This is a genomic window from Laribacter hongkongensis DSM 14985 (assembly GCF_000423285.1).
GTDB classification, from domain to species: Bacteria; Pseudomonadota; Gammaproteobacteria; order Burkholderiales; family Aquaspirillaceae; genus Laribacter; species Laribacter hongkongensis.
This window is the reverse complement of the sequence record NZ_AUHR01000007.1, coordinates 167300-221812: the sequence shown is the minus strand read 5'-3', so window position 1 is coordinate 221812 and position 54513 is coordinate 167300. Positions and strand designations below refer to the sequence as shown.

The 54513-nt window shown below is 63.9% G+C and carries 59 protein-coding genes (2 of these 59 only partly in view); 29 read left to right on the top strand and 30 right to left on the bottom strand.

All coding sequences use genetic code 11. The features are described from left to right. From nadB to G542_RS0109325, 3 genes are all read right to left on the bottom strand, one after another. Positions 1-16: the 5' portion of an L-aspartate oxidase gene (gene nadB, locus G542_RS0109335; protein ID WP_012695492.1), read on the bottom strand. Its footprint begins 1595 nt before the window's first position; 16 of the gene's 1611 nt are visible here — the first part of the coding sequence; its start codon is at positions 14-16; the stop codon falls past the left edge of the window. A 100-nt stretch (positions 17-116) separates the two neighbouring features. Then, on the bottom strand, positions 117-1544 hold the full coding sequence (locus G542_RS0109330; protein ID WP_027823960.1) for a hypothetical protein: 1428 nt from the start codon (positions 1542-1544) through the stop codon (positions 117-119). Positions 1545-1551: 7 nt separating this feature from the next. Then, the gene (locus tag G542_RS0109325) at positions 1552-1911 is read right to left on the bottom strand and encodes a DsrE/DsrF/TusD sulfur relay family protein (protein WP_012695494.1); all 360 of its coding nucleotides are present in this window, start codon (positions 1909-1911) and stop codon (positions 1552-1554) included. Positions 1912-2101: 190 nt separating this feature from the next. Here G542_RS0109325 and hslV point away from each other — a divergent pair, with 190 nt between their 5' ends. The 3 genes from hslV to G542_RS0109310 all read left to right on the top strand — a co-directional run bounded on the left by hslV (position 2102) and on the right by G542_RS0109310 (position 5211). After that, positions 2102-2635, top strand: a complete 534-nt coding sequence (gene hslV, locus G542_RS0109320; RefSeq protein WP_027823959.1) for an ATP-dependent protease subunit HslV — start codon at positions 2102-2104, stop codon at positions 2633-2635. 74 nt (positions 2636-2709) lie between these two features. Further along, positions 2710-4056, top strand: coding sequence for an ATP-dependent protease ATPase subunit HslU (gene hslU / locus G542_RS0109315; protein WP_012695496.1), 1347 nt, complete (start codon positions 2710-2712; stop codon positions 4054-4056). A 567-nt stretch (positions 4057-4623) separates the two neighbouring features. Continuing rightward, positions 4624-5211 (top strand): hypothetical protein, encoded by a 588-nt coding sequence (locus tag G542_RS0109310; RefSeq protein WP_012695497.1) that lies wholly within the window; start codon positions 4624-4626, stop codon positions 5209-5211. 290 nt (positions 5212-5501) lie between these two features. On the opposite strand, the gene G542_RS0109305 is transcribed toward G542_RS0109310, so the two are convergent. After that, on the bottom strand, positions 5502-6224 hold the full coding sequence (locus G542_RS0109305; RefSeq protein WP_012695498.1) for a 16S rRNA (uracil(1498)-N(3))-methyltransferase: 723 nt from the start codon (positions 6222-6224) through the stop codon (positions 5502-5504). 130 nt (positions 6225-6354) lie between these two features. On the opposite strand from G542_RS0109305, the gene G542_RS0109300 reads away from it, so the two are divergent. Beyond that, positions 6355-7149 carry an inositol monophosphatase family protein gene (locus G542_RS0109300; RefSeq protein WP_034985459.1) on the top strand — a complete coding sequence of 265 codons (795 nt, stop codon included), beginning with the start codon at positions 6355-6357 and terminating at the stop codon, positions 7147-7149. An 81-nt stretch (positions 7150-7230) separates the two neighbouring features. On the opposite strand, the gene pyrI is transcribed toward G542_RS0109300, so the two are convergent. Then, positions 7231-7710, bottom strand: coding sequence for an aspartate carbamoyltransferase regulatory subunit (pyrI, locus tag G542_RS0109295; RefSeq protein WP_012695500.1), 480 nt, complete (start codon positions 7708-7710; stop codon positions 7231-7233). Positions 7711-7729: 19 nt separating this feature from the next. Beyond that, positions 7730-8656: an aspartate carbamoyltransferase gene (gene pyrB / locus G542_RS0109290; protein WP_012695501.1), complete on the bottom strand. Its 927-nt coding sequence runs from the start codon at positions 8654-8656 to the stop codon at positions 7730-7732. 446 nt (positions 8657-9102) lie between these two features. On the opposite strand from pyrB, the gene G542_RS0109285 reads away from it, so the two are divergent. The 5 genes from G542_RS0109285 (at position 9103) to waaA (ending at position 13702) form a co-directional block, all read left to right on the top strand. Beyond that, the gene (locus tag G542_RS0109285) at positions 9103-9756 is read left to right on the top strand and encodes a protein-L-isoaspartate O-methyltransferase family protein (RefSeq protein ID WP_027823957.1); all 654 of its coding nucleotides are present in this window, start codon (positions 9103-9105) and stop codon (positions 9754-9756) included. Then, on the top strand, positions 9756-10079 hold the full coding sequence (locus G542_RS0109280; protein ID WP_027823956.1) for a rhodanese-like domain-containing protein: 324 nt from the start codon (positions 9756-9758) through the stop codon (positions 10077-10079). Before G542_RS0109285 ends, G542_RS0109280 begins: the two co-directional genes overlap by 1 nt. Before the next feature lie 122 nt (positions 10080-10201). Beyond that, on the top strand, positions 10202-10891 hold the full coding sequence (ung, locus tag G542_RS0109275) for a uracil-DNA glycosylase (RefSeq protein WP_027823955.1): 690 nt from the start codon (positions 10202-10204) through the stop codon (positions 10889-10891). Positions 10892-11501: 610 nt separating this feature from the next. Further along, on the top strand, positions 11502-12458 hold the full coding sequence (gene waaC / locus G542_RS0109270; RefSeq protein WP_012695505.1) for a lipopolysaccharide heptosyltransferase I: 957 nt from the start codon (positions 11502-11504) through the stop codon (positions 12456-12458). After that, on the top strand, positions 12455-13702 hold the full coding sequence (gene waaA / locus G542_RS0109265; protein WP_012695506.1) for a lipid IV(A) 3-deoxy-D-manno-octulosonic acid transferase: 1248 nt from the start codon (positions 12455-12457) through the stop codon (positions 13700-13702). Before waaC ends, waaA begins: the two co-directional genes overlap by 4 nt. Positions 13703-14441: 739 nt before the next feature. On the opposite strand, the gene G542_RS16445 is transcribed toward waaA, so the two are convergent. After that, the gene (locus tag G542_RS16445; RefSeq protein ID WP_034985403.1) at positions 14442-15272 is read right to left on the bottom strand and encodes a bifunctional hydroxymethylpyrimidine kinase/phosphomethylpyrimidine kinase; all 831 of its coding nucleotides are present in this window, start codon (positions 15270-15272) and stop codon (positions 14442-14444) included. 231 nt (positions 15273-15503) lie between these two features. Between G542_RS16445 and G542_RS0109255 the strand changes: the two genes are divergently transcribed. Both G542_RS0109255 and hemL read left to right on the top strand, forming a co-directional pair. After that, entirely contained in the window at positions 15504-15920 is a 417-nt protein-coding gene (locus G542_RS0109255; RefSeq protein ID WP_027823953.1) for a CopD family protein, read from the top strand. 109 nt (positions 15921-16029) lie between these two features. Then, positions 16030-17307, top strand: a complete 1278-nt coding sequence (gene hemL, locus G542_RS0109250; protein ID WP_027823952.1) for a glutamate-1-semialdehyde 2,1-aminomutase — start codon at positions 16030-16032, stop codon at positions 17305-17307. A gap of 67 nt (positions 17308-17374) precedes the next feature. Here the strand turns inward: hemL and G542_RS0109245 are convergent, their stop codons facing one another. From G542_RS0109245 to lptM, 3 genes are read right to left on the bottom strand one after another with little or no spacing between them, the layout of a single operon-like run. Continuing rightward, complete coding sequence (locus G542_RS0109245; protein ID WP_012695511.1) at positions 17375-17872, bottom strand: GNAT family N-acetyltransferase; 498 nt, start codon at positions 17870-17872, stop codon at positions 17375-17377. Then, complete coding sequence (gene lysA, locus G542_RS0109240) at positions 17850-19103, bottom strand: diaminopimelate decarboxylase (protein WP_012695512.1); 1254 nt, start codon at positions 19101-19103, stop codon at positions 17850-17852. Before lysA ends, G542_RS0109245 begins: the two co-directional genes overlap by 23 nt. Next, positions 19100-19270: an LPS translocon maturation chaperone LptM gene (gene lptM, locus G542_RS18510; protein WP_012695513.1), complete on the bottom strand. Its 171-nt coding sequence runs from the start codon at positions 19268-19270 to the stop codon at positions 19100-19102. The genes lysA and lptM overlap by 4 nt, the downstream gene beginning before the upstream one ends. Positions 19271-19367: 97 nt before the next feature. Between lptM and cyaY the strand changes: the two genes are divergently transcribed. From cyaY to G542_RS0109195, 8 genes are all read left to right on the top strand, one after another. Next, a complete protein-coding gene (cyaY, locus tag G542_RS0109230; protein ID WP_027823951.1) occupies positions 19368-19676 on the top strand; it encodes an iron donor protein CyaY in 309 nt (102 codons plus the stop codon). After that, positions 19673-20080 (top strand): YqaA family protein, encoded by a 408-nt coding sequence (locus G542_RS0109225; protein WP_027823950.1) that lies wholly within the window; start codon positions 19673-19675, stop codon positions 20078-20080. The genes cyaY and G542_RS0109225 overlap by 4 nt, the downstream gene beginning before the upstream one ends. 32 nt (positions 20081-20112) lie before the next feature. Then, entirely contained in the window at positions 20113-20901 is a 789-nt protein-coding gene (gene rsmA, locus G542_RS0109220; RefSeq protein WP_012695516.1) for a 16S rRNA (adenine(1518)-N(6)/adenine(1519)-N(6))-dimethyltransferase RsmA, read from the top strand. A gap of 135 nt (positions 20902-21036) precedes the next feature. Next, positions 21037-21774, top strand: coding sequence for an amino acid ABC transporter ATP-binding protein (locus G542_RS0109215; protein WP_012695517.1), 738 nt, complete (start codon positions 21037-21039; stop codon positions 21772-21774). 141 nt (positions 21775-21915) lie between these two features. Continuing rightward, complete coding sequence (locus G542_RS0109210; protein ID WP_012695518.1) at positions 21916-22812, top strand: transporter substrate-binding domain-containing protein; 897 nt, start codon at positions 21916-21918, stop codon at positions 22810-22812. Positions 22813-22906: 94 nt separating this feature from the next. Next, positions 22907-23653, top strand: coding sequence for an amino acid ABC transporter permease (locus G542_RS0109205; protein ID WP_012695519.1), 747 nt, complete (start codon positions 22907-22909; stop codon positions 23651-23653). Positions 23654-23664: 11 nt separating this feature from the next. Then, positions 23665-24312: an amino acid ABC transporter permease gene (locus G542_RS0109200; RefSeq protein ID WP_227460212.1), complete on the top strand. Its 648-nt coding sequence runs from the start codon at positions 23665-23667 to the stop codon at positions 24310-24312. 11 nt (positions 24313-24323) lie between these two features. Next, positions 24324-25052, top strand: coding sequence for an amino acid ABC transporter ATP-binding protein (locus G542_RS0109195; protein ID WP_012695521.1), 729 nt, complete (start codon positions 24324-24326; stop codon positions 25050-25052). A 511-nt stretch (positions 25053-25563) separates the two neighbouring features. Here the strand turns inward: G542_RS0109195 and thpR are convergent. Both thpR and G542_RS0109185 read right to left on the bottom strand, forming a co-directional pair. Beyond that, positions 25564-26112 (bottom strand): RNA 2',3'-cyclic phosphodiesterase, encoded by a 549-nt coding sequence (thpR, locus tag G542_RS17515; protein WP_051189989.1) that lies wholly within the window; start codon positions 26110-26112, stop codon positions 25564-25566. A gap of 184 nt (positions 26113-26296) precedes the next feature. After that, positions 26297-27340, bottom strand: a complete 1044-nt coding sequence (locus G542_RS0109185; protein ID WP_027823948.1) for a type IV pilus twitching motility protein PilT — start codon at positions 27338-27340, stop codon at positions 26297-26299. A gap of 141 nt (positions 27341-27481) precedes the next feature. Here G542_RS0109185 and G542_RS0109180 point away from each other — a divergent pair, with 141 nt between their 5' ends. The 6 genes from G542_RS0109180 to aroG all read left to right on the top strand — a co-directional run bounded on the left by G542_RS0109180 (position 27482) and on the right by aroG (position 31945). Continuing rightward, positions 27482-28183, top strand: a complete 702-nt coding sequence (locus G542_RS0109180) for a YggS family pyridoxal phosphate-dependent enzyme (protein WP_012695524.1) — start codon at positions 27482-27484, stop codon at positions 28181-28183. Positions 28184-28210: 27 nt separating this feature from the next. After that, positions 28211-29017 carry a pyrroline-5-carboxylate reductase gene (proC, locus tag G542_RS0109175; RefSeq protein ID WP_027823947.1) on the top strand — a complete coding sequence of 269 codons (807 nt, stop codon included), beginning with the start codon at positions 28211-28213 and terminating at the stop codon, positions 29015-29017. A gap of 5 nt (positions 29018-29022) precedes the next feature. Then, entirely contained in the window at positions 29023-29604 is a 582-nt protein-coding gene (locus tag G542_RS0109170; RefSeq protein ID WP_012695526.1) for a YggT family protein, read from the top strand. A 148-nt stretch (positions 29605-29752) separates the two neighbouring features. Then, positions 29753-30058: a c-type cytochrome gene (locus tag G542_RS0109165; protein ID WP_012695527.1), complete on the top strand. Its 306-nt coding sequence runs from the start codon at positions 29753-29755 to the stop codon at positions 30056-30058. A gap of 255 nt (positions 30059-30313) precedes the next feature. Further along, the gene (gene dksA, locus G542_RS0109160) at positions 30314-30730 is read left to right on the top strand and encodes an RNA polymerase-binding protein DksA (RefSeq protein ID WP_012695528.1); all 417 of its coding nucleotides are present in this window, start codon (positions 30314-30316) and stop codon (positions 30728-30730) included. A 144-nt stretch (positions 30731-30874) separates the two neighbouring features. Beyond that, positions 30875-31945, top strand: coding sequence for a 3-deoxy-7-phosphoheptulonate synthase AroG (gene aroG / locus G542_RS0109155; RefSeq protein WP_012695529.1), 1071 nt, complete (start codon positions 30875-30877; stop codon positions 31943-31945). A 108-nt stretch (positions 31946-32053) separates the two neighbouring features. On the opposite strand, the gene mobA is transcribed toward aroG, so the two are convergent. From mobA to tkt, 9 genes are all read right to left on the bottom strand, one after another. Then, positions 32054-32653, bottom strand: coding sequence for a molybdenum cofactor guanylyltransferase MobA (gene mobA / locus G542_RS0109150; protein WP_034985398.1), 600 nt, complete (start codon positions 32651-32653; stop codon positions 32054-32056). A gap of 377 nt (positions 32654-33030) precedes the next feature. Next, on the bottom strand, positions 33031-33486 hold the full coding sequence (gene moaE / locus G542_RS0109145; RefSeq protein ID WP_012695531.1) for a molybdopterin synthase catalytic subunit MoaE: 456 nt from the start codon (positions 33484-33486) through the stop codon (positions 33031-33033). Positions 33487-33491: 5 nt separating this feature from the next. After that, entirely contained in the window at positions 33492-33743 is a 252-nt protein-coding gene (gene moaD, locus G542_RS0109140; protein ID WP_012695532.1) for a molybdopterin converting factor subunit 1, read from the bottom strand. Continuing rightward, a complete protein-coding gene (locus G542_RS18800; protein ID WP_012695533.1) occupies positions 33743-33880 on the bottom strand; it encodes a hypothetical protein in 138 nt (45 codons plus the stop codon). The genes moaD and G542_RS18800 overlap by 1 nt, the downstream gene beginning before the upstream one ends. 117 nt (positions 33881-33997) lie before the next feature. After that, on the bottom strand, positions 33998-35062 hold the full coding sequence (gene fba, locus G542_RS0109130; RefSeq protein ID WP_027823944.1) for a class II fructose-bisphosphate aldolase: 1065 nt from the start codon (positions 35060-35062) through the stop codon (positions 33998-34000). Between the two features lie 61 nt (positions 35063-35123). Then, the gene (locus tag G542_RS0109125; protein WP_012695535.1) at positions 35124-35753 is read right to left on the bottom strand and encodes a LysE family translocator; all 630 of its coding nucleotides are present in this window, start codon (positions 35751-35753) and stop codon (positions 35124-35126) included. A gap of 108 nt (positions 35754-35861) precedes the next feature. Beyond that, a complete protein-coding gene (locus G542_RS0109120; protein ID WP_027823943.1) occupies positions 35862-37034 on the bottom strand; it encodes a phosphoglycerate kinase in 1173 nt (390 codons plus the stop codon). A 75-nt stretch (positions 37035-37109) separates the two neighbouring features. Then, entirely contained in the window at positions 37110-38123 is a 1014-nt protein-coding gene (gene gap / locus G542_RS0109115) for a type I glyceraldehyde-3-phosphate dehydrogenase (protein WP_012695537.1), read from the bottom strand. A 79-nt stretch (positions 38124-38202) separates the two neighbouring features. Then, positions 38203-40188, bottom strand: a complete 1986-nt coding sequence (gene tkt / locus G542_RS0109110) for a transketolase (protein WP_027823942.1) — start codon at positions 40186-40188, stop codon at positions 38203-38205. Positions 40189-40359: 171 nt separating this feature from the next. Between tkt and G542_RS0109105 the strand changes: the two genes are divergently transcribed. Next, positions 40360-41094, top strand: coding sequence for a BPSS1780 family membrane protein (locus G542_RS0109105; protein ID WP_012695539.1), 735 nt, complete (start codon positions 40360-40362; stop codon positions 41092-41094). Positions 41095-41161: 67 nt separating this feature from the next. On the opposite strand, the gene G542_RS0109100 is transcribed toward G542_RS0109105, so the two are convergent. Continuing rightward, positions 41162-43183 carry an NADPH-dependent 2,4-dienoyl-CoA reductase gene (locus G542_RS0109100; protein WP_027823940.1) on the bottom strand — a complete coding sequence of 674 codons (2022 nt, stop codon included), beginning with the start codon at positions 43181-43183 and terminating at the stop codon, positions 41162-41164. Between the two features lie 162 nt (positions 43184-43345). On the opposite strand from G542_RS0109100, the gene G542_RS0109095 reads away from it, so the two are divergent. The 3 genes from G542_RS0109095 to tolQ all read left to right on the top strand — a co-directional run bounded on the left by G542_RS0109095 (position 43346) and on the right by tolQ (position 45993). After that, positions 43346-44521 (top strand): MFS transporter, encoded by a 1176-nt coding sequence (locus G542_RS0109095; RefSeq protein ID WP_012695541.1) that lies wholly within the window; start codon positions 43346-43348, stop codon positions 44519-44521. Between the two features lie 184 nt (positions 44522-44705). Further along, positions 44706-45263 carry an L-threonylcarbamoyladenylate synthase gene (locus G542_RS0109085; protein WP_012695543.1) on the top strand — a complete coding sequence of 186 codons (558 nt, stop codon included), beginning with the start codon at positions 44706-44708 and terminating at the stop codon, positions 45261-45263. Positions 45264-45315: 52 nt separating this feature from the next. Then, positions 45316-45993, top strand: a complete 678-nt coding sequence (tolQ, locus tag G542_RS0109080) for a protein TolQ (RefSeq protein WP_012695544.1) — start codon at positions 45316-45318, stop codon at positions 45991-45993. A gap of 64 nt (positions 45994-46057) precedes the next feature. On the opposite strand, the gene G542_RS0109075 is transcribed toward tolQ, so the two are convergent. From G542_RS0109075 to rsmB, 8 genes are all read right to left on the bottom strand, one after another. Next, positions 46058-46747: an aspartate/glutamate racemase family protein gene (locus G542_RS0109075; protein WP_012695545.1), complete on the bottom strand. Its 690-nt coding sequence runs from the start codon at positions 46745-46747 to the stop codon at positions 46058-46060. A 120-nt stretch (positions 46748-46867) separates the two neighbouring features. Beyond that, positions 46868-47932: an ABC transporter substrate-binding protein gene (locus G542_RS0109070; RefSeq protein ID WP_027823939.1), complete on the bottom strand. Its 1065-nt coding sequence runs from the start codon at positions 47930-47932 to the stop codon at positions 46868-46870. 65 nt (positions 47933-47997) lie between these two features. Then, entirely contained in the window at positions 47998-49116 is a 1119-nt protein-coding gene (gene proB / locus G542_RS0109065; RefSeq protein ID WP_012695547.1) for a glutamate 5-kinase, read from the bottom strand. 109 nt (positions 49117-49225) lie between these two features. Beyond that, complete coding sequence (locus G542_RS0109060) at positions 49226-49975, bottom strand: HesA/MoeB/ThiF family protein (RefSeq protein WP_012695548.1); 750 nt, start codon at positions 49973-49975, stop codon at positions 49226-49228. A gap of 53 nt (positions 49976-50028) precedes the next feature. Further along, entirely contained in the window at positions 50029-51303 is a 1275-nt protein-coding gene (locus G542_RS0109055; protein WP_012695549.1) for a sigma-54-dependent transcriptional regulator, read from the bottom strand. After that, a complete protein-coding gene (locus G542_RS0109050) occupies positions 51282-53402 on the bottom strand; it encodes a sensor histidine kinase (protein ID WP_012695550.1) in 2121 nt (706 codons plus the stop codon). Before G542_RS0109050 ends, G542_RS0109055 begins: the two co-directional genes overlap by 22 nt. Beyond that, positions 53399-54016, bottom strand: a complete 618-nt coding sequence (locus tag G542_RS18020; RefSeq protein WP_051189988.1) for a DUF4390 domain-containing protein — start codon at positions 54014-54016, stop codon at positions 53399-53401. Before G542_RS18020 ends, G542_RS0109050 begins: the two co-directional genes overlap by 4 nt. Further along, positions 53994-54513, bottom strand: partial view of a 16S rRNA (cytosine(967)-C(5))-methyltransferase RsmB gene (rsmB, locus tag G542_RS0109040; RefSeq protein WP_228369902.1) — the final stretch only. It continues 737 nt past the right edge of the window; 520 of the gene's 1257 nt are visible here — the last part of the coding sequence; its start codon lies off the right edge, out of view; the stop codon is at positions 53994-53996. Before rsmB ends, G542_RS18020 begins: the two co-directional genes overlap by 23 nt.

Here is a 54513-nt window from a genome sequence, read left to right as displayed (position 1 = left end):
CGTCAAACGTCAACATGCCAAGAATTCCTGTCGCCCCTGCGGGCCATGCCGGAAAAAGCGTACACCCCGGCACCAGCGCCAGGGTGATCCGCGAAGTTCAAGTCCTGAATCCAATCCTAATGCCGGCCGTCGCGCGGCGGCTCCAGCAAGAGCCCCAGCCGCTCCAGCACGGCCCGTAGCTCGTCCAGCGCAGCCTCCCGGTCCGGAGCCAGATCCGGCGTCACCAGCCAGGCAAACCCGGTCAGCATTTCACCGTCGCTGCGCCGGTGAAAGGTCAGCCACCAGGCCAGTGCTTCCGGCCGGTATTCCACCCGGGCGTCGATTTCGGCCAGCCCGATGTTCTTTTCCACCAGCGCGGCGGCAAACATCAGGCGCTTGGCATTGTATTCCTCTACCCCCGAGGATAGGGCCTGCCACAAGGGCTGCGGGGCAAACAGGGTGGCTTCACCATAGTCAATGGCGCTGCCCATGGCAGACTCCACCACCGGCATCAGGGCATCGAGCAGGAGTTCGTCGTTGACCTGCGCCTTCTGCAACGCGCCGCGCTCGACGGCAAACACGATCCAGTTCAGCGTCAGCCGGGGCAAAAAGCGCTGCCGGTCCTCCTCGTAGCGGCGCAGCATCGACTCCGGTTCTTCCGGCGCCACCGCCTCGCCAGCATCCAGCGCTGCGGCAACGTGCACCAGCGTCTGGCAACCGGAATCGCGCAGCCATTCATGGGTGAACAGTACCGGCGAAACCTGCAGGGCCACCTTGGGCGCCAGCCGGAACTGCTCGCGCAGCACCTGCTCCACATCAGCCAGTCCTGGCAGATACCAGTTGTCGCCGGCATGCCCCACCGTATACATGAGCGGGATTGCCCACAGCTCATAAGGCTTGAACGAGCCGTCCGGCCGCACTACATCGGGCAGCGAAATCAGTGTCCGGGCGCGCTCCAGCAACAGTTTCCGGGCTTCCGGTGCATCGCGCAGCGACAGTTGCGCCTCGGTCAGGATGCGCGGCTCGTTGCCGTTGAGGGCAGACTGCACCTCGGAAGCCAGCTTGAGTTCCTGTACCGGATTGTCGACCGCACTGCGCGCCGCCTCGGCCAGTTCACACGCCAGTTGCCCGGCCCGGTCGGCCACACCGGCCTCACGCTGCAACACCCGCAGCCGGTGCAACGGCTCAGCCTCACGCTTCTTGTAGGCTTCGTCGATTTTCCAGTAGGTGGCAATGCCCTGGTCGCAGATCTTTTTCAGCTCGCCGGCTGTCGGCTCGGCATCGGTGAAAAAGTTGAAATCCGTCAGCGTCAGCCCGTCATTGCAGGCGTAGTAGCTGACGTTTTCCGCTTCGTCGAACAGCATGGCCGAGCGGAAGCCCTCGCCACCGGAGCCGCGGAAATCAAGGTCTTGCGGCAGGATGCGGCAAATGAATGCCGGGTGCTCGGTGTGCACCATGTACTCGAATTCTTCCAGCCCGTTTTCATCGACGGCATCACCAAAGATGAAACGGTTGGGCAGGAAAGGGTCACCTGGCAGGGAAGAGCTGGCTTTGATCGGACGCATAACTCTCTCAGAAGGTCAGAACCTGATCGGCAGCCCGCGTCCAGGCAGCCAGCTGTCCCAGATTGCCGATTTCGGCACCGGCAACAAACTGCGCGTCCAGCAGGCCACGGGAGGCAAGGCAGGTCCGGCACAGCCGCACTTCCGCCCCGGCCTCGACCAGCTCGGCCAGCATGACGCCCAGATTCTGGGCCGTACCGCCGGTTTCCTGCCCGGCCAGACCGGCCACCACGGCATCCGACATCAGGAAAACCTGCAGGGCCACCGGCTCCTGCTCAGGATCGGTCAGCATCAGCGCCAGCCGCACAGCCGACAGGAAGCGCTCTTCGCCATACGGGCTGGCATTGATGATGAAAAGGAAGCGTTTCATGGGTGCCATCCTCAATAAACGGTGCAATGGCCGCGATTATACGCCGCTCGTGCCGCCCTTCCGGCCCCGGCTCTTGCAATCCGGCCGCCACGGCTTCATATCGATTCCATCCAGCCCGCCATGCGCGGTCCCTTACCTTATATGGCGTGATGCTGCCCCGGCAGCGTCTCCCGTGTTTCAGGAACATTCCATGCAGCAATTCGACGGCACCACCATCGTTTCGGTTCGCCGGGGCAATCAGGTCGCACTGGGCGGCGACGGACAGGTCACGCTCGGCAACATCGTCATCAAGGCCACGGCCCGCAAGGTGCGCCGCCTGTTCAACGACACCGTGCTGGCCGGCTTTGCCGGTGGCACGGCCGATGCCTTTACCCTGATCGAGCGCTTTGAAGCCAAGCTGCAAAAATACCAAGGCAACCTGACCATCTCGGCCATCGAGCTGGCCAAGGACTGGCGTTCGGACCGGGCGCTGCGCCGGCTGGAGGCGATGCTGATCGTCGCCGACCTCGAGCGCACGCTGGTCATTACCGGCAACGGCGACGTGCTGGAACCGGAACAGGGTATTGCCGCCATCGGCTCCGGGGGTGCCTACGCCCAGTCCGCCGCCCGGGCACTGCTTGAGAACACCGAGCTGCCGCCGGCTGACATCGTCAAGAAATCGCTGGAGATCGCCGGTGATATCTGCATTTACACCAATCACAACCATGTCATCGAAACGCTCTGACGTTTTCGATACACCGTTTTGACCGTGCCACTTTCCCGGCCACAGCCGCGGCTTGGCCCGCAAGGACTGAATTCATGTCTGCCCAGATGACTCCGCAGGAAATCGTTTCCGAACTCGACAAACACATCATCGGTCAGGCAGCGGCCAAAAAGGCCGTTGCCATCGCCCTGCGCAACCGCTGGCGGCGCCAGATGGTGGCCGAACCGCTCAAGAACGAGATCACGCCCAAGAACATCCTGATGATCGGCCCGACCGGGGTCGGCAAAACCGAAATCGCCCGCCGGCTGGCCAAGCTGGCCAATGCACCCTTCATCAAGATCGAAGCGACCAAGTTCACCGAAGTAGGCTACGTCGGACGCGATGTGGAAACCATCATCCGCGATCTGGCAGACATTGCCGTCAAACATGCACGGGAACAGGCCATTCGCGACAACCGGGTCCGCGCCGAGGATGCCGCCGAGGACCGCATCCTCGACGCCCTGCTGCCTCCTCCGCGCCAGCCGGGCTTCAGCGGTGAAAACGTCCCGGCCGCAGAGCGGCATGACGCCGATACCCGGCAGAAATTCCGCAAGATGCTGCGCGAGGGCCGGCTCGACGACAAGGAAATCGACATCGAGATTGCCGCCCAGGCTCCGCAGGTGCAGATGTTTGCGCCCAACATGCCGGGCATGAACGACCTGACCGAGCAGTTGCAGGGCCTGTTTTCCAACATGGGTGGCGGGCGCAAGAAAACGCAGAAGATGAAAATCCGCGAAGCACTCAGGGTCGTGACCGACGAGGAAGCCGCCAAGCTGGTCAACGAAGAAGAAATCAAGCTCGCCGCCATCCAGAACGTCGAGCAGAACGGCATCGTATTCCTTGACGAAATCGACAAGGTGACGGCGCGCGGCGAGGGTATGAGCGGTGCCGACGTATCGCGGGCCGGCGTGCAGCGCGACCTGCTGCCGCTGGTGGAGGGTACGGCCGTCAGTACCAAGTACGGCATGATCCATACCGATCACATCCTGTTCATCGCTTCCGGCGCCTTCCATCTGGCCAAGCCATCCGACCTGCTGCCGGAACTGCAAGGGCGCTTCCCGATCCGGGTGGAACTGGCAGCGCTGGCGGTGGATGATTTCGTGCAGATCCTCACCAATACCGATGCCTGCCTGACCCGGCAATACCAGGCCCTGTTGGCCACCGAGGGTACCCAGCTCGACTTTACCGACGACGGCATCCGCCGCATGGCCGAGATCGCTTTCCAGGTCAACGAAAAAACCGAAAACATCGGAGCCCGGCGCCTGCATACGGTGATCGAAAAACTGCTGGAAGAAGTCTCGTTCGATGCCCGTACCGGCAGCATCACCATTGATGCCGCCTATGTTGATACCAAGCTGGAGGGCATCGCCCAGCGCGAAGACCTGGCGCGTTATATCCTCTGACCGGACGACTACCCATCCCGCAGCGGGCCACCCACAAGGTGGCCCGTGTTTTTTTCATTAAATTCTTTATGTAAAACATGATTTACTTAACAACCAGGACAAGCACGCCCGATATACGCCGGGGAATCTGCTTTTTCTCCTGCTTGCCAGTCTGCTGGAATCCACCAATATCCGGCCCATCCGGACAGACGAAAAAATGCCGGCCCGCATTTCACCGTCAGACAGGAAAAACCATCGGACATCCCTCAACCAGTTACGAAACCCGGTTTGCCAAGGCAGGAACAACTTGTGCCAGCCCGTATTGCGCCGGTTTGTGCCGGCAAGAGCTCCGGCTGTGGATAACCATCAGCCGGCAGCATCGCCGGTCATGTTCGGGACTCATCCACACACGAAGCGGTATCCCGGGAGCCGGGATGGACTGCGACGGATACCGGCAGGCACAGGCACGAAAAAACATGCACAGGATATCCACAGGTGGAATGCACAGCCTGTCTGGAGCAATTGCGACCGGATGCGGCCGGCTTTGTTAAGATACAAGGCGCCAGTAGCCCGTAACCGACCGTAGCCATGCCCAAATCCGACCGCCTTTCCAGTTTCCTGCCGCTGCGTTTCAACAACGGTCAGACCATCAGCCGCTTTGCCAAGCACTGCGTCCGCTGCAATGCGCTGGTGACTGCCACCGACATGCAGGGAGTGGCCTCGACCATCCAGAACCGCATCGTGATTGCCGCCAAGGCCCGCTGCCCGCAATGCCAGGCCGAATTTGCCGTGACCTGTGTCATTACCGACGACAAGCAGGTGCACAAGGTGATGTTGCCGTACTGGATGCTGCGCTGGTGGCTGCTGCGCACGCCCATGCCACCGGTTGCTGGTGTGCCCAGCCGCTCATCCGACTGGGAATACTCTCCGGATGCTTCCACGAACCAGCCGAACGAATCGCTGATGCCGCCACCTGTGGATAACCGGGTCATGACCCCGTCCGGGGAAACGCTCGGTCAGTTTGATAGCGCACCGATTCCAGCCTGGCTGAATGTGGACGGCGAGCGGTACGATTTTGTGCGTCCGGTCGTAGGCCGTTCTGCCAGCCAGCTGGCGCATGACGAAGTGTGCTACGAACAGCGGCTGGTTTACCGGCGTTCACGCCAAGCAAACTGATCCCCGACACCGGTCGGCCTGCCCCGTACGGTCAGGCCGACCGTGTTTTCATGCTGCTCGCGCTGAGCAGAGACCGTTTTAGCCAGCCTACAAGAGACACCAGCCTCCGGAAGGAGGCATGCGCGAACAGCAGTTTCCGGCACAAGCAGTATCTTTCCGGATTGCTGGCCGGACTCCGGACAACATCAAGCATGACCCGGACAGTTCCGTTTTCGTACCACCCGGACGGGAAAGCGGACGACAGTCCTCTCATGGGCACCGTACACATCCCTTCTGTCACACCAGAAACCTCAGGCGAAATCGCCCCACAAGGTCTGCATGGCTGCCGCTGCCGCCAGTGCAGCGGTTTCCGTCCGCAACACTCGAGGCCCCAGCCGCAAGGGCTCCCACCCCGCCGCCATGGCAGCGGCTTCTTCCTGGGAACTCAGCCCGCCTTCGGGGCCGGCCAGTAACCAGGCCGCCTGCGGAGCGGGATAGTCCGCCAGCCGCCGCTCTCCTGCCGGCGAGAGGATGAAGCGCGCAGCATCAGCCCGGGGCTGGGCCAGAAAGGCCGCCAGGGTCATCAGCGGACGAATCTCCGGAATGCGGTTACGGCCGCATTGCTCGCAGGCAGCACGCACAATGTCGTTCCAGCGCTCATGCTTGCGCTCGGCCCGTTCACCGGCCAGCTTGAGCATGGCCCGTTCGGTCACCAGCGGCTGGAATACCGCAATGCCAAGCTCCACGCCTTTTTGCAGGGTGAACTCCATCCGGTCACCGGTCGAGACGCCCTGTGCCAGCGACAGCAACAAGGGGGATTCCCGCTCGACCGCCTGGAATGCCTCGACATGCACCCGCGCCGAGCGACGTCCCAGTTCGACAAGACGGGCTCTCCACTCCCCTCCTTTGCCATCAAACAGGATCAGGGGATCATCTGTGCGCAAACGCAGGACTTGCAGGTGACGCACGACATCATCAGGCAGGCTGAGTTCGCCAGTGGCCAGTGGCAGGGAATCAACAAGAAAACGGGGCATGAGGCATCTCGACAGCACGGACCTTGCCATGCCATGTGCTTTTGACATGGCGGCGGCAAAATCGGTATTTTGCCAGTCATCGCCATCCCGTGTGCACCCGCGGGCCAACGGCAGAGGAGAAACAACAATCATGCAGGTGGTGGATCAGGTCATCCGGCTCGTGCGGCAGATTGCCCAGACCGAGGTCATGCCGCGCTTTTTGCGCGTCGGGGTTTCCCGCAAGCAGGATGGCACACCGTTTACCGAAGCCGATCTCGCCAGCCAGGCGGCACTGAGCCTGTCCTTGCCGGCCATCCTGCCCTGTCCGGTACTCGGCGAGGAAATGACCCCGGTAGAGCAACAGGCCTTGTGGGATCAGGCCTGGCATGACGGCATCTGGGTGGTGGACCCTATCGACGGCACCACCAACTTTGTCCATGGACTGCCGTACTTTGCCATCTCGGTCGCCTGGATGCGCGAGGGGCGCACCGAGCTGGGAGTGATCTACAACCCGGTGGCAGATGAAATGTTCTATGCCCAGCGCGGACATGGTGCATACCTGAACGGAGTGGCACTGCCGCTGACCGGCTCGCCAGCAACGCTGACCGAAACCATCGCCGCAGTCGACATCAAGTACCTGCGCAGTGGCCGGCTGTCCAGCCGCCTGTTGTCGACTTCTCCCTTTGGCAGCCTGCGCAACCTCGGCTCATCCACCCTCGACTGGTGCCATGTCGCAGCCGGTCGCTACGACCTTTACCTGCATGGCGGACAGCGGCTGTGGGACTACGCAGCTGGAGCGCTGATCCTGGAAGAGGCCGGCGGCTGTTGCTGCTGCATCGAGCAGGATGATTTCTGGCAAGGCGGCCTGTGGCAGCGCACGGTGATTGCCACGCTGGCACCACGCCATTTTCCGGTCTGGCGCAGCTGGATCCGCACCAACATGTAACGGTACGCCCATGCGTTCCACGTGAAACAAAAACGGCCACCCCGGAAAACGGGATGGCCGTTGTGACGACTGCCTGACCGGTTATTGCAGTTCGGCCACGATGTCCTGGCTGAACGACTTTTCGCAGTAGTGGCACTTCATGCGCACACTGCCATCCTTGGCACGACGCACGCTGAAGCGGGAACGGACCGGTTCGTTGTGCGAGATGCAGTTCGAGTTGGGGCAGGAAAACACGCCCTCGATCTGGTTGGGCAGCTCCAGCTTGTGTTTTTCCACCACCTCGAAATTGCGGATCACATTGACCGTGGCATTCGGGGCAAACAGCGCCAGCTGGTTGGCCTGCTCGGCCGTCAGCAGGATGTTTTCGACCTTGATCAGGTCTTTCTTGCCCAGACGGCGGCTCGGCAGGTTCAGGCCCACGTACAGCCGCTCGCCCGACTCCATCAGGCCGAACATGCGCAGCACCTTGGTCCCGACACTGGCCGGAATGTGGTCGATGGCCGTGCCGTCCTTCAGCGCTTCCACCTTCAGCGTGTAATCGATCTTTTCCTTGTTGTCCATTGCGTCATCTCCTGCCAGTTCAGATCGTTTCATTCAGCACCAGCGCCAGCAGCGCTTCGCGGGCGTATACACCGTTTTCAGCCTGCTGGAAGTAGTAGGCATACGGCGTGTGGTCCACTTCGATGGCAATTTCATCGACGCGTGGCAGCGGGTGCAGGATGCGCAGGTTGTCCTGTGCGCCCTTGAGCGTGTCGACGTTCAGCACGAACTTCGACTTCATGTGCTTGAACTCGGTTTCGTCAAAGCGTTCTTTCTGCACACGGGTCATGTAGAGGATGTCGAGTTCACCGACCACTTCCTCGATGCTGGTGTGCAGGCTGTATTCGATACCCTTGTCGTCCAGTTCTTCGCAGATGTATTCCGGCATGGCCAGCGCTTCCGGAGCGATGAAGTAGAAGCGGCAGCCGAACAGGCTCAGGGCCTGTGCCAGCGAATGCACGGTACGGCCGTACTTGAGGTCGCCGACAAACGCCACCTTCAGGCCGTCCAGCCGGCCCTGGGTCTCGTAAATGGAGAACAGGTCGAGCAGGGTCTGGGTCGGGTGCTGGTTGGAACCGTCACCACCGTTGATCACCGGCTTGCCGTTGCTGAACATCGATGCCAGACGGGCAGCCCCTTCCTGCGGGTGACGCATCACGTAGGCGTCAACATAGCTGGTAATGATCTGCACCGAGTCCGCCAGGGTTTCACCCTTCTTGGCCAGCGACGTGTTGCCACCGTCAGAAAAGCCGATCACCGTGCCGCCCAGCCGTTGCACGGCGGTTTCGAACGACAGGCGGGTGCGGGTGGATGCTTCGAAGAAGCAGCTGGCGACCACCTTGTTCTTGAGCAGTTCATGCCGGGGCGTACGCTTGAGGTCCCCAGCCACTTTCACCACCATTTCCAGCTCTTCCCGATTCAGATCGGATATCGAAATGATGTGCCGTTGATACAGTGAGTTTTTCATTACCATCCTCCTTACAGCCAAAACACACGGGTCAGCGAAATCAGCAGGCGAAAAAAAAGCCCCACGGGAATGGGGCATCGATTCGTTACTGAATCCTGATATTTCGAAAAAGAAAAAACAGACGAGTCGCGGTGCGTAAAGCATCGTTATTTCTGGTCAAAACAGTCTCGTTGAGAACCATTCTCGTCCATTTCGAAAAAAATCGCGCAATTATACGTATCTGTCCTCCTGACACAAGTAGCAGGGTGAGGTACCCACGGCTTGACGGTCGCTTTTATGAATGAATACGACGCAACCATCCGTTTTTCAGCAGCAGCCAGCCGGAGAATCCGGCATCAAGCATGGGATGGGCGTAGATGCAGTGCTGTGGAATAATCGCCACCAGCCCTTTTTCCCGATCAGCATGACCGGGAAAGCCCTCATTCTTTGCCTAGCCGGAGCCGAACATGGATTTCGAAAACGCCCGTTTCAACATGATCGAACAGCAGATCCGCCCCTGGGATGTCCTGGACCCCCGTGTGCTGGACTGCCTGTTTGCAGCCAAGCGCGAAGAGTTCGTTCCCGCTGACAGCCGCCTGCTGGCCTTTGCCGACCTGGAGCTGCCGCTGCCCACCGGCGGACACATGCTGGCTCCACGGGTAGAAGCCCGGCTGTTGCAGGCGCTGGATGTCCAGCCGGACGATGCCGCCCTTGAAATCGGTACCGGCAGCGGCTATCTGACCGCCCTGCTGGCCAACATGGCCCGTCATGTGTATTCGGTCGACCTGTCGGCACAGGCCAGCGAAATCGCCGCCGCCAGCCTGGCCCGTAACGGTGTCCGGAATGTCACGTTGTCGGTCGGCAACGGCATTGACGGCGACAGCAAGCACGCACCTTTCAACGTCATCGTACTGGGCGGATCGGTGCCGGAAATGCCGGAACAGCTGAAAACCCAGCTGGCCCCCGGTGGACGGCTGGTCGCTGTCGTCGGCGAAGCACCGGCCATGCAAGCAGTCCTGGTCACCCGGGGCGAAGGCGACAACTTCCGCGAAGAAGTGTTGTTTGAAACCGTGGTGGAACCGCTGGCACAGGTCAAGGTACCCAGCCGTTTCGTGTTTTGATGCGTACTGTCAGCATACGTGAACTGGCCGACTGGCTGGCAGATGCCGGCCGGCCGGCACCCTGCCTGGTGGATATCCGCGAGCCCTGGGAGACCGCCTTGGCCTGTCTGCCGGGCTGTGTGACCTTGCCGATGGCCGAGTTGCCAATCCGGCAGGCCGAGCTGCCTGATGACCAGCCGATTGTTGTGATCTGCCATCACGGTGTGCGCAGTCATTACGCGGCCCTGTGGCTCGAAGAAGCCGGATTCGGCGATGTTGCAAGCCTTCAGGGCGGACTGGATGCCTGGTCGGCCGAAATCGATCCTGACCTGCCCCGTTATTGAACATTCAGGTTATCCACACCAGCAAAGCCTTCCCGTCGGGAAGGCTTTTTGTTTTTCCCTAGACGAAGCAGGGACTTGCCCGGACAATGCGGACTTATCCACAAACAATCCCCTGCCGAAACATGTCGCTTTCCTGCCTGGCCCCGACCCTGAATCTCGTACATCCAGACTGGCAACCCCACTTGTCCACAGCCTTGCTGGCACATCTGGACCACCGGCTTTCTGCCAGGCTGGAAAGCGGCGAAACAGTCTATCCCCCCAACCCGGACATCCTGCGTGCGCTGTACGACACCGGACCGGCTGACGTGAAAGTCGTCATCCTTGGGCAGGATCCTTACCACGGAGCCGGAGAAGCCTGCGGGCTGGCCTTTGCCGTACGGCGCGGTATCCGCATCCCGCCGTCCCTGCGCAACATCTACCGGGAACTCGAGGATTCACTGGACATTTCGCTACCTGCGCATGGTGACCTGTCTGCCTGGTCACGTCAGGGCGTATTGCTCCTGAATACCGTCCTGACAGTAGCGGCAGACCAGGCAGCCAGTCATCGTTCACTGGGATGGCAGAACCTGACCGACCAGTTGGTCCAGGCCGTATCGTCGGCTCCCGGTGCACGGGTTTTCCTGCTGTGGGGCAAGGATGCTCATGCCAAGCGACATCTGGTTGATGACCGGCGGCATCTGGTGTTGTGCGCTCCCCATCCTTCTCCCTTGTCTGCCTGGCGCGGTTTTCTGGGCTGTGGACATTTCCGGCAAGCCAATGACTGGTTGGCTGAACAAGGACGATTGCCGGTGAACTGGGATCTGGAAGAGTAAGCGGCAAATTTGTAGTATACAAATATATCTTTGTTTTATAACGGTTTTTATATTCTTTTTTTGAGCTCCTGTTTTGTTGAGCGTTTGTCTGACTATGTGATTGCTCTGTTCTTGTTCTTATAGTTAAAAATTAAAGAAATGGATGATTAAACAGTTTTCTGTGGATAACATCGGATTTCCTTTTGTAAACAGGGAGTCAGTTCGCTGGTAACACTGGGTGTCCATCACGGTTTGTCCGTATACAGCTTGTGGATAAATATCAGGCTTGCCGGTTTTGCACGGTTATCCACAGTGTTCGTTCTGGAAGACTGTTCTGTCCAGTGGAAAACTGGATTTTGGCATTTGTGCTCATCTGAATTTCTTTTCTGTTTATAAGTAATATGAAGATATGGATATAGAATTGAAAATCTGTTGATAACTCACTATTGATTAATAAAAACAGTATATTGCATTGATGTTATCCTGTGTGTGTGGATAACTTTCATGCAACAGCAAGTTGTGGATAAATCTGCAAGTGTCTCCGGATGACACTTTATTCACAGGGCGTTCCTGTGCAGTTGTCCGGATTGTCCACAAGCCGAATACGGATGGCCCCGATACAATGCGGACCATGAGCCGACTTTTGCTGATCCGTACCTCGTCCATGGGTGATCTGGTACACACCCTGCCTGCCGTGACTGATCTGTCACGTCGTTTTCCTGCGCTGGCCATCGACTGGCTGGCCGAGGAAAGCTTTGTGGATATCGCTGCCTTGCATCCGGCTGTGGATAACGTGATTCCGCTGGCGTGGCGCCGCTGGCGCCGCCAGTTGTGGTCTCCGGCAACCTGGCGCGGACTGGGAGCATTGCGCCACACGTTGCGGCAGACGCATTACGATCTGGTGCTGGACAGTCAGGGCCTGTTGAAAAGCGTGCTGTTTGCCCGCTGGGTACCGGATACACCGTTGGCCGGCTATGACCGCAGCAGCATCCGCGAGCCGCTGGCCAGCCTGTTTTACGACAAGACCTATTCCGTCAGCCGGTCCCTGTCGGCGGTGACCCGCAACCGCCTGCTGTTCGGCCAGGCATTTGGTTACCAGCCTGACCTGGACCAGTGCGATTTCGGTGTGCCGGCACCGGCGCCGGGGGATTTGCCCACAGGCCAGGCGGTCTTGCTGACCGCGACTTCGCGCGACAGCAAGCTGTGGCCGGAAACACACTGGATGGTGCTGGCCGACCGGCTTCATGCAGAGCGTGGCTGGCCGGTCATGCTGCCGTGGGGCAATCCGGCCGAACGGGCCCGGGCCGAGCGGATTGCTGCCGGCCGCCCGTTTGCCCGGGTAGCACCCCGCCTGACGCTGAAGCAGGCCGCAGCCTTGTTGGGCAATGCCGTGGCGGTCGTCGGCGTCGATACCGGGCTGACCCATCTGGCCAATGCGCTGCCGGTACCGCTGGTGGCCATCTATACCGATACCGATCCGCAACTGACCGGCGTGATTCCCACGCCCCGGGCGCGCAATCTCGGCGGCATCGGCCAGTGTCCGGACGTGGATGCCGTCTGGCAGGCCTTGCAGGAGTGCATGGCATGACGCTGGCGCGGCGCGCCTACGGCTGGCTGGTACGTGCGTTGTTGCCGCTGGCACGGGTTTACCTGCGCCGGCGCGGACGGCGGCAGCCTGCGTATCTGGAACACTGGGACGAGCGCTTTGCCACAGCGCCGCTGGCCGTGCCACCGGACGCCATCTGGCTGCATGCCGTTTCGGTGGGCGAAACCCGTGCTGCGGCGCCGCTGGTCGCCGCCCTGCGGGCCCGGTTTCCGCAGTTGCCGCTGGTGATCACCCAGATGACGCCGACCGGGCGCGAGACGGCCCGGCAGCTGTTTCCGGATGCCTGCGTGCGCTACCTGCCCTATGACAGCGAAGGCAATGCCCGCCGGTTTGTCGAGCAGCTGCGCCCGCGCTTTGGCGTGCTGATGGAAACCGAACTGTGGCCCAACCTGATCCGGGCCTGCCACGAGGCCGGCGTACCGCTGTTTCTGGCCAATGCCCGGCTGTCCGGGCGTTCAGCGCGCGGTTATGCCCGGATCCGGCCCCTGATTGCTCCGGCGCTGGCGGAGCTTGCCGGAATAGCCGCCCAGACTGAAGACGATGCCCGGCGCCTGACGGCTCTCGGGGCCCGTCAGGTCGCCGTGCTGGGCAATACCAAGTTTGATGTCAGCCCGCCGGCCGACAGCGTGACGCTGGCACAGCAGTTCCGGAGCTGGCTGGGCGACGGGCCGGTGACGGTGCTGGCCAGTACCCGCGAAGGCGAGGAAGCCCTGCTGCTGGATGCCCTGCCGGCGGATTTTCCTGCCCGCATCGTACTGGTGCCCCGGCATCCGCAGCGTTTTGACGAAGTGGCGGCCCTGCTGGAGCAGCGTGGCATCCCTTATGCCCGTCGCAGCCAGGCAACGGCCGTGGCGGCGGAGGTACGGGTCTGGCTCGGCGATTCGATGGGCGAGCTGTTTGCTTATTACCGGCTGGCGACGCTGGCATTCGTTGGCGGCAGCCTGTTGCCGCTGGGCGGGCAGAATCCGATTGAGCCGGCCAGCGTCGGCTGTCCGGTGCTGATGGGACCATCGGATTTCAATTTTTCCGCCATCGTGCAGGCGGCACGCGAGCAAGGTGCCTTGCTGACCGTCAGCGATGCGGCAGACTGCTGGCAGCAGGCGGCCTTGCTGCTGCATGACGAAACCCGTCTCCGGTGCATGGGACAGGCCGGGCAGGCGTTTGCTGCCGGGTTTGGCGGCGCCAGCGAACGGATTGCCGACTGGCTGGTGGCGGCGTTGCCCTGAATCCGGGGCGGGTCAGCGCGTCATCTGCTGCCGGCCGGCTGGTGCAGTCTGGATCCGGATCGGTCTGCAAAACGGGGCGGCGCATAGTCCGGTCAGTCTGGCATGGGTCTGGACCGGATTCCGTGTGCAGGCGGTCATCGTGTGTAACGGATGCTGTCCAGAGAAAACCTGCACGGCGGAGGGTCGGGTGGTCCGGTGTGCTGGCGAGCGCGGGCAAGGCTTGCCGGTGGTGATGGCATGGTTGCGATCCTGGCTTTTTGCATGGCAGGTCTGCTCCGCTGGCACAGGGTGATTCCGGCTCCCGAATCCCGCTTGACCGTGGTTTTTACATGGCGAAGATGCCGTGTGATGTACGCAGTTCGCCGACGATTCATGGTGAATGGTGTCAGCAGGGTTGCGTGTGCGGGGACGGAGTGTGCTTCTGTCTGTGGAACAAGGTGGCCGGCAAGGATGCTGAAACGGCCGGAAAACCGTGTTGCGGTGAGCGAATCCAGCATGCTGCGTAATGACGGTCTGGCCGGTCTGCGATGTGCAGACGACATGCCCGGCATGATTTTTCAACCGGCAAACAGGCTCGGGCCGGACAGGCTTGCAGCCTTGGTCGGCCCAGGACTGACGGCAACGCAGGTTGGCGATGTTGGCGGCTCTTGGAGCAGCCAACAAAACCGCAGGTGAGGACTGGCAAGTTCCTGATCAGGCATGCCCGGTCCATAGAGAAAGCAGGTTCTGTTAGCGACTCTTAATCTGCCGGTGCGGATTCGCCTTCCGGCGGCGCCGGCAGGCGCCACGGCGTACAGGCGCCCATGCCGGGCCGGTAGGCGGCTGCGAGGGCGTAGCGGGCGTAGTGGCCGGCCTGGTACACCGCCTCTTCCAGTGGCGTGCCGTGGGCGATCTGGGCCGTCAGTGCTGCGGCCAGCAGGTCGTCGCTGCCGCGGATGCGCTCGGGCGGACGCGGCCAGCTGTCACGGCGGACCAGTTTGCCGGCGTGATACAGGTGATGGATCACTTCGCGGGTGGCGGCCTGTTCGCCGGTGATCAGCAGGTCTTCTGCACCGAGTGATGCCAGCTGGCTGCTCCAGCGGGTCAGGCGGGCTTCGAGGTCCAGTGGAGCACTTTCCTCCTCCTGTACCAGATGGCGGGCCACGAAGGGCGACACGATGAGGAGGTCGCTGCGCGGCAGCAGCAGGTCGGTCAGCGCACCCAGCAGGTCGTCTTCGTGCTCTTCTTCCTCCGCCAGCAGCACGGGCGCCAGTACCAGAGGCAGGTCCGGGTAGTCGGACAGGATTTCGGCCAGTACGCTGACGGTTTCGGCACGCGCCAGTCCGGCGATGCTCATGGCGGCGACCGGCATGTCTTCCAGGATGGCGCGGATGCGGGCGTCCACCTGTTCGGCATCGGCTGCTTCGGCTTCGAATACCTGTTCCGAGTCGGCCTCCAGATACGCCGTAGCCACGCCGGTGACATGGCAGCCGTGTACCGCCAGGGTCTGGGTGTCAGCCAGCAGGCCGGTCATGCCGGCTGGATCCAGCGCGTTGAGGGCGAGAACGACGGGAATGGCGGCTTCGGTCACGGTGAGCAGGGTGGGAAAGGATGATGTTCCGATTCTACCCCGTCGGCCGGGTTTGCCTGCAAAACCTGTGCGGATGGTCGGTGCCATCCTGATGCCAGATCAATAGGCGTGCATGAGCAGGTGGCCGGCAGCGGCCGCATTCAGGCATCATCGGTCACCTTGTCTGTCTCGTTTTCCGGATGGCCGTTTCACGTGAAACGGTATCCCGGGTTCAACCGGATTCCTGATTGCATGAGTTATCTCGTCGTCAAATCATTGCATCTCTTTTTTGTGGTGGCCTGGTTTGCCGGGCTGTTCTATCTGCCGCGGCTTTACGTCAACCTTGCCATGAGCGAAACCCCGGCCGAGCGCGAGCGCCTGCTGCTGATGTCCGGCAAGCTGTACTGTTTCATGACACCGCTGGCCGGGCTGGCGCTGCTGCTGGGGCTGTGGCTGTGGTTCGGCTTCGGTATTTCCGGTGGCTGGCTGCATGCCAAGCTGCTGCTGGTGGCCGGGCTGGTGGGATACCACTTCTGGTGCCGGAAGCTGCTGGCCGACTTTGCTGCCGGGCGCAACCGGCGCTCGCACCGCTGGTTCCGGGTATTCAACGAGGCACCGGTACTGGTCTTGCTGGCGGTGATCCTGCTGGTGATCGTCAAACCGTTCTGATCCCGTGCAGCCGGTGCCGGTATGACCGGCCATCCGGCCGGGACCCGCAGAACGCAACAGGATGTGTCCGGCCGGCAGGTCCGGCCGCGGTTTTTGAAGGAGTGTGAAGATGGATCGCAATCAACAGCTGTTTGAACGTGCCAAGCACGTGATTCCCGGAGGCGTGAACTCGCCGGTGCGCGCGTTCGGCTCGGTCGGTGGTTCGCCGCGCTTTATCAAGCGGGCGCAAGGCGCCTACATGTGGGATGCCGACGACCGCCGGCTGATCGACTACATCGGCTCGTGGGGTCCGATGATTCTCGGTCATGCCCATCCGGCCGTGGTCGAGGCCGTGCAGCAGGCGGCCGTGCATGGCCTGTCGTTCGGTACGCCGACCGAAGCGGAAATCGGGATTGCCGAAGAAATCTGCAAGCTGATGCCGTCGATCGAGCGGGTGCGCCTGGTGTCGTCCGGCACCGAAGCCACCATGAGCGCCATCCGGCTGGCGCGCGGCTTTACCGGTCGCGATGCCATCATCAAGTTTGAAGGCTGCTACCACGGCCATTCCGACAGCCTGCTGGTCAAGGCCGGCTCCGGTCTGCTGACGTTCGGCAACCCGAGCTCGGCCGGCGTGCCGGAAGACTTCACCCGCCATACGCTGGTGCTGGAGTACAACAACGTCGAGCAGCTGGAGCGCACGTTTGCCGAAATCGGCGAGCGCATCGCCTGCGTCATTCTGGAGCCGGTAGCCGGCAACATGAACCTGATCCGTCCGTCGGCCGCCTTCGTGCAGGCCCTGCGCACCCTGACGCAGCAGCACGGCAGCGTGCTGATCTACGACGAAGTGATGACCGGTTTCCGCGTGGCACTGGGCGGTGCGCAGTCGCTGCACGGCATCCAGCCGGACCTGACCACGCTGGGCAAGGTGGTCGGCGGCGGCATGCCGATCGGCGCCTTTGGCGGCCGGGCCGACATCATGAACTGCATTGCCCCGCTGGGCAGCGTCTACCAGGCCGGTACCCTGTCGGGCAATCCGGTGGCGGTGGCAGCCGGTCTGGCCACGCTGCGGCTGATCCAGCAGCCGGGCTTTTACGATGCGCTGGCGGCCCGGACCGCCCGGCTCGTCGACGGCATGGTGGCTGCGGCCAGGGAGGCCGGTATCCCGTTCTCCGGCGACTGCGTGGGCGGCATGTTCGGCCTTTATTTTGCCGCTGACGTACCGACCTCCTATGCCGAAGTCACTGCCTCCGACCGGGCGCGCTTCAATGCCTTCTTCCACGCCATGCTGGAAGCCGGCGTCTATCTGGCACCGAGTGCCTACGAGGCCGGTTTCGTGTCGGCTGCGCATACCGACGCCGACATCGATGCCACGGTCGATGCTGCCCGTCAGGCCTTTGCCCGCATCTGAGCCCAGCAGGCGCAAGCAAAACGGCACCGGAATCCCGGTGCCGTTTTTTATGGCTGGCCATCTGCTGTCAGAGCGGTTTTTCCATCATCAGGTACGCCTGGCCGCCCAGGCTCGACAGGTCAAAGCCGGCGCTGTCGTACAACGCGCGCGCCACATGGTTGTCCGGCCGGACTTCCAGTGTCACCTTGCAGGCGCCGCGCCGGCGGGCTTCGGCGGCCACGCCGTCCAGCAGCAACCGGCCGATGCCGCGGCCGCGGGCGGCCGGCAGGATGGCCAGATCGTGCAGGTTGACGGTCGGCTGTGCCTTGAAGGTCGACAGGCCCAGTACGCAGACCGCCACGCCCACGGGCTGGCCGTCTGCCTCGGCCAGCAGGGCAAAGGCGGTCGGATGACGGGCCAGCTGTCCGGGCAGCGCCTGGCGGACTTCGGCGGTGAGGCCGGTGCCACCGCCCATCGGGTCCCGGGCATAGGCGTCGATCAGGCCGGCCACCGTCCGGCCGTCGGCCGGCTGTTGCAGGTCGGCCAGGCGCACGGTCACGCCGTCAGTCAAGCAGGTCGATTTCATTGGCGATCAGCTGTTCGAAGGTTTCGCGGGCGCGTACCAGCCGGACGTGCCGGCCGTTGACCAGCACTTCGGCGGCGCGTGGCCGGGTGTTGTAGTTGGAGCTCATGGTCGAGCCGTAGGCGCCGGACGACATGACGGCGATCAGGTCGCCCTCGCGCAGCGCCAGCGCGCGGTCCTTGCCGAGGAAGTCGCTCGATTCGCAGATCGGGCCGACCACGTCGTAGAGGGCGGGCAGCAGTTCGGCATCATGCTGGGTGACCGGGCGGATATCGTGGAATGCCTGGTAGTAGGACGGGCGCATCAGGTCGTTCATGGCGGCGTCGACCACGGCGAAATGCTTGCCGTCGCCTTCCTTGAGGTATTCGACGCGGGTCAGCAGCACGCCGGCGTTGCCGACCAGCGAGCGGCCCGGTTCCATCAGCAGGGCCAGATCGCGTCCGGCAAGGCGCTCGCGGATGGCATCGGCGTATTGCTGCAGGTCCGGCGGTGTTTCGTCGGCGTAGCGGATGCCCAGTCCGCCGCCGATGTCGACGTGGCGCAGGCGGATGCCGTCTTCACTCAGTTGATCGACCAGCACCAGCAGGCGGTCGAGGGCGTCGATCAACGGAGTGGAGTCGGTCAGCTGGCTGCCGATGTGGCAGTCGATGCCGATCACGTCGAGATTCGGCAGCTCGGCCGCGCGGCGGTAGCTCTGGCGGGCGATGTCGTAGGCAATGCCGAACTTGTTGTTCTTGAGGCCGGTGGAGATGTAGGGGTGGGTCCGGGCATCGACGTTGGGGTTGATGCGCAGGCTGACCGGCGCCCGCTTGCCCAGTTCGCGGGCAACAGTGTCAAGCCGCTCAAGTTCGTTGACTGATTCGACATTGAAGCAGTGGATGCCGATTTCCAGTGCCCGGCGCATTTCGGCGGCACTTTTGCCGACTCCGGAAAAGACGATCTTGCCGGCTTCGCCGCCGGCTGCCAGCACGCGTTCGATCTCGCCGATCGACACGGTGTCAAAGCCGGCGCCCAGACTGGCGAAATGGCGGATCACGCTCAGGTTGGAGTTGGCCTTGAGGGCGTAGCACACGAGGTGCGGCATGCCGGCAAAGGCGTTGCTGTAGGCCGAGTAGGCCTGGGTCAGCGCCGACTCGGCGTACACGTAGCAAGGGGTGCCGTATTGCTCGGCAATGCGGGCAAGCGGGATGTCTTCGACGCAGAGTTCGCGGTTCTGGTAGTGGAAAGCGTTCACGGGGCAGTCCTGTTGTCGGGCGTGGCAGCCGGCCGGGCCGGTGCCTGGGGAGCGGGATGGGTGGTCTTGGCAGCCGGAGCCGGTGTCTGGGGCAGGTAGAGGTCACCCTTGAACCCGCAGCCGGCGACGAGGGCGGTCAGGAACAGGGCAAGCAAGCGACGGGACATGGGTTCATTCCAGCCTTGTGGCAAAATCGGGATGTTACCTGACAACCTATCCATGCGCGCAGCATCGCCCGCCGGTGTTGTGCCGGTGCCCATCTCCATGAATGACCGTGATTTTCTGCTGGCCAGCCAGACCGTGCTGGACACCGTGCGCGATGCCTTTGACGACAGCGGACTGGGCGATGCCCTGCTGACGGGCAACGTGCTGACACTTGAATTCGACGATGGCAGCCAGATCATCGTCAACCGCCACGAAGCCAGCCAGGAAGTCTGGGTGGCGGCCCGGGCCGGCGGATTCCATTTCCGCCAGCAGGACGGTGTCTGGCGTGATACCCGCGACCAGGCCGAGCTGATGGAGCGGCTGGCCGGGCTGATCAGCGGTCAGGCCGGCGAGCGGTTTTCGTTTTGATCGACATCCCGGCTGACTGGGGACTGGCCGGGCTGACGCTGTCGGCCTTCCTGTCGGCCACCTTGCTGCCCGGCGGTTCGGAACTGGTGTTGCTGGGCCTGCTGGCGCTGCATCCGGACGAAGCCTGGCCGGCAGTGTGGCTGGCGACGCTCGGCAATACGCTGGGCGGTCTCACCAGTGTCTGGCTGGGACGCCGGCTGCCGCGCAAGGAGCTGTCGTCGCGCGCGCTGGTGTGGCTGGAACGCTGGGGCTGCTGGGCCCTGCTGTTGTCGTGGGTGCCGTTGATCGGCGATGCGCTCTGTGTGGCCGCCGGCTGGCTCAGACTGCCATGGTGGCCGGTGGTGCCGGCCTTGCTGGTGGGCAAGTGGCTGCGCTACGTCGTGATTGCCCTGCCCTTTTTCTGAGGGCAGGCCGAGTTTTTGCTGAAAGATTTCGCATGTCCCGTCATATTCCGAAAAAACGCTTCGGGCAGAACTTCCTGCAGGATGCGTTCATCATTCATTCCATCGTGGCCGCCGTCGATGCGCGGCCGGGCGACGTGGTGGTCGAGATCGGTCCCGGTCTGGGCGCCCTGACCCGCCCCCTGTTGCGGGCGCTGCCACAGTTGCATGTGGTGGAAATCGACCGTGACATCATTGCCAGGCTGGCCGCCGAGTTTCCGCCCGAGCGGCTGGTCATCCACGAGGGCGATGCGCTGGCGTTTGATTTTGGCGCACTGGCACACGAGCAGCCGCTGAAGCTGGTCGGCAACCTGCCCTATAACATTTCCACCCCCCTGTTGTTCCATCTGGCCACCTATGCTGACCGGGTGACCGACATGCATTTCATGCTGCAAAAGGAAGTGGTGGACCGCATGGTGGCTGATCCGGGCTGTGCCGATTACGGCCGGCTGACGGTGATGCTGCAATACCGGTTTGCCATGGAGCGGCTGATCGACGTACCGCCGGAATCGTTTGATCCGCCGCCCAAGGTGGATTCAGCCGTGGTGCGCATGATTCCGCACGCGGAGCTGCCCTGGCCGGCTGATGACGAGGAGAACCTGTCGGCGCTGGTGGCGCAGGCTTTTGCCCAGCGGCGCAAGACGCTGCGCAACAATCTGCGCGGCTGGCTGGATGATGACGATTTTGCTGCACTCGGCATTGATCCTCAGCGTCGCCCCGAAACCCTGACGCTGAGGGAGTTTGTGCTGCTTTCTAATCGGCATGGCGAAAAGGGCAGGCAATGACGCGGTTCTGGTAGTTGATTATCCTGTTTTAACGCTAGAGACATATTGCATTGGGAAGAACGGGGTCTTACACTCGGCCGAAAACTCTAAATACTCGAGGGGCATGAATGTCTGCCCCGCTACAAGGGAACTGCCGTGATTCGCTTTGTCGACGTCAACAAGTGGTACAACAAGGACTTTCACGTCCTGCGCGATATCAACCTGACGGTGTCGCAAGGCGAAGTGGTGGTGGTGTGCGGTCCGTCGGGCTCCGGCAAATCCACCCTGATCCGCTGCGTCAACCAGCTCGAACCGATCACCTCGGGCGAACTGTGGGTAGACGGCCACAATGTCGTTGATCCCAAAACCAACCTCAATGCCCTGCGCGCCGAGGTGGGGTTTGTTTTCCAGCACTTCAACCTGTATCCGCACCTGTCGGTGCTCGACAACATCACGCTGGCGCCGATGCAGGTACGCAAGATGAGCCGTGCCGATGCCTGCCGGCGTGCCCAGGAACTCCTGGAGCGCGTGGGGCTGGCGCACAAGCGCGATGCGTTTCCGAGCCAGCTCTCCGGTGGTCAGCAGCAGCGTGTGGCGATTGCCCGCGGGCTGGCGATGCAGCCCAAGGTGATGCTGTTTGACGAGCCGACCTCCGCGCTCGATCCGGAAATGATCGGCGAAGTCCTCAAGGTGATGAAGGATCTGGCCGAATCCGGCATGACCATGATGGTGGTCACGCACGAGATGGGATTTGCCCGCGAAGTGGCTGACCGTGTCATCTTCATCGACCAGGGTTCCATCCTCGAGGAGGCCGTGCCGGAAGAATTCTTCCGCAATCCGCAGCACGAGCGCGCGCAACAGTTCCTCAAGCAAGTATTGGCGCCCATGCACTGAACAAGACGCCGATATCCGGTTTTGGCCGTGGGCAGCACGCCCGCAGCCTGTGCGTACGGCATCGGGAGGGTCCCGATTGCCGGGTCTGTCCATGGGCAGGCGTTGAATTGACCCGACCAGAAAACAGTGGAGATTCCTATCATGCGTTTTGCATCCCGTTTGCTTGTCAGTGCCCTGGCAGCATCTGTTGTCGCAACTCCGGCCCTCGCTGCCGAACTGACCGGCACCCTGAAAAAAGTGCAGGAAAAGGGTGAGTTCGTCATCGGCCACCGTGAATCGTCGATTCCGTTCTCGTATCTGGATGCCAACCAGAAGCCGGTTGGCTACATGATGGACATCTGCAACCGCATCGCCGCCGAGGTCAAGAAAGAAGCCGGTGCCAAAGGTGCCGTGACCCGTCTGGTGCCGGTGACCTCGCAGACCCGCATTCCGCTGATGACCAACGGCACGGTCGACATCGAGTGCGGTTCGACCACCAACTCGCTGGAACGCCAGAAGCAGGTGGCCTTCAGTGTCACTCCGTACATCACCAGCATCCGCATGCTGGTGAAGGCTGATTCCGGCATCAAGTCGCTGTCCGACCTCGACGGCAAGCCGGTGGTTACCACGACCGGCACCACGTCCGACCGCTACATCAAGCAGCACGAAAAAGGCCAGAACCTCAACGTCAAGAACGTGTATGGCAAGGATCACGCCGATTCGTTCCTGATGGTGTCGACCGGCCGGGCTTCGGCCTTCGTGATGGATGACGTGCTGCTGGCCGGCCTGATCGCCAACTCCAAGAATCCCAAGGAATTTTCCATCGTTGGCGAAACCCTGTCGGTCGAACCGTACGGCGTGATGATGCGCAAGGACGACCCGCAGCTCAAGGCCGTGGTCGACCGCGTGATCGTCGGCATGATGAAGTCGGGCGAACTCGACAAGCTCTATACCAAGTGGTTCATGAGCCCGATCCCGCCGAAGAACATCAACCTCAACCTGCCGATGAGCCCCGAGCTCAAGGCCGCGATCAAGAACCCGACCGACAAGGGTATCTGACCGCAGAGCCGTAACACACCGCCCGGCGCCGATGGGCGCCGCAAGCGGCCCGGCGGGTGACGCACACCCGCCGGATATGCTGGAGTAATGAGGTATGAACCAATACCAGTGGAACTGGGGCGTCATTCTGCAAGGCGTGCCGGACACCGAAGAATTCTATTATCAGTGGCTGCTCTCGGGCCTGGGCTGGACCATTGCAACCGCCCTGTGCGCCTGGATCATCGCCCTAGTCATCGGCACGCTGGTCGGCGTCGGCCGCACCGTGCCCAACAAGGCCGTGTCCGGCCTGACGACGGCGTACGTGGAACTGTTCCGCAACGTGCCGCTGATCGTGCAGATGTTCCTGTGGTTTTTCGTGTTTCCCGAATTCCTGCCGGAGACCGCCAGCAACTGGGTCAAGCAAAGCATGCCGTTGCCGGAGTTTTCCACCGCAGTGATCGCGCTGGGCTTTTACACCTCGGCCCGGGTGGCCGAGCAGGTGCGTACCGGCATCCTGACCCTGTCGCGCGGACAGAAGAACGCCGGTCTGGCCCTCGGCCTGACGCTGGGACAGACCTACCGCTACGTGATGCTGCCCATGGCGTTCCGCATCATCGTGCCGCCGCTGACCAGCGAATTCATGAACATCTTCAAGAACTCGGCCGTGGCGCTGGCAATCGGCCTGACCGAACTCACTTTCCAGATGCGGCAGATGACCGGCGAATATGCGCCGGCCAACCCGATTGAAGTGATGACCTATACCAGCCTGCTGTACCTGATCGTGGCGTTCAGCGTGAACCGCATCATGGCGCTGGTGGAGAAAAAAGTGCAGGTACCGGGCTATATCGGGGGAGGCAAATGATGCAGTTCGACATGTCCGCCGTCACCGGTTCCTTCGACTTCCTGATGAAGGGCCTGCAATACTCGTTGCAGCTCACCCTGTTTGCCACCGCCATCGGCATCTTTTTCGGCACCCTGCTGGCCATGGCCCGCCTGTCATCGATCAAGCCGCTCAACCTGGCCGCCTCGACCTACGTCAACCTGTTCCGCTCGGTGCCGTTGCTGCTGGTGATCTTCTGGTTCTACATCCTCGTGCCGCTGGTGATGGGTATCGACGTCGGAGCCGAGAAGTCCGCCTACATCACCTTCGCCATCTTCGAGGCCGCCTACTTCTGCGAAATCATCCGTGCCGGCATCCAGTCGATTCCGCGCGGGCAGGTGTTTGCCGGCCAGGCCATGGGTTTCACCTACGGGCAGAACATGCGGTACGTGATCCTGCCGCAGGCGTTCCGCAACGTGGTACCGCTCCTGCTGACGCAGATCATCATCCTGTTCCAGGATACCTCTCTGGTGTATGTGGTCGGTGCCACCGACCTGCTCGGAGCCGCCAGCAAGGTGGCCAACCGTGACAACACCCTGGTCGAAATGTACGTGGCCGTGGCGGTCATCTACTTTGTTATCAGCTTCACCCTGTCGCGGCTCGTCAAGCGCCTGCACACCCGGATCGCCATCGTGCGCTGAGGATGTAAACCATGATCGAATTCAAGAACGTTTCCAAATGGTACGGTGACTTCCAGGTGCTGACCGACTGCACCACCCGGGTCAACAAGGGTGAAGTGGTCGTGGTCTGCGGCCCGTCCGGCTCCGGCAAGTCCACGCTGATCAAGTGCGTCAATGCCCTCGAACCCTTCCAGAAGGGCGAGATCATCGTTGACGGCATTTCGGTCGGCAATCCGAAAACCAACCTGCCCAAGCTGCGGGCCCGCGTCGGCATGGTGTTCCAGCACTTCGAACTGTTCCCGCACCTGTCGATTACCGCCAACCTGGCGCTGGCCCAGCAGAAGGTGCTCGGCCGCGGCAAGGACGAAGCCATGGACAAGGCCATGAAGCTCCTGGACCGCGTCGGCCTCAAGGCACACGCCCACAAGTTTCCGGGGCAGATGTCCGGCGGCCAGCAGCAGCGCGTTGCCATCGCCCGCGCACTGGCCATGGACCCGATCGCCATGCTGTTCGACGAACCGACTTCGGCGCTGGATCCGGAAATGGTCAACGAAGTACTGGACGTGATGACCGAGCTGGCCAAGGAAGGCATGACCATGATGTGCGTGACGCACGAAATGGGCTTTGCCCGCCGGGTGTCTGACCGGGTGATCTTCATGGACCGCGGCCATATCGTCGAGGACTGCACCAAGGATGAATTCTTCGGCAGCCCGCGTGGCGAGCGTGCCCAGCAGTTCCTGTCGAAGATCCTGGCGCACTGACGGCCACGGGCCGGTCCGGCCAGACGACACAAGCGGCGGAGTGTTCCGCCGCTTTTTTGTGCCTGCGTGAAAATGCACATGGGGCAATTGGCGGGCTTTGCAGCTGCTGGCGGCCTGCATCGTGCGCGGCAGTCATGGGGTCTCACGGCTGCATGGTCTGCCGGCAAGGATATGTCGGACGCAGTCCGGGAGTGGTTCGTGACGGTTTCTGGCGTGACCGGTCACGGGATTACAGGCTGCTCGGCTACTGCCCGTGTCCGTACCGGCATCCGCGGACCGGAGGCGATGTGGACGGTGTGCCGGCCTGGTGAGGCCGGCGATATTCCGCCTTTCTCATGGCTGATCCGGAACAGGGGACGCAAGTGTTCCTTGCGGCGAAAGTTTGCGGCGCCCTGGTGTGGCAGGAATCCGGCCGGTTGCCGCAGCCGTATCACCGGATGGCAGATTTGCCCGGGTTGGTGGGCTTCATTGACCGGCTTTGTCCCCGTGGCGTGTCTCCGGCAGGGGGCATTCAGCTCAGGGAGCCGTGGTGTGGCCAGTGCAACTCGCCTTCCAGCGTGTAACGCGGGCCGCGGGGAGTCAGGCGCGATGACAGCAGTTGCAGGCGCTCCAGAGGCCAGGGCAGTGGCGGCTCCAGTACGGCGGGGAGCAGTGGTATCTGCAGGCGGCGCAGGATAGTCAGGTGCGGTCGCCAGCGCCGTCGTTCCACGTGAAACCCGGCAAGGCGCAGCTGCCGGTGCAGGCACTGGACAGCTGCCACCAGCGGTTCGGGTACCTGCGAGGGAGCAAGCCAGCCGGCGTCCTTGCCAAAGCTGCCGGTCTGGTCCAGCTCCAGGCAGACGGCGGGCCAGTCAAGGCCAGCGGCCAGCGTCATCAGTTCGGTCCGGCGTCCGGCTGCGATTTGGCCCAGGAAAGCCAGGGTCAGGTGGTACTGGCCGGCTGGTGTGCAGCGTCCGCCCGTGGTGCGGGACAGTGGCTTCGCGATGGATTCCACGCAGGAAGCCAGTCCTGCCGGTAGGGGGACCGCGAAAAACAGGCGCAGGGGATGATTGGGAAGCATCGGGAACGGCGCGGGCAAGACCCGGGCGGAGTGGTAACAGGGGCAGGGTGCCGTCAGGCCGGCGCGCAGGCAAGCCGGTCGCGTCCTGCCCTGTTTGTTTGCAAAAGGGCTGGTACTTGGTTCGGTAGACGGGTGAAGGGTTCAGATCCAGCGCGATGGCCGGGGCTGCCCCGGCCTGCTGCCGTCAGGCAGCCAGTGCATCCTTGTCGACCGCGCGCATCCGGGCCTCGTCGGCGCTGACCAGGCCAGCGCCCACCAGCGCCTGCAATGCCTGGTCGAGCGTCTGCATGCCGGCCTGCTGGCTGGTCTGCATGACCGAATACATCTGGGCAATCTTGTTTTCGCGGATCAGGTTACGGATGGCCGGCGTACCCAGCATGATTTCATAGGCGGCCAGCCGGCCCTGTCCGTCGCGGCGCTTGAGCAGGGTTTGCGACACCACGGCGCGCAGGCTTTCTGACAGCATGGCGCGCACCATGTCCTTTTCGTCGCCGGGGAACACGTCGACGATGCGGTCGACGGTTTTGGTGGCCGAGCTGGTATGCAGAGTGCCGAATACCAGGTGGCCGGTTTCGGCAGCGGTCAGCGCCAGCCGGATGGTGTCGAGGTCGCGCAGTTCGCCGATCAGGATCACGTCCGGGTCTTCGCGCAGGGCGCTGCGCAGGGCGTGGGCAAAACTGCGGGTATGCGGGCCGACTTCGCGCTGGTTGATGAGGCTGCGGCGGCTGGTATGGACGAATTCGATCGGGTCTTCGATGGTCAGGATGTGGGCGGCCTGCCGCTCGTTGACGGCGTCGAGCATGGCCGCCAGCGTGGTGCTTTTGCCCGAGCCGGTCGGACCGGTCACCAGCACCAGCCCGCGGGGGCTGGCGACCAGTTCGTCGAGGATGGCCGGTGCGCCCAGTGATGCCAGCGTGGGAATCCGGTCGGGAATGGTGCGGAACACGGCGCCGGCGCCCCGGCTCTGCACGAACAGGTTGACCCGGAAGCGCGCCAAGCCGGGCAGCTCGAACGACAGGTCCAGCTCCAGCTGCTGCTCGTAATGGCTGCGCTGCGGCGCGCTCAGGATGGGGTACACCATGTCCTGCACGTCATCGTGCGACAGCGGGGGCAGGTTGATGCGGCGCATGTCACCATGCACGCGGATCATCGGCGGCAGCCCGGCCGACAGGTGCAGGTCGGATGCCTGCTGGTGGACGGTAAAGGCGAGCAGTTCGGCAATATCCATGCAAGGCTCCGGCATCGCTGGGGCAGCGGTGGTATGGGGACGACAGGAAGCAAACGGGCAGCGGACGGGTGCCGGCATGTCCCGGCGCCAACGGGCGTGATACCGTAGCGTAGTGTTCGCATCCCATTCCGATCCCAGATTATGACATTGTCCATTCAGGATGCGCTGGCAAGCGTGACCAGCCGGATCCGGGCCGCCGAAACGGCTGCCGCCCGTCCGTCCGGCAGTGTGCGTTTGCTGGCGGTCAGCAAGACTTTTCCGGCCGAAGCCGTACGCGAGGCTTATGCCTGCGGCCAGCGTGCCTTTGGTGAAAACTATGTGCAGGAGCTGGCCGGCAAGGCTGCGGCGCTGGCGGATCTGCCAGGGCTGGAGTGGCACTTCATCGGGCCGCTGCAAAGCAACAAGACGCGGTCTGTGGCAGAAACCGCGCACTGGGTCCATTCGGTCGAACGATTGAAGATTGCCGAGCGTCTGTCGGCCCAGCGTCCGGATCATCTGCCGCCCTTGCAGGTCTGCGTGCAGGTGAATGTGTCGGGTGAAGCCAGCAAGAGCGGTTGCACGCCGGCCGAGGCGCCGGCGCTGGCCCGGGCCGTGGCCAGGCTGCCGCGACTGGTGCTGCGCGGGCTGATGTGCATTCCGGACCCGGCGGCACCGGCTGAAGAGCTGGCCCGCCAGTTTGCCGGCCTGCAACAGATGCATGCCAGGCTCGAGGCTGACGGGCTGATGCTGGATACCCTGTCGATGGGCATGTCGGCTGATCTGGAAAGTGCCATTGCACACGGTTCGACCTGCGTGCGGGTGGGAACGGCAATTTTCGGCGCCCGGCATTATCCGGTCGCCTGATTCTGAACTGAGGAGGATAGGTTTGTGATGGATATCACCTTTATCGGCGGCGGCAACATGGCAACCGCCATCATCGGCGGCCTGTGCCGGCTGCCTGACACGCATATCCGGGTGGTGGAGCCCGGTGCCGACAAGCGGGCCATGCTGGCCGAGCGCTTTGGCGTGACGCCGCTGGAAGAGCCGCCGGCTGCATGGTCTGCTGACTGCATCGTGGTGCTGGCGGTCAAGCCGCAGCAGCTCAAGGCCGTATGCGCCACGCTGGCGCCCCGGTTGCAGGGCGCGCTGGTGGTGTCGATCGCTGCCGGTGTGGACGTGGCCACGCTGTCGCGCTGGCTGGGTGGCAGCGAGCGCATCGTGCGCGTCATGCCCAATACGCCGGCCATGATCGGAAAGGGCATGTCCGGCCTGTACGCCGCACCGGCTGTCAGCGAAAGCGACCGGCAGGCCGCCGAAGCCATCCTGCAGGCCGTGGGCCAGACACGCTGGGTGGCCACCGAGGCCGGCATTGATGACGTCATCGCTATTTCCGGCAGCGGGCCGGCCTACGTGTTCCATTTTGTCGAGGCACTGGAGGCCACTGGCCGCCAGCTCGGGTTTGACGAGGCTACCGCCCGTGAACTGGCGCTGGCCACCTTTGAAGGTGCCATCGAGCTGTTGCGCCAGAGTGGCGAGCCGGCCGGTGACCTCAAGCGCAAGGTGATGAGCAAGGGCGGCACGACGGAACGCGCCATCGCCAGCTTTGAGGCCGATGGCGTGGCCGAGGCCATCGTGCGCGGTGCGCTGGCCTGCCGTGCCCGTGCCGTGGAAATGTCCGAAGAATTCAGCCGGAGCTGATGCCCATGCTGATCGATACCCTGCGGTTCCTGGTCAAGACCCTGACCGACCTGTTCATCCTGGTATTGCTGCTGCGGTTTTACCTGCAGATTGCCGGTGCTTCGGTGCGCCATCCCTTGGTGGTGTTCATCAAGCGGGTCACGGACTTTGCCGTGCTGCCGGCCCGCAAGCTGCTGCGCCCGTGGCGTGGCTACGACACCGCCAGTCTGGGCTTGGCGTGGCTGACAGCCCTGCTGACGGTGGTGGTGATGTTGTTGCTCTCTCCCCTGCCCTACGGGCTCGGCAGCCCGCAAAACTGGCTGGTGATGGTGTTCCTGGCGGTGCTGGCCGTGTTCCGGGCGTCGGTATACCTGCTGATGGGTGCCCTGATCGTGCAGGCCATCATGTCGTGGGTAAATCCGTACAACCCGGTCACGCCTTTGCTGGAATTGCTGACCCGGCCGTTTTTGCGGCCGTTCCGCCGGCTGGTGGTCGCCAATGTCGACCTGTCACCGCTGGTGTTGCTGATCCTGTTGCAGGTAGTGCTGATGCTGCCGCTGGCGCTGGTCGAGCAGCTCCTGCTGGGCCAGTTGCGGTTCGGCATGTAACCCCCGTCCTGTTCCGCGCGCAGGCTGGCCTGATGCAGGGCTTGTGCGCGGAATTGGTGTTTTATCAAGGTCTGTCCGGGGGAATTGTCGTTATTATTATGCCCCGGGAATAACCCGTCCTGAACAAAGACATTTGGAGAACCACATCATGAACAAGTACGCGATCGCGCTGTCTGCCCTGGCCCTGCTGGCAACGGCCCCGGCCTTTGCCAACCAGCAACTGGCGCAGCAGAAGAACTGTATGTCCTGCCACGCCGTCGACAAGAAGATCGTCGGCCCGGCCTACAAGGACGTGGCAGCCAAGTACAAGAACGACCCCAAGGCCGAAGCCATGCTGGTGCAGAAGGTCATGAAGGGTGGTGCCGGCGTCTGGGGTCCGGTGCCGATGCCGGCCAACAACATCAGCGAAGCCGATGCCAAGACGCTGGTGAAGTGGGTGATGTCCCAGAAGTAATCCTGCCCGGGATGACCGCTGGTCCGGGGCGTACGCGCCCCGGTTTGCCAACCACGGCACAGCCCTTGCTGCATCGGGCAGTGCTGACTATACACAGGCGATGACAGCAATAGTGGAGCGTGCCTGCCACGGGTCCGGCGTCCGCCAGTCGAGTGATTTGCCGGCCTTCCTGCAATTCCTTGCCTGTCGCGGTTGCTGAAACCGGCCCGTACCGGTAATCTGCCCGCCGTTTTTCCATCTCGCCGGGATATCACCATGGCCAAGCTGACCGAACAGGACATTCTCAACTGGAACGGCGACGAGAGCGACTACATGAACGCCGACCAGCTTGAGTTTTTCCGTGAGCGTCTGCTGCAAATGCAGCAGGAACTGCTCAACAATGCCGACGCGACGACCAATCACCTGCAAGAGCAGGAAGCCACGCCGGATCCGGCTGACCGTGCCACGCTGGAAGAGGAATACGCGCTTGAGCTGCGTACGCGCGACCGCGAGCGCAAGCTGCTGCTCAAGATCCAGTCCACCCTGCGCAAGATCGAGGACGGTTCATACGGTTTCTGTGAAGATACCGGCGAGCCCATCGGCCTCAAGCGCCTGCTGGCTCGGCCGACTGCCTCCCTGTCGGTGGAAGCGCAGGAACGCCGCGAACGGCTGAAAAAACAGTTCGCCGACTGAGTTTCACGGCATTTTGTGCCTTGTGACGCCGCCCTCCCGGGCGGCGTTGGCGTTTTATGACCGCTGCAACCAGGCTGACGTTTGCATCGACCGGGCATTCGGGCTAGATTGGACCCCTCGCTAAACTGTCAGACACGCCCTGCCATGCACCGCCAAACCGATGACGTCCGAATCCGGGAGATTACCGAACTCCTGCCCCCGATTGCCCACCTGTACGAACTGCCGAGTTCGCCGCCGGCAGCCGAACTGATCTACGGTACCCGGCACGAAATTGCCGACCTGCTGCATGGCAAGGATGACCGTCTGCTGGTCGTGGTGGGTCCCTGTTCGATCCACGATACCAAGGCGGCCCTCGAATACGCTGACCGTCTGTTGCCGATGCGGCAGAAGTATCAGGATTCGCTCGTGATCGTCATGCGTGTCTATTTCGAAAAACCACGCACGACCGTGGGCTGGAAGGGGCTGATCAACGACCCTGACCTGAACGAAACCTACAACATCAACAAGGGCCTGCGCGTGGCCCGCCGTCTGCTGTCCGAACTGAACGACCGCGGCATGCCGGCCGCAACCGAATTCCTCGACATGATCACGCCGCAGTACTACGCCGACCTGATCAGCTGGGGAGCAATCGGTGCCCGGACGACCGAGTCGCAGGTACACCGCGAGCTGGCTTCCGGCCTGTCGTGCCCGGTGGGCTTCAAGAATGGTACCGACGGCAACCTGCGCATCGCGATTGACGCCATCCGGGCCGCTGGTGTGCCGCACCATTTCCTGTCCGTGACCAAAACCGGCCATTCGGCCATCGTCGTGACCGGTGGTAACCCGGACTGTCATGTCATCCTGCGGGGCGGCAAGGAACCCAACTATTCGGCCGAACACGTCAAGGCCGCCGCCGCCGAGCTGGGCGCGCTCGGGCTGGGACAAAAGGTGATGGTGGACTTCAGCCATGCCAATAGCCGCAAGGATTACCGGCGCCAGATGGAGGTCTGCGAAGACGTGGCCGGCCAGATTGCCGGTGGCGACGAGCACATTTTCGGCGTGATGGTGGAGTCGCATCTGGTCGAAGGCCGGCAGGATCTCAAGCCGGGCTGCGAGCCCTGCTATGGGCAGAGCATTACCGACGCCTGCATTGGCTGGGACGACACCGAACGCCTGCTGGCGACACTGTCTGCCGCCGTGCTGACCCGCCGGCAGCAAAAAGGCTCCGCTGCCTGAGCAGAGATTCCGTGCTGTGGATGCCAACCGGCCCATTCGGGCCGGTTTTTGTTTGGCTGTCCGGTCTGGCCTGCTTGTGGATAACTCCGGGATAACTTCGATGCAGCCTCAGCTACCGGCTGTTGGCTCCTGCCAGGCGGCCAGGGCTTGCGGAGTGTTGAGGTTGGGAAAACATCCGCTGAAATGGACGCGGGTGACGCGCAGCGTATCCAGCCAGCCGCGGATGCTGCGGCCACCTGCCGCCAGATAAGCAGCTAATCCGTGAGTGGCGGTTGGTCGCAGGGCCAGCAGGGCCGGATGCCAGCGGTCAGGATCACAGGCCATGGCCACGTCTGTGGACAAACCCAGCGCGGACAACATGCGGGCTGCAAAATCCTCCGGCAGGCTGATGATGTCCACAGGCAGCATCAGGATGGCGGTCGTCTCTGCACATGCCGGCTGCTGCATGGCCGCCAGCAGGCCGGCCAGCGGCCCGGGAAAGTCCGGCAGGGTATCCGGCTGCACCGGATGTCCCAGCGCCGCATAGTCAGCCAGCCGGCGGTTGGCACTGATGACGTACTGGCCGGGTGGCAGGCTTTGCTGTTGCAGGCTTGCCAGTGTCCGCCTGATCAGTGGCTGGCCGGCCAGCTCGATCCAGCCCTTGTCCTGCCCGCCCATGCGCAAGGCTTGTCCTCCGGCCAGAATCAAAGCGGTATAACAAGGCACCATGGTTTCCCGTGAAACACTGAGCGTGTTGTGGATAAAACGTGGACAAGTTTGCCAGTGCCGGTGCACTTCGGCCAGTCTGAGGTGTGCTGCTGGTAGTGGAGCCAGGCCGGTCGCTAGTGGATAACTTCGTGGATAACTATTGGGAGAACTGTGGCAAGGCTTAAGCGGCCAGCCGGTTCCGGTCGCTGATGACGGGTAGCCGTGGCTTTCGTGATGGTCCGGGTTAAGGTTTCACGGGAAACCATTCGCCGGTTGCTGTGGATAAAACTGTTGACAAATGCCGTCGTCACCTGGGGTTTTCGCCGAGATGGCATGTTTCACGGGAAACCATGGTGACGACCTGCCTGTGGATAAATTTGTGGATGACTTGTGCGTTGCTATGCCAGCCAGCGTGCCGTTGCCGCGTCGTCACTGGCTTTGGCATCCACCCAGTGTGCCTGTCCGTCGGCCCGGATTTCCCGTTTCCAGAACGGTGCACCGGTTTTCAGCCAGTCCATGATGAATTCGCAGGCAGCGAATGCCGCAGCCCGGTGGGCGGATGCCACGGCCACCAGCACGATGTTGTCACCCAGCATCATGCGTCCGGTCCGGTGGATCACCGTCACGGCGGCCAGCGGCCAGCGTTGTCCGGCTTCGGCGATGATGGCGTGCAGGGATTTTTCGGTCATGCCGGGATAATGTTCCAGCTCCAGCGCCACCACGTTCGCGCTGTCACCAAAATCCCGCACCAGACCGGTAAAGCTGGCGACAGCACCCACGCCCGGTGCGTGCAGCCTTTGCTGTTCGGCTCCGGCATCAAAATCATCCGGGCCTACCCGTACCGTGATGATCATGGCCGTCAGCCTCCGGTGACCGGCGGAAACAGTGCTACCTCGTCTCCGTCTGCCAGAACGGTTTCCGGCCGGGCCAGGGTCTGGTTGACGGCCACCCGGAACGGCCGGCTGCCTCCCAGTGCCGCCTGCCAGACATCACCCCGGCAGCCCAGTTCCTGTACCAGGTCACTGACGGTCTGACCGGAAAAATCCAGTGTTTCGGTCGCCATGCCGAACTCGTCGCGCAGGCGGGCAAAATAAAGAAGGTTCAGCTGCATCAGGCACTATCCCGGTCAGAACGTGGCTTGCCATGGCCGTGCAGCATCACCCACAGGTGAAACACGGCGCCGGCCAGCGGCACGATGGCAAGAATCAGGACGAAGATCCATTCGTCCCAGCTCAGCAAGTCCAGCATGGGCAAGACTCCATGAAAGGCATTGTCGCGCGTGCGTCCGGCGGACACCATCCGTCGGTCGGCGGACATGGAAAACGCCGCCCTGGCGGGGCGGCGTTCCGGCTTGTGGTCGGTCGGTTACTTGATGATCTGGGTCAGGGCACCCTTGGCGTAGCTGGCGGCCATGGCATCCAGGCTGACAGCCTTGATCTTGCTGGCCTGGCCGCAGGCGCCGAACGCTTCGTAACGGGCGATGCAGATGTCGCGCATGGCGTCGGTCGAGGCCTTGAGGAACTTGCGCGGGTCGAACTCTGCCGGATGCTGCGCCAGGAAGCGGCGCACTGCACCGGTGCTGGCCAGACGCAGGTCGGTGTCGATGTTGACCTTGCGCACGCCATGCCTGATGCCCTCGACGATTTCTTCCACCGGCACCCCGTAGGTTTCCGGGATTTCGCCGCCGAACTCGTTGATCACCTTCAGCCATTCCTGCGGCACGCTGGAGCTGCCGTGCATCACCAGGTGGGTGTTGGGGATGCGGGCGTGGATTTCCTTGATGCGGTCGATGCGCAGCACGTCACCGGTGGGCTTCTTGGTGAACTTGTAGGCGCCGTGGCTGGTGCCGATGGCGATGGCCAGTGCGTCCACGCCGGTGTCCTTGACGAAGCGGGCAGCTTCTTCCGGGTCGGTCAGGAGCTGGCTGTGGTCGAGCACGCCCTCGGCGCCCACGCCGTCTTCCTCACCGGCCTTGCCGGTTTCCAGGCTGCCGAGGCAGCCGATTTCGCCTTCCACCGACACGCCGCAGGCGTGGGCGAAGTTGACCACGGTACGGGTGACGTCGACGTTGTAGTCGTAGTCGGCCGGTGTCTTGCCGTCACTCTTGAGGCTGCCGTCCATCATCACCGAGCTGAAGCCGAGCTGGATCGAGCGCTGGCACACGTCCGGGCTGGTGCCGTGGTCCTGGTGCATCACTACCGGAATGTGCGGGAATTCCTCCGCCGCCGCCAGGATCATGTGGCGCAGGAACGGTGCGCCGGCGTATTTGCGGGCACCGGCGGACGCCTGCACGATCACCGGCGCGTCGCACTTGTCGGCCGCTTCCATGATGGCGCGCATCTGTTCGAGGTTGTTGACGTTGAAGGCCGGCAGGCCGTAGCTGAATTCAGCTGCATGGTCGAGCAGCTGGCGCATGGAGACGAGTGCCATCTTGATTTTTCTCCTGGAAACATCAGGTGCCCGGCAGGAGGCCGGACACGGAAAACGGTTGTTAGTGACGGGTAATGCTGGTCAGCGCCACCCCGGCGAGGCCGAATGCCCCGCCCGAGGCGCGGTTGATCCACTTGAGCCGCAGCGGGCTGGAAAGCCAGTGGCGCAGGCGTGCGCCGCCGCTGGCGTAGGCAAACTGCCACGACGACTCGATGACGTAGAACGTGGCCGCCAGGATCGCCAGTTGCGGCCCCTGTGGCAGGCCGGCATTCATGAACTGCGGGAACAGCGCGGCAAAAAACAGGAACGCCTTGGGATTGCTCATCGCCACCAGAAAGCCGGTGGCGAAGCGGCGCCACGGCGAACCCTGCGGAGCCGCGCCATGGCTGCCGGTATCCAGCGGTGCAGGAGTGGCGCGCCAGGTCTTGATGCCGAGCCAGATCAGGTAGCCTGCCCCGGCGTACTTCACTACCGAGAATGCCAGTTCCGACGTGGCCAGCAGGGCACCGAGGCCGAGTGCCGAGCCGGTCATGATCAGGCCGAGAGCCGTCAACAGGCCGAAGATGGTCGGCAGGGTATGACGCACGCCAAAGCGGATGCCGTGGTTGAGCGCCAGCAGCATGTTCGGGCCCGGCGTGGCCGAGACGAAAAACACCGTGACGACATACAGCAGCCAGGTTTCCAGCACCATGATGTCACTCCCGCAGAATCAAAAAAGCCAGTGTAGGCCGGTTGGCAACAGGCTCACCAGCTACCCCGGCATCCGCTGTCGCGTTGCTGATACAGGGGTGGCCCGGGGTCAGGTGCGGGCAGCCAGCATTGCCACGGCCGGCAGTTCCTTGCCCTCGAGGAATTCGAGGAAGGCGCCGCCGCCGGTGGAGATGTAGCTGATCCTGTCGGTGACGCCGAACTTGGCGATGGCCGACAGGGTGTCGCCGCCGCCGGCGATGGAAAACGCCTTCGATTCGGCAATCGCCTCGGCCAGCGTGCGCGTGCCGTGGCTGAACTGCTCGAATTCGAACACGCCGACCGGGCCGTTCCACACCACCGTGCCGGCCTTGGCGACGATCTCGGCCAGCACCCTGGCCGAATCCGGGCCGATGTCGAGGATCATGTCGTCACGGGTGACGTCGGCGACGTTCTTCAGCGTGTCCTCGGCGTTTTCCGAGAATTCCGGCGCCACCACCACGTCGGTCGGCAGCGGCACGTTGCCGCCGTGGGCGCGGATCTTCTCGATCACCTTCTTGGCTTCGCCAACGAGGTCGGCTTCGGCCAGCGACTTGCCGATGTTCTTGCCTTCGGCCAGCAGGAAGGTGTTGGCGATGCCGCCGCCGACGATCAGCTGGTCGACCTTGTCGGCCAGCGCTTCGAGAATGGTCAGCTTGGTCGACACCTTGGAGCCGGCCACGATCGCCACCAGCGGGCGGGCCGGGGCTTCGAGGGCACGACCCAGCGCATCCAGCTCGGCCGCCAGCAGCACGCCGGCACACGCCACCGGGGCGAACTGCGCCACGGCATGGGTGGAGGCTTCGGCGCGGTGCGCGGTGCCGAAGGCATCGTTGACGAACACGTCGCACAGCCCGGCGTAGGCGCGGCCCAGTTCTTCGTTGTTCTTCTTCTCGCCCTTGTTCAGGCGCACGTTTTCCAGCATCACCACGTCACCGGCCTTGAGGTCGATGCCGGCTTGCCAGTCGGCGATCACCTTCACCTCTTGCGCCAGCAGCTCGGACAGGCGCCGGGCCACCGGGGCGAGGCTGTCTTCCGGCTTCGGCTCGCCTTCGGTGGGGCGGCCGAGGTGGGTCATCAGGATCACGCTGGCACCGGCCTTCAGGCAGTGCAGGATGGACGGCAGCGAGGCGCGAATGCGGGTGTCGTCGCCGATCACGCCGTTTTTCACCGGCACGTTCATGTCGACGCGGATCAGTACGCGCTTGCCGGCTAGGGACTGTTCGGTCAGTTTCTTGAATTGCATGGTCAACTTCCTACAAAGCGCCGCCCGCCCGGGCACAGGATGGCGGGGCGGGCGGCGGGTTGGCAGTGGTGCGGCTTACCTGGCGTTGAACATCGCCTTGGCGGTGCGCAGCATCTGCTGGCAGAAGCCCCACTCGTTGTCGTACCAGGCCAGCACCTTGACCATGTTGCCGTTGCTGACCTTGGTCAGGGTGGCGTCGAAGGTCGAGCCTTCGGTGCTGTGGTTGAAGTCGGACGACACCAGCGGCAGGGTGTTGTAGCCCAGCACGCCCTTCATCTTGCCTTCGGCGGCTTCCTTGACGATGGCGTTGACTTCGTCCACCGAGGTGTCACGGCCGGCTTCGAAGGTCAGGTCGACCAGCGACACGTTGATGGTCGGCACGCGCACGGCAAAGCCGTCGAGCTTGCCCTTCAGTTCCGGCAGCACCAGGCCGACGGCCTTGGCGGCACCGGTCTTGGTCGGGATCATGTTTTCGGTGGCGGAACGGGCGCGGCGCAGGTCCTTGTGACGCACGTCGGTCAGCACCTGGTCGTTGGTGAAGGCGTGGATGGTGGTCATCAGGCCCTTCTTGATGCCCAGCGCGTCGTTGAGCGCCTTGGCCACCGGGGCGAGACAGTTGGTGGTGCAGCTGGCGTTGGAAACCACGGTCATGTCAGCACGCAGCACGTCGTCGTTGACGCCGAACACCACGGTGGCGTCCACGTCGTCACCGCCCGGAGCCGAGATCAGCACCTTTTTGGCGCCGGCATCGATGTGGGCCTGGCACTTTTCCTTGCTGGTGAAGGCGCCGGTGCATTCGAGCACCAGATCGACGTTCAGGGCCTTCCACGGCAGTTCGGCCGGGTTGCGGGTGGAGAAGAACGGGATGACGTCGCCGGCGACGATCAGGTTCTTGCCGTCCTGCTCGACCTTTTCGGCAAAGCGGCCGTGCACGGTGTCGTACTGGGTCAGGTGGGCGTTGGTGGCCAGGTCGCCGGAGGCGTTGACGGCAACGATCTCGAAGTCGCCACGCAGGTTGTATTCGTAGATGGAACGCAGGGCCTGACGACCGATGCGGCCGTAACCGTTGATGGCGATGCGAATGGCCATGACTGAAATCTCCAGTGTAATTGAATGGTTTTTGTCAGCAGCAAACAGTGCGGGTGGCCCTGGGGCCACCCGCCGGGTGTTACAGCACCGACTTCACAGTGTCGGTGACGTGGGCAACGGTAAAGCCGAAGGTGTCGAACAGCACCTTGGCCGGGGCAGATTCGCCAAAGCGGTCGAGGCCGACCACGGCACCGTCCAGCCCGACATACTTGTGCCACAGGCCGGTGACGCCGGCTTCGATGGCCACGCGCGGCAGGTCACCGCCCAGCACGGCCTGGCGGTAGGCGCGGTCCTGGCGGTCGAACACGTTGGTTGACGGCATCGACACCACGCGCACGGCAATGCCTTCGGCGGCCAGTGCCTCCTGCGCCTTGAGCGCCAGTTCGATTTCCGAGCCGGTGGCGATCAGCACGGCACGCGGGCTGACCGCGTCGCGCAGCACGTAGCCGCCCTTCTTGATGCCGTCGATCTGGGCGGCATCGCGGGAGACAAACGGCAGGTTCTGGCGGCTGAAGATCAGCGTTGACGGGCCGTCGCGGCGCGCCAGCGCCTCGCCCCAGGCCACGACCGATTCCACGGTGTCGCACGGGCGCCAGGTGTTCATGTTCGGGATCAGGCGCAGGGTGGCGATCTGTTCGACCGGCTGGTGGGTCGGGCCGTCTTCACCCAGACCGATGGAGTCGTGGGTGAACACGAACACCGGATTGATCTTCATCAGCGCGGCCATGCGCAGGGCATTGCGGGCGTATTCGCTGAACATCAGGAAGGTGGCACCGAACGGGCGCATGCCGCCGTGCAGGGTCATGCCGTTCATGATGGCGGCCATGCCGAATTCGCGCACGCCGTAGTGGACGTAGCTGGTGCCTTCCGGTTCGGTCACCGACACCGCGCCCTTCCAGTTGGTCAGGTTCGACGGGGTCAGGTCGGCGGAGCCGCCGACGAGTTCCGGCAGGATGTCGGCAAAGGCGGCGATGGCGTTTTGCGAGGCCTTGCGGGTGGCTATGGTCTCGGCCTTGCCGTTGACGGCGTCGATGGCCGCGGCGTAGCGCGCGTCCCAGTCAGCCGGCAGGTCGCCCAGCATGCGGCGTTCGAATTCGGCGGCGAGTTCCGGATAAGCGGCGCGGTAGGCGGCAAAGCGCTCGTTCCACTCGGTTTCGGCGGCAGTGCCGGTGGCACGAGCATCCCACTCGGCACGGATGTCGGTCGGTACCTCGAACGGTGCAGCGCTCCAGCCGAGGTTGGTGCGGGTGGCGGCGATTTCGGCGGCACCCAGCGGGGCACCGTGCACGTCGTGGCCACCTTCCTTGTTCGGGGCACCCTTGCCGATGGTGGTCTTGCAGCAGATCAGGGTCGGGCGGCGGGTTTCGCTGCGGGCGGCTTCGATGGCAGCCAGCACGGCGTCGGCACTGTGGCCGTCCACGGCGCGGATGACGTTCCAGCCGTAGGCTTCGAAGCGGGCCGGGGTGTCGTCGGTAAACCAGCCGTCGACGTCGCCGTCGATCGAGATGCCGTTGTCGTCCCAGAAGGCGACCAGCTTGTTGAGGCCCCAGGTACCGGCCAGCGAGCAGGCTTCGTGGCTGATGCCTTCCATCAGGCAGCCGTCGCCCAAGAACACCCAGGTACGGTGGTCGACCACGGTATGGCCGTCACGGTTGAAGGTGCGGGCCATGATCTTTTCGGCCAGCGCCATGCCCACGGCGTTGGTGATGCCCTGCCCCAGCGGACCGGTGGTGGTTTCCACGCCCGGGGTGTAGCCGTATTCCGGATGGCCCGGCGTCTTGCTGTGCAGCTGGCGGAAGTTTTTCAGGTCGTCGGCGCTGACGTCGTAGCCGGTGAGGTGCAGGAGGCTGTAGAGCAGCATCGAGCCATGACCGTTGGACAGTACGAAGCGGTCACGGTCGGCCCATTGCGGATTGGACGGATTATGCTTGAGATGGTATTTCCACAGGGCGACGGCAATGTCCGCCATCCCCATCGGCATGCCCGGATGACCGGAATTGGCTTGTTGCACGGCATCCATGCTGAGAACACGGATGGCATTGGCGAGCTCGGTGCGCGTGACCATAAAACCTCTGAACCTGTGCGAAAGACGGTTGCCGGCCCGCGCGGACCTGCCCGATGATCGGGCAGCGGGAGCGCCAAAGCCTGCAAAAAATCATTCGATTATCGCCGATGGAGCTTGTGTGCGGCAACCGCCTGCCGCATGAAGCATCCGCGGTCCGTTGAGGAGAACTCCATGCAAGCGACCCCCCTTCCCGCCTACCAACGCCTGCCGGCCGGCATGGGCAGCCGCTGGATCGGCGACGCCTGGCGCCTGTTCCGCGACTACCCGGCCAGCTGGGTGGTGATGGGGGTGCTGTTTTTCGTCATCCAGCTGGTGCTGGGGCTGATCCCGATGCTCGGCCAGTTCCTCGCTGCCATTTCCACGCCGGTCCTGATGGCCGGCTTTGCCGTGGCGGCCGGCCGGGTGCCGTCGGGCCAGCTGCCGCGCATCAACGATCTGTTTGCCTGCCTGTCCGCCGACCGGGTGCCGCCCTTCCTGCTGCTGGGCACGGTGTACCTGGTGCTGTCGATGGCGGTGTACACGCTGGCTTTCCTGCTGGCTGCCGGTGCCGGTTTCGGCTTGCCCGGCGGCGTGAATGCCGGCTCGCCGATGACGGCGGCCATGGGCGAGCAACTGCTGCTGGCCCTGCTGATGGGCGGGATTCCGGCGACATGGCTGCTGACCATGGCGTTCTGGCTGGCACCGCTGCTGGTGTTGCACCACCGGCTGACGCCGCTGGTGGCCCTGCGCCTGTCCTTCATGGCTTCGGCCGGCAGCTTTGCCGCGTTTGCCATCATGTTTGTCGGCATGACGGTGCTGCTGTTCCTGGCTGCCCTGCCCTTCGGGCTGGGCCTGCTGGTGTGGGTGCCGATGTCGCTCCTGCTGCCGGTGGTGGGTTACCGCAGCCTGTTTGCCGCGCACGCCTGACCACCAGCCGCCCATGCAGAACGGCGACCCCGCAAGGAGTCGCCGTTTTTCGTGCCGGTAACCTGACTTACAGCGTCAGGCCCAGCGTGGTGCCCTGCTGGATGGCGCGCTTGGCATCCAGTTCGGCCGCCACGTCGGCGCCGCCGATACGGTGAACCGGCACACCCAGCGCCGCCAGCGGCGCTTCCAGCTCGCGCTGCGGTTCCTGGCCGGCGCAGACGATCACGTTGTCGACCGCCAGCACCTGCGCCTCACCCTTGATGGTGACGTGCAGGCCGGCGTCGTCGATGCGCTCGTAGCTGACTCCGTTGAGCATTTTCACCCCGCGCATGGCGAGGCTGGCGCGGTGGATCCAGCCGGTGGTCTTGCCCAGTCCGTCTCCCACCTTGCTCGACTTGCGTTGCAGCAGGAACACCTCGCGCGGGCTGGGTTCCGGCGCCGGGCCGCGCGGGCTGAGGCCGCCGCGCTGCGACAGGGTCATGTCGATGCCCCATTCGCGGGTGAAGGCCTCTGGTGACAGACTGGCGGATTCGCCGTGCTGGGTCAGGTATTCGGCGGTGTCAAAACCGATGCCGCCGGCACCGATGATCGCCACGCGGCGACCGACCGGCTGGTGGTCGCGCAGCACGTCGAGATAGCTCAGCACCATCGGGTGGTCGATGCCGTTAATGGCCGGTGTGCGCGGCACGATGCCGGTGGCGAGGACGATTTCGTCAAAGCCGGCCAGTGCCTCGGCCCCCACCCGCTGGCCCAGCCGGACGGTGACGCCGCTGAGTTCCAGCTGGCGGCCGAAGTAGCGCAGGGTTTCGTGGAATTCTTCCTTGCCGGGGATGGTCTTGGCGATGTTGAACTGGCCGCCGATGACCGGTGCGGCGTCGAACAGGGTGACCTGGTGGCCACGGCGGGCGGCGGTGGTGGCGCAGGCCAGGCCGGCCGGTCCGGCACCGACCACGGCGACCCGTTTCGGGGCGGTGGCCGGCGTGGCGCGGAATTCGGCTTCGTGGCAGGCGGCCGGGTTGACCAGACAGGAGGTGAGCTTGCCGGAGAAGATATGGTCGAGGCAGGCCTGGTTGCAGCCGATGCAGGTGTTGATTTCGTCAGCGCGGGCGCCGGCCGCCTTGATCACGAAATCGGGGTCGGCCAGCAGCGGGCGCGCCATCGACACCATGTCGGCACAGCCCTCGGCCAGCACCCGCTCGGCTACGGCCGGATCGTTGATGCGGTTGGTGGTGATGAGCGGGATGCCGACCTGGCCCATGAGCTTTTTGGTCACCCAGGCAAAGCCGGCGCGCGGCACCGAGGTGGCGATGGTGGGAATGCGCGCTTCGTGCCAGCCGATGCCGGTGTTGATCAGGGTGGCGCCAGCGGCTTCGATGGCCCGGGCGAGCGTGACCACTTCGTCCCAGCTCGAACCTTCATCGACCAGGTCGAGCATGGACAGGCGGTAGATGATGATGAAGCCGGTGCCGACGGCGGCACGGACGGCCTTGACGGTCTCGACGGCGAAGCGCATGCGGTTGGCAAACGGGCCGCCCCACTCGTCGGTGCGCTGGTTGGTGCGGCTGCACAGGAACTGGTTGATCAGGTAGCCCTCGGAACCCATCACCTCGACGCCGTCATAGCCGGCCTGTTGCGCCAGTGCGGCGCAGCGGGCGAAGTCGGCGATGGTCTGGCGGATGCCGGCATCGCTGAGTTCCAGCGGCTTGAAGGGATTGATCGGTGCCTGCACGGCGCTGGGTGCCACTGGCTCGAACTGGTAGCTGTAGCGGCCGGTATGCAGGATCTGCAAGGCGATCTTGCCGTCGGCGGCGTGGACGGCATCGGTGATGACCCGGTGGCGGGCGGCGTCTGCTTCCGTGGTGAGCATCTTGCCTCCGGCAAAGCCCAGCCCCTTTTCGTTGGGGGCGATGCCGCCGGTGACGATCAGGCCGACGCCGCCACGGGCGCGCTCGGCGTAAAAGGCGGCCATGCGGTCATAGCCGTCCGGCAGCTCTTCCAGCCCGGTATGCATGGAGCCCATCAGCACACGGTTTTTCAGGGTGGTGAAGCCGAGATCAAGCGGGGCGAGGAGATGCGGATAGGCCGTCATGGTGTCTGTTCCGTTCAGGGTGGCGCCCGTCCGGGCGGATCGTCGGACAATATCCCGCGAGGGTGATGCTGTCAAACGACCGTTTGATTTTGACGTGAGGCTGCGCTTGCCGATTGTTGTTGCAATATGCATATTGCGCTTTTGTCTTGCCGAAAGCGCCTTATGTCCTTGTCGCGCCTGTTGTGGTTTGCCGGGTTGATCATCACGCTGGCCATGGGTATCCGCCATTCGTTTGGACTGTTCGTGCCGGACATGAGCGCGGTGCTGGGAGGCGGGCGCGGGATTTTTGCGCTGGCGCTGGCGGTGCAGAACCTGCTGTGGGGACTGGCGCAGCCGTTTGCCGGCGCCTGGGCCGACCGGGTGGGTGCGCGGCGGGTGCTGGTGCTCGGTACGCTCTGCTATGTGGCCGGCCTGCTGCTGATGGCGACGGCCGCCGCGCCCTTGTCGAGCGGTGCGCTGGTCGGGCTGGGGCTGGCAGGCACCACCTACGGCGTGGTGTTCGGCGTGGTCGGCAAGGTGGCGCCGCCGGAAAAGCGCACGCAGGCGATGGGCATCACGGCAGCGGCGGGCTCGGTGGGCCAGTTCATCATGCTGCCGCTGGGGCAGTGGAGCATCGACACGCTGGGCTGGTCGCTGACGCTGATCGTGTTTTCGGCGCTGGTGGCCGCGATCATGCCGCTGGCGATACCGTTGCGGGCGCCGGTGAGCGTGCGGCCGTCGCAGCCGGTCGGGGCGGCGCTGAAAGAGGCCTGCCGGCATCCGGGGTTTTTGCTGCTGTGTGCCAGCTACGGCGTGTGCGGTTTCCAGGTGACCTTTGTCGGCGTGCACCTGCCGGCCTATCTGGCCGACCAGGGCATTGCACCGCAGGTGGGTGCGACGGCGCTGGCGCTGATCGGCCTGTTCAACATTGTCGGCACCTGGCTGTTCGGCCTGCTGGGTGCCCGGCGCAACAAGGCCCGCCTGCTGTCGCTGATCTATGCCGCGCGGGCGCTGGCGATCACCTGTTTCGTGCTGCTGCCGCTGTCGCCCCTGAGCTCCATGCTGTTTGCCGCCGCCATCGGCTTCCTGTGGCTGGGCACGGTGCCGCTGACCAACGGGCTGATTGCCGGCGTGTTTGGCGTGGAATACCTGTCGATGCTGGGCGGCGTGGTGTTCATGGCGCACCAGGTCGGCAGCTTCTTTGGTGTCTGGCTGGGCGGGCTGCTGTTTGACCGCACTGGCAGCTACGGTCTGGTGTGGTGGATGAGCGTGGGGTTGGGCATGGCCGCCGCCTTCCTGTGCTTGCCGATCCGCGAAGAACGGGTGCCGCGGCTGGCCGTGGCCGGGGCCGCGGCATGATGCGGGTGCTGGGCGGGCTGTTGCTGGCACTGGCACTGGCGCTGGGGTTCTGGGCCTATCTGCGTGCCGATGCGGTGCTGACTTTTGCCGGTCTGGCGGGCATGTGCCGCTGACGGCGCTGCAATGCCCGCGCCATGGGGATAGAATGCGCGCTGATCTTTGCCTGTCATGGCCTGACTGACCCATGTTCCGAGCCTTGCCTGCCGCGCAGCGTCGCGCGGCGCGCGCGCATCTGCGTGCGGGTGGCGTACTGGCCTACGCTACCGAATCCTGTTTTGGCCTTGGCTGCCTGCCGGGCAACGCGCGCGGCCTGCGCACCATCCTGCGCCTGAAGGGGCGTCCCAACCACAAGGGCATGATCGTGGTCGGACGGCGCTTTGCTGACCTGCGCCGGCTGGTCCGGCCGGTGGACGCTGCCGGGCAGGCCCGGCTGATGTCCCGCTGGCCGGGGCCGACCACCTTCCTGCTGCCGGCCGACCGGCGGGTGCTGCCGCTGTTGCGCGGCCGGCACCGCACGTTGGCCGTACGCGTGTCGGCGCACCACGGGGTAGCCATGCTGACCCGCGACCTCGGGCCGCTGGTGTCGACTTCGGCCAACTTTGCCGGCAAGGTGTCGCTCAAGAATGCTGCTGCCTGCCGGCGTACTTTCGGGCAGGAAGTCATGGTCCTGCCAGGCCGGACCGGCCGGGCCAGACGGCCGTCGGCCATCATCGATTTTGCCAGCGGGCGCGTGTTGCGCTAGATTGCCCGCGCCGCTTTGTTTGCGTATGTCTTATTGAACCCAAGGTACTGTCGTGGAAGCCACTCAATCCCTGTCGGTCGTCCAGCTGATTCTGGACGCCAGTCTCCCGGTCCAGCTCATCATGGCACTGCTGGTCGCCATGTCGGTCCTGTCGTGGACGCGCATCCTCACCAAGGCGGTGGAAGTCCGGACCGCGCGTCGTCACACCGAGGATTTCGAACGGGCCTTCTGGAGCGGCACTGACCTCAACCACATCTACCAGCAGGTGTCGGCCAAGCCTGACGGCATCGGCATGGAAAAGATCTTCCAGTCCGGCTTTGCCGAATTCCTCAAGCTGCGCCGTCAGCCCGGCGGCGAGCTGTCCGACATCATGGACGGCACCCGCCGCGCCATGAAGGCCGCTGCCCAGCGCGAGCTGGACGATCTGGATCGTCACACCTCGTTCCTGGCCACCGTGGGGTCGGTCAGCCCGTACATCGGTCTTTTCGGCACCGTGTGGGGCATCATGCACGCCTTCATCGGCCTGGGGAATGCCGGCAACGCCACGCTGGCGACCGTGGCACCGGGCATTGCCGAAGCGCTGATCGCTACCGCGATCGGCCTGTTTGCCGCCATTCCGGCAGTGGTGGCGTACAACCGTTTTGCCTACGACATCGACCGCTTTGCCACCCGCTTCGACACCTTCATGGAGGAGTTTTCCAACATCCTCCAGCGTCAGGCGGCCAAGTAAGCGCGCCGTTCAGCGTTGAAGAAAAACCGGGCCGTCAGCGGCCCGGTTTTTTCATGCCTGTTCTTCAGCCAAGGGCAAAGTCCGCGGCAAAGCGGGCGTGCAGGGCGGTGGTGTCGAAGAGCGGCAGCGACGTGTCGCCGGCCGACACCAGCAGCGGGATTTCGGTACAGCCCAGCACCACGCCCTGGGCGCCGGCTGCGGCCAGCCGGCCGATGATGTCGAGGTAGGCCGTGCGCGAGGCCGGGCGGATGTCGCCGAGGCACAGTTCGTCGTAGATGATGCGGTGGACGGTGGCACGGTCGTCGGCCTCCGGCACCAGCACCCGGATGCCCCGGGCTTCCAGCCGGGCGCGGTAGAAGTCCTGCTCCATGGTGAAGCGGGTTCCCAGCAGGCCGACACAATCGAGGCCGGCAGCCCGGATGGCGGCGGCAGTGGCGTCGCCGATGTGCAGGAACGGCAGGTCCGTGGCCGCCTGCATGGCCGGGGCCACCTTGTGCATGGTGTTGGTACACAGCACGACGGCGTCGGCACCGGCTGCCTCCAGCTGGCGGCAGGCGCGGGCCAGCAGTGCGCCGGCAGCGTCCCAGTCACCGCAGGCCTGCAAGGCTTCCACTTCGGCAAAGTCCACGCTGACCAGCACCAGCCGGGCCGAGTGCAGGCCGCCCAGGGCCGCTTTGGCGTGTTCGTTGAGCAGACGGTAGTAGGTGGCAGTGGATTCCCAGCTCATGCCGCCGATCAGGCCGAGGGTTTTCATGCAGGCTCCAGAGGGCAAAGACGCCATCCTTGCCGGCTGGCGCCGGACTGGCAAGCCTTGCCGGCATGAAACATGAAAAAGGCCGCCCGGACCGGGGCGGCCTGACGGCATGCGGGGGCATCAGCCCAGCTTGAGCGAGGTCCAGGTGCGGTTGAGGTCGCGGCGCGCCTTCATCGGCACTTCTTTCAGCAGGATCAGCTTCTGCCTGGCCGGGTCGGCCATGATCACCTTGTTGGCCTTGATGTCCGGCCTGAAGTACGGCGTGGCGGCGGTGTTCGGGTTGACCGCACCCATGATGTTCGACACGTCGGCCGCGTTCTTGCCGTCGAGCAGGAAGTTGACGAACTGGTTGGCCAGGTCCGGCCGCCTGGCACCCTTGAGGATCACCAGGCTGTCGAGGCCGAGGATGTTGCCTTCCTTTTGCAGGTTGTAGCCGATGGTGAACGGCCGTTTGGCCGCCCTGGCGTCGTGCATGGCCTGGAAGAAGTCGTTGGTGAAGCCATGCACCAGCCAGATGTTGCCGACGGTCAGTTCCTTGATGTAGCTCTGGTTGTTGAACGCGGCCCAGTAGGGCTTGGCTTTCCTGATGACGTCGGCGGCGGCCTTGAGGTTGGCCGGCGAGAGGTCGTTGGGGTCCCGGCCGAGATACATCAGAGCGGCAGCCACCAGCTCGCGCTGGCTGTCCATCACCGTGACCTTGCCCTTCAGCCTGGCAAGGATCTGCGGGTCAAAGATGGCGGCCCAGCTGTCGGTGGGAATGCCGAGTTCCTTGATCTTCTGCTCGTTGTAACCGATGGCGGTGATGCTGGAGAGCAGCGGGGCACCGACCCTGTTGCCCGGATCGAATTCGGCGTTGAGCCTGAGGTAGCCCGGATTGAGGTTCTTGAAATTGGGGATCTTCGCCTTGTCGAGCGGCTGGGTCTTGCCCTGCTTGATCAGGATGTCCATGGCGTAGGCGGTCGGAACCACCATGTCGTAGCCCGAGGCGCCGGCGGCAAGCTTGGCCAGCATCTCCTCGTTGTCGCCGTAATAGTCTTCCTGGACGCTGCACTGGCAGAGGGCCTCGAAACGCTTGATGGTTTCCGGGGCGATTTCGTTGTTCCAGTTGAACACCCTGAGCACATCCTTCGCCATGACCGGGCCCGACAGGGCGGTGAGCGTGGCGATGAGAACGAGCTTGTTCATAGGGCAAAGATCCTCAAAAAAGTTGGACGGAGAAAGGTCAGGGAGGCAAGGGAATTCCCGCAGGGTTACAGGTTGACGAGGTTGTCGCGGTGGATGAGCTCCGGCTCGCCGACATAGCCGAGCAGGCGTTCGATGTCGCGGGTCGGGTGGCGCATGATCATGCGGGCCTCGTCAGAGGAATAGTTGGCCAGTCCGCGGGCCACTTCGCGGCCATCGCTGTTGACGCAGGCCACGGCGTCGCCGCGCAGGAATTCGCCCTCCACCGCGATGACGCCGATCGGCAGCAGGCTGGTGTGGCGGGCGGTGACGGCGCGGGCGGCCCCGTCGTCGAGTACCAGCCGGCCGGCCAGCCGCAGGTGGTCGGCCAGCCACTGCTTGCGTGCTGCCCAGCGGTCGTTCTGCGCCACCAGCTGGGTGCCGATGGCTTCGCCGTCCGCCAGCCGGGACAGCACGTTGGCTTCGCGGCCGCAGGCGATGACGGTGGTGGCGCCGCTGCGGGCGGCCCGCTTGGCGGCGAGGATCTTGGTCAGCATGCCGCCGGTACCGACGCTGCTGCCGGCGCCGCCGGCCATGGCTTCCAGCTCCGGGTTGCCGGCGCAGGCTTCGTGGACGAACTCGGCATCCGGATGCTTGCGCGGATCGGCGGTATACAGCCCTTGCTGGTCGGTGAGGATCACCAGTGCGTCGGCCTCGATCAGGTTGGTCACCAGCGCGCCGAGGGTATCGTTGTCGCCAAGCTTGATCTCGCTGGTCACCACGGTGTCGTTTTCGTTGATGATCGGCACCACGTTGAGCGACAGCAGGGTCAGCAGGGTGGTGCGGGCGTTGAGGTAGCGGGTGCGGTCGGCCATGTCCTCGTGGGTCAGCAGCACCTGGGCGGTTTTCAGGTTGTGGGCGGTGAACACGCGCTCGTAGGCTTCGCACAGGCCCATCTGGCCGACGGCGGCAGCGGCCTGCTTTTCGTGCACGGCCGACGGTTTGGCGCTCCAGCCCAAGCGCTTGATGCCTTCGGCGATGGCGCCGGAACTGACCAGCACCACTTCCTTGCCCCGGCGCATCAGGTCGGCGATTTCGGAGGCCCAGCGTTCCAGGGCGGCATGGTCGAGCCCGGCACCGTCGTTGGTGACAAGACTCGATCCGACTTTGACTACGATGCGGTGGGCGGAATGGATGACCGATTGCATTGGGACGACTCCAGCAAGACAAACGGCGGCGGAACGCGCCCGTCGCCGTTTCAGGAAGATTTGCCCCGGATTATCGCCGGGGGGTGGCAAGCGAGGGAAGGGCCTGTGGTCAGTTTTTGCCGCATACCGGACAGGCCGGGTCGCGAACCAGCCGCATGCGTCGCCATTCGCCGCTGCGGCCGTCCAGCAGCTGGAGCTGGCCGGCGGCCTGCGAGGGCAGGCCCAGCAGCAGTTTCAGGGCCTCCATGGCCTGGAGGGAGCCGATGACACCGACCAGCGGGGCGAACACACCGAACAGGGCGCACGGGCCGTCGCTGGTTTCGCCCTCGTCGGGGAACAGGCAGTGGTAGCAGCCGGTGTGCGGCGTGCGGTAGTCGAAGACGGCGAGCTGGCCGTCAAACCGTACGGCCGCACCGCTGACCAGCGGAACGCCGGCGGCAACACAGGCACGGTTGACGGCATGGCGGGTGGCAAAGTTGTCGCAGCAGTCGAGTACCACGTCGGCTTCGGCCACCAGGGCGGCCAGTCGCTGGCCTTCGACGCGTTCGGCCACGGCGCGCAGGCAGATGTCGGGGTTGAGGTCGCGCATGCGCCGGACGGCGGATTCGGCCTTGTTGTCACCCAGCCGGTCGCAGGCATGGATGATCTGCCGTTGCAGGTTGGTCAGGTCGACGGTGTCGTCGTCGCAGATGGTGAGGGTGCCGACGCCGCTGGCGGCGAGGTAGAGTCCGGCCGGGCTGCCCAGTCCGCCGGCGCCGATCACCAGGGCGTGGCTGGACAGCAGTTTTTCCTGACCGGCGATGTCGATGTCCGGCAGCAGGATGTGGCGGGAATAACGGATCAGCTGTTCATCGTGCATGATGGGCGGGCAGGTAGGGCGAACGGCCCATCCTACACCCGCCCTGGACGGGGTTACACCTCTTCGGTGGCAACCTTGCGGCTGAAACGGACTCCCAGCTGCTTGAGCTTGCGGTAAAGGTGGGTGCGTTCGAGACCGACCTTGAGGGCGACCCGGCTCATGTTGCCGTTTTCCAGCGCGATGTGGTACTCGAAATAGCGGCGCTCGATCTGTTCGCGCAGTTCACGCAGCGGCTGGTCAAAGTCGAATCCCAGCTCTTCCACCGGTTTTTCGACCCGGAACTGGCTCAGCACCCGGTTGACCTCGGGGGCGTCGATGGTGTCGTCGCCGATGGTCAGTGCCAGGCTCTTGATCAGGCTTTTGAGCTGCTCCAAGTTGCCCGGCCATTCGTACTGGCGCAGGGCATTGAGGGCCGCAGTGGTGAAGCGCTTGAGCGGTGCCTGGCGACTTTCCACCAGCTCGGCCAGGACCTGGTTGCTGAGGTCGGGGATGTCGTCGGCGTGTTCGCGCAGGGCCGGAACCGGCACGATCAGGCTGGCCAGTTCGGTCAGCAGGCGGTTGTCGTATTCCGGATCGGTCAGCAGTTCGGCCAGCGGGCGGCTGCAGGCCACCAGCACCCGGACGTTGTAGCGGTCCAGCTTGGACAGCATGAACAGCAGTCCCTGCTGCGCACGGCGTCCCAAGTGGGCGATGTCGCCCAGCCACAGCACGCCGTTGTTGGCCTTCTGCAGCAGTTCCAGCGGTGAATCGGCCAGCAGTTCCGGCTTGGTGAGTGCCACCCACGGCGTATTCTTCTGGTGCAGGGCCCGGGCGACCAGCTCGAAGCCGACGCCGGCTTCGCCGGTCAGCAGCACCGGTGTCTTGAGCGTGGCCACACGCTCAAGGTCCTGCTTGAGTGTCTGCATCGGGCCGCTCTTGCCGAGCTTGGCCAGGTCCAGTGTGTGCGCGCCCTGCATGTCGCCGTACTTGAGCGCCCGCTGGATGGTGGACAGCAGCTTGGCCAGCGCGATCGGCTTTTCCAGGAAGTCGAACGCGCCGATGCGGGTGGCTTCGACGGCGGTATCGATGCTGGCATGGCCGGACATCATGATGACCGGCATGTTGAGCTGGCCCGATTTGGCCCACTCTTTCAGCAGGGTGACGCCGTCGCAGTCCGGCATCCAGATGTCCAGCAACACGGCGGCCGGACGGGTCTGGCTGCGCAGCTGCCGGGCGGCTTCGGCGTTTTCGGCCAGTGCCACGGTATAGCCTTCGTCAACCAGGATTTCCGACAACAGTTCACGGATACCGACTTCGTCATCGACGATCAGGATGTCACTGCTTCGCATTTTGTCTCCGAAAGCGGCAGGGTGACGCACAGACGCGCGCCGTGTGGTTCGAGGTTTTCGGCGTGCACCGTACCGCCATGTTCTTCGATGATTTTCTTGACCACAGCCAACCCCAGCCCGGTGCCCTTGGTCTTGCCGGTGACATAAGGTTCGAAGGCCCGCGCCAGCATTTCGGGCGGGAATCCGGGACCATTGTCAGACACAGCAAGAACGATGCCGTTGGCATGAAGTGCCGTGCTAATTTGTATCATTGCTCCCGGTACGTCAAGCGTCGCGTCCTGCGCATTGACCACCAGATTGTGGATGACCTGCCGCAGGAGTGCGGCGTCGGCCACGATCGGCAGCGGGTGCGGACACAGCGCCAGCCGGACGGACGGATTGGATTCGTACAGCAGGGCCACCTCGCTGACCACGGCATTGAGGTCCGTCGGCGTCATCTGGCCGGCCGGTGCACGCGCGTAATCACGGAACGCATCGACCATGCCCTTGAGGGCCGCCACCTGCTTGATGATGGTATCGGTCGAGCGGGTCAGGAAATCCGCACCCGCTTCGTCCAGCCTGGGGCTCAGCTTCATGGCCAGCCGTTCGGCCGACAGCTGGATCGGTGTCAGCGGATTGCGGATCTCATGGGCCAGCCGGCGCGCCACTTCGCGCCATGCCGCATCACGCTGGGCATGCACGAGATCGGTCACGTCGTCGAATACCACCACCCAGCCCGCAGTCTCCGGCAGCCGGCTGGCACGCACCAGCAGCAGCCGGTCGTCGGTCAGTTCCACCTGCTGCTGCCAGTCACCGTCAGTCTCGAAATGCTGGTAGAGCATGGTCACCAGCGGTTCCAGCTCCGGCTGCCAGACCAGCCATTCCGGCAGCGGATACTGGCCCAGCCGGTCAAAGTCCGCCTCCAGGATGCGGGCAGCACTCTGGTTGGAGGCGGTCAGCCGCAACTCGCCGTCGAAGGCCAGCACGCCGGCGGTCAGCGAGGTCAGCAGGCGCTCAAGATAGGCGCGGTTGGCTTCGATCTCGGCCCGCGCAGCTTCTTCGGCGCTGCGCGACTCGGCCAGCTGGCGCGTCATCCGGTTGAAAAGCGCAGTCAGGATGCCCAGCTCGTCACGGCGGTAGATCGGATGCTGGCGGGAAAAGTCGCCCTGGGCCACCGCCCGGGTACCGGCTGCCAGCGCCGTCAGCGGTGCCGACATGCGGCGCGACAGCACCGCGCCGATGGCCACGGCGGCAAACAGCGACAGCAGCAGTGTCATGCCGAGGGTCAGGCGGTAAAACGACTTGAGGCCGTCGCGGGCTAGCACCAGTTGCCGGTAATCGGCCCGTGCGGCTTCCACCGCATCGGCGTCGGCAGCCAGCAGCTCCGGTACCGGCTGGGTGGCCAGCAGTACCAGGGGCGATCCCCAGCCCAGCCGGTCAAAGCGGTGGGCCACCACCAGTTCCAGCCCCTTGCCGTCGAGGGTGGGCAGGATGGCTTGCCAGCGGCCCTGCGGATCCAGGTCGAGCGTGGCCGGCAGGTGCGGCGCCGCATTGTCGCCCGGACCAGCGTCCCGCGTAGTGACGGCGATCAGCTGGCCGGAGCCGTCAAACAGGGCCAGTTCGCGTACGCCCAGCTGCGCACGCAGGCGCGGCAGGCGTTCGCCGTAGGTGGCCGGCGAGGCCAGGGCCAGATCATCGGCAGCGGCATCGGCCCGGCTGGCCAGGTTGGCCAGCAGCACGTCGAGCGCCGAGCGGCCCAGGTTCAGCCCCCGGTCCAGTGCCGTTTCGATGTTGACGTTGAACCAGCTCTCGATGCTGCGGTTAAGGAACTGTACCGACATGGTGAACACCAGGATGCCGGGCAGGACTGCCACCAGCATGAACAGCGTGGTCATGCGCAGCGTCAGCTTGGCGCCGAACACCCGCTGGCGCACGGCGCGGCGCATGCGCAGGAGCTCGCGTCCCAGGAACAGGGCCAGCCCGAGTCCCAGCAGGGCATTGAGTCCCAGCAGCAGCCAGTAGTGGTCGGAGAGCAGCGAGGTGCTGCCGGAAGCCTGTGCCAGCAGGTAGAGCAGTACCAGTCCCAGAAGGCCGGTCGCCACGATCAGGCTGTTGATCATGGGGTTTCTCCGCTGACGGTGATCCAGCCGGAATCCAGCGACCAGTCGGTGGATTTCAGGATGTTGAGCTGGAACGGCTTGGGCAGCTGGGCGGTATCCAGCCGCAGCCGCAGCCGGCCGGCAAACGACTTGAGCGGCTGGCCGTCGACGCTGCTGCGCGGCAGTACCTGCCAGTAGCGGGCCGAGCCGATCATCGCCAGGGCGTCCTCAAGTCTGGCAAAGCTCAGGTACAGGCCACCGAAATTCACCCGGTACTGGCGGGTCAGCGGATGCCAGCTCAGGCGGTAGAACTGGCTGATTTCCGGTGAAAATCCGCTGGTCAGTTCCTGCCACCACGAGGTCGAGCGCGGGCGGGTCAGTTCGAACTCCAGCCGGAAGGTCAGGGTGACGCCCTGCTCCAGGGCTTCGACGAGGGTGGGGTTGAGGGTGACGGCAAAGCGGCTGTTGACGACCAGGCTGCCGTCGGACAACACCAGTTCGGCCAGCCGGTTTTCCAGCGGCGCTGCGGCGGCATGGGCCGCGGGCTGAAGGCCGACCAGGGCCAGCAGCAATGCCGCCAGCGCCAGCCAGTTGTGCCAGCGGCGGGAAGGGTCAGCGGCGGACGAGCACGGCATAGTAGAAGCCGTCGTGCGTGTCGTCCGGAACCAGTTGCAGGTCGCGTTCAAGGGCGGCATCGGCATGGCGAGCAAGGAAGGCATCGATCTGCTCGCGGTTTTCGGTCGGAAAAATCGAGCAGGTAGCGTATAGCATTTTGCCGCCACTGGCGACGAGCGGCCAGAGCGCGTCGGCAATGCGCCGCTGGGTCTGGGCAAACTGGTTGAGGTCGCTGGAACGGCGCGTCCACTTGATGTCGGGATGGCGGCGCACCACGCCGGAGGCTGAGCAGGGAACGTCGGCCAGGATGCGGTCGAACGGCCGGCCGTCCCACCAGGCCGCCGGGGTGGCGGCATCGCCGCGCACTACGCGGGCGTGCAGTCCCAGACGCTCCAGGTTCTGGCTGACGCGGGCCAGCCGGCGGGCATCGGCATCCAGCGCGGTCAGGTCGAGCGTGCGGGCCTCCAGCAGGTGGCCGGTCTTGCCGCCCGGTGCGGCGCAGGCGTCCAGCACGCGC

What these genes read in the sequence shown, in the direction of transcription:
- G542_RS0109330 (WP_027823960.1), bottom strand. Translation starts at nt 1,544, where the DNA reads ATGCGTCCGATCAAAGCCAGCTCTTCCCTGCCAGGTGACCCTTTCCTG.
- G542_RS0109325 (WP_012695494.1), bottom strand. Translation starts at nt 1,911, where the DNA reads ATGAAACGCTTCCTTTTCATCATCAATGCCAGCCCGTATGGCGAAGAG.
- hslV (WP_027823959.1), top strand. Translation starts at nt 2,102, where the DNA reads ATGCAGCAATTCGACGGCACCACCATCGTTTCGGTTCGCCGGGGCAAT.
- hslU (WP_012695496.1), top strand. Translation starts at nt 2,710, where the DNA reads ATGTCTGCCCAGATGACTCCGCAGGAAATCGTTTCCGAACTCGACAAA.
- G542_RS0109310 (WP_012695497.1), top strand. Translation starts at nt 4,624, where the DNA reads ATGCCCAAATCCGACCGCCTTTCCAGTTTCCTGCCGCTGCGTTTCAAC.
- G542_RS0109305 (WP_012695498.1), bottom strand. Translation starts at nt 6,224, where the DNA reads ATGCCCCGTTTTCTTGTTGATTCCCTGCCACTGGCCACTGGCGAACTC.
- G542_RS0109300 (WP_034985459.1), top strand. Translation starts at nt 6,355, where the DNA reads ATGCAGGTGGTGGATCAGGTCATCCGGCTCGTGCGGCAGATTGCCCAG.
- pyrI (WP_012695500.1), bottom strand. Translation starts at nt 7,710, where the DNA reads ATGGACAACAAGGAAAAGATCGATTACACGCTGAAGGTGGAAGCGCTG.
- pyrB (WP_012695501.1), bottom strand. Translation starts at nt 8,656, where the DNA reads ATGAAAAACTCACTGTATCAACGGCACATCATTTCGATATCCGATCTG.
- G542_RS0109285 (WP_027823957.1), top strand. Translation starts at nt 9,103, where the DNA reads ATGGATTTCGAAAACGCCCGTTTCAACATGATCGAACAGCAGATCCGC.
- G542_RS0109280 (WP_027823956.1), top strand. Translation starts at nt 9,756, where the DNA reads ATGCGTACTGTCAGCATACGTGAACTGGCCGACTGGCTGGCAGATGCC.
- ung (WP_027823955.1), top strand. Translation starts at nt 10,202, where the DNA reads ATGTCGCTTTCCTGCCTGGCCCCGACCCTGAATCTCGTACATCCAGAC.
- waaC (WP_012695505.1), top strand. Translation starts at nt 11,502, where the DNA reads ATGAGCCGACTTTTGCTGATCCGTACCTCGTCCATGGGTGATCTGGTA.
- waaA (WP_012695506.1), top strand. Translation starts at nt 12,455, where the DNA reads ATGACGCTGGCGCGGCGCGCCTACGGCTGGCTGGTACGTGCGTTGTTG.
- G542_RS0109255 (WP_027823953.1), top strand. Translation starts at nt 15,504, where the DNA reads ATGAGTTATCTCGTCGTCAAATCATTGCATCTCTTTTTTGTGGTGGCC.
- hemL (WP_027823952.1), top strand. Translation starts at nt 16,030, where the DNA reads ATGGATCGCAATCAACAGCTGTTTGAACGTGCCAAGCACGTGATTCCC.
- G542_RS0109245 (WP_012695511.1), bottom strand. Translation starts at nt 17,872, where the DNA reads ATGAAATCGACCTGCTTGACTGACGGCGTGACCGTGCGCCTGGCCGAC.
- lptM (WP_012695513.1), bottom strand. Translation starts at nt 19,270, where the DNA reads ATGTCCCGTCGCTTGCTTGCCCTGTTCCTGACCGCCCTCGTCGCCGGC.
- cyaY (WP_027823951.1), top strand. Translation starts at nt 19,368, where the DNA reads ATGAATGACCGTGATTTTCTGCTGGCCAGCCAGACCGTGCTGGACACC.
- rsmA (WP_012695516.1), top strand. Translation starts at nt 20,113, where the DNA reads ATGTCCCGTCATATTCCGAAAAAACGCTTCGGGCAGAACTTCCTGCAG.
- G542_RS0109210 (WP_012695518.1), top strand. Translation starts at nt 21,916, where the DNA reads ATGCGTTTTGCATCCCGTTTGCTTGTCAGTGCCCTGGCAGCATCTGTT.
- G542_RS0109205 (WP_012695519.1), top strand. Translation starts at nt 22,907, where the DNA reads ATGAACCAATACCAGTGGAACTGGGGCGTCATTCTGCAAGGCGTGCCG.
- G542_RS0109200 (WP_227460212.1), top strand. Translation starts at nt 23,665, where the DNA reads ATGTCCGCCGTCACCGGTTCCTTCGACTTCCTGATGAAGGGCCTGCAA.
- G542_RS0109195 (WP_012695521.1), top strand. Translation starts at nt 24,324, where the DNA reads ATGATCGAATTCAAGAACGTTTCCAAATGGTACGGTGACTTCCAGGTG.
- thpR (WP_051189989.1), bottom strand. Translation starts at nt 26,112, where the DNA reads ATGCTTCCCAATCATCCCCTGCGCCTGTTTTTCGCGGTCCCCCTACCG.
- G542_RS0109185 (WP_027823948.1), bottom strand. Translation starts at nt 27,340, where the DNA reads ATGGATATTGCCGAACTGCTCGCCTTTACCGTCCACCAGCAGGCATCC.
- G542_RS0109180 (WP_012695524.1), top strand. Translation starts at nt 27,482, where the DNA reads ATGACATTGTCCATTCAGGATGCGCTGGCAAGCGTGACCAGCCGGATC.
- proC (WP_027823947.1), top strand. Translation starts at nt 28,211, where the DNA reads ATGGATATCACCTTTATCGGCGGCGGCAACATGGCAACCGCCATCATC.
- G542_RS0109170 (WP_012695526.1), top strand. Translation starts at nt 29,023, where the DNA reads ATGCTGATCGATACCCTGCGGTTCCTGGTCAAGACCCTGACCGACCTG.
- G542_RS0109165 (WP_012695527.1), top strand. Translation starts at nt 29,753, where the DNA reads ATGAACAAGTACGCGATCGCGCTGTCTGCCCTGGCCCTGCTGGCAACG.
- dksA (WP_012695528.1), top strand. Translation starts at nt 30,314, where the DNA reads ATGGCCAAGCTGACCGAACAGGACATTCTCAACTGGAACGGCGACGAG.
- aroG (WP_012695529.1), top strand. Translation starts at nt 30,875, where the DNA reads ATGCACCGCCAAACCGATGACGTCCGAATCCGGGAGATTACCGAACTC.
- mobA (WP_034985398.1), bottom strand. Translation starts at nt 32,653, where the DNA reads ATGGTGCCTTGTTATACCGCTTTGATTCTGGCCGGAGGACAAGCCTTG.
- moaE (WP_012695531.1), bottom strand. Translation starts at nt 33,486, where the DNA reads ATGATCATCACGGTACGGGTAGGCCCGGATGATTTTGATGCCGGAGCC.
- moaD (WP_012695532.1), bottom strand. Translation starts at nt 33,743, where the DNA reads ATGCAGCTGAACCTTCTTTATTTTGCCCGCCTGCGCGACGAGTTCGGC.
- G542_RS18800 (WP_012695533.1), bottom strand. Translation starts at nt 33,880, where the DNA reads ATGCTGGACTTGCTGAGCTGGGACGAATGGATCTTCGTCCTGATTCTT.
- fba (WP_027823944.1), bottom strand. Translation starts at nt 35,062, where the DNA reads ATGGCACTCGTCTCCATGCGCCAGCTGCTCGACCATGCAGCTGAATTC.
- G542_RS0109125 (WP_012695535.1), bottom strand. Translation starts at nt 35,753, where the DNA reads ATGGTGCTGGAAACCTGGCTGCTGTATGTCGTCACGGTGTTTTTCGTC.
- G542_RS0109120 (WP_027823943.1), bottom strand. Translation starts at nt 37,034, where the DNA reads ATGCAATTCAAGAAACTGACCGAACAGTCCCTAGCCGGCAAGCGCGTA.
- gap (WP_012695537.1), bottom strand. Translation starts at nt 38,123, where the DNA reads ATGGCCATTCGCATCGCCATCAACGGTTACGGCCGCATCGGTCGTCAG.
- tkt (WP_027823942.1), bottom strand. Translation starts at nt 40,188, where the DNA reads ATGGTCACGCGCACCGAGCTCGCCAATGCCATCCGTGTTCTCAGCATG.
- G542_RS0109105 (WP_012695539.1), top strand. Translation starts at nt 40,360, where the DNA reads ATGCAAGCGACCCCCCTTCCCGCCTACCAACGCCTGCCGGCCGGCATG.
- G542_RS0109100 (WP_027823940.1), bottom strand. Translation starts at nt 43,183, where the DNA reads ATGACGGCCTATCCGCATCTCCTCGCCCCGCTTGATCTCGGCTTCACC.
- G542_RS0109095 (WP_012695541.1), top strand. Translation starts at nt 43,346, where the DNA reads ATGTCCTTGTCGCGCCTGTTGTGGTTTGCCGGGTTGATCATCACGCTG.
- G542_RS0109085 (WP_012695543.1), top strand. Translation starts at nt 44,706, where the DNA reads ATGTTCCGAGCCTTGCCTGCCGCGCAGCGTCGCGCGGCGCGCGCGCAT.
- G542_RS0109075 (WP_012695545.1), bottom strand. Translation starts at nt 46,747, where the DNA reads ATGAAAACCCTCGGCCTGATCGGCGGCATGAGCTGGGAATCCACTGCC.
- G542_RS0109070 (WP_027823939.1), bottom strand. Translation starts at nt 47,932, where the DNA reads ATGAACAAGCTCGTTCTCATCGCCACGCTCACCGCCCTGTCGGGCCCG.
- proB (WP_012695547.1), bottom strand. Translation starts at nt 49,116, where the DNA reads ATGCAATCGGTCATCCATTCCGCCCACCGCATCGTAGTCAAAGTCGGA.
- G542_RS0109060 (WP_012695548.1), bottom strand. Translation starts at nt 49,975, where the DNA reads ATGCACGATGAACAGCTGATCCGTTATTCCCGCCACATCCTGCTGCCG.
- G542_RS0109055 (WP_012695549.1), bottom strand. Translation starts at nt 51,303, where the DNA reads ATGCGAAGCAGTGACATCCTGATCGTCGATGACGAAGTCGGTATCCGT.
- G542_RS0109050 (WP_012695550.1), bottom strand. Translation starts at nt 53,402, where the DNA reads ATGATCAACAGCCTGATCGTGGCGACCGGCCTTCTGGGACTGGTACTG.
- G542_RS18020 (WP_051189988.1), bottom strand. Translation starts at nt 54,016, where the DNA reads ATGCCGTGCTCGTCCGCCGCTGACCCTTCCCGCCGCTGGCACAACTGG.